Here is a 57671-nt window from a genome sequence, read left to right on the forward strand (position 1 = left end):
CCCTACCTACGGCTTCCGTCCCGTGCCCACGCTGCCCTACCTACGGCTTCCGTCCCGTGCCCACGCTGCCCTACCTACGGCTTCCGTCCCGTGCCCACGCTGCCCTACCTACGGCTTCCGTCCCGTGCCGGCGCCGAAGTGCCCACGGCTTCCCTTTGATGCCCGTGCTGACATGCCTACGACTTCCCTCCCGTGCAGACGCCGACCTGCCCGCAGCTTCCCTTCGACGCCCGCGCCGACGCACCCGAGGCTTCCGCCCAGTACCGGCGTCACCGTCCCTGCGGCTTCCCTCCCGCGCCTGCTCTCACATGCCCACGGCTTCCTCCCGTGCAGACGCCGACCTGCCCGCAGCTTCCCTTCGACGCCCGCGCCGACGCACCCGAGGCTTGCGCCCGGTACCGGCGCCACCGTCCCTGCGGCTTCCCTCCCGCGCCCGCGCTGCCGTACCCGCGGCTCGCCCCGGCCGACGTGCGTCTCGCGGCGAGCACTTGGGGAAACCCCCGCCGCACGACTCACCGCGCGGCGCGCAACGCGGCGAGGCCGTCCTGGCTGGACGGGTATGCGGGCGTCCAGCCCAGTTCCCGTTCGGCCTTGGCGCTGGACACGCGTTGGTTGCTGGTCATCATCGTGTGCGCGTACCCCATCGGCCGAACCATCCACAGCGGTACGGCCATTGGCTTCGGCAGCCCGAACTCCCGAGCCACGCACAGCACATGGGCGCGGAAGCCGAGCGGTGTGCGGTCGGTGATGTTGTACGCCTGCCCCGGGCGGCCGTGTTCGACGGCGGCGGCCACCGCGCGGGCCGCGTCGGTGAGTTCGATCCAGGGCAGGACCCGGCCGTGATCGTCGGGGGCGGGCAGTTGCCGCTTGCGCAGCAGGGGGAGGACGGCGTCGGTGCCGCCGGGGCCGTAGAAGAGGCCGAAGCGGAGTGCGATGCCTTCCAATCCGGGTGCCTCGAAGGTGAGTTGCTCCTTGGTGCGCATGCCCTCGATGTGCTTCTCCAGCTCCGCTGTGGTGCCGCGCGGGCCGAAGGGGTCGTCCTCGGTGAGGAGTTGGGGGCCGAAGTCTCCGTAGCCGTAGCCGAAGACCATCGACTCGGAGAGGAAACGGCGGGCCCCGGTGGCGCGGGCGGCCTCGATGAGGTGGGCGGTGCCTTCGATGCGCACGGCGTTGGTGGCACGCATGTCGCGGTGGCGGAGGGGTGGCTTGCGCAGGGCGGTCGCGGCGTGGACGACCGTGTCGAAGCGGTGTCCGTCGACCGCGCGGAGCAGTGCGTCACGGTCCATGAGGTCGGCGCGGATGCCGTTGCCGGGTCCTCGGCCGAGGCCGGTGACCTTGTGGCCGGCGTCGGTGAGGGCCTTGGTGATGTGCCCGCCGAGGACGCCGCTCGCACCGGCCAGGAGGATGCTCTGGCTGTGCCGATTGTTCTGGTTCGTCGTCATGACGATGCGACGGTTCGGGCGGTCACCGATGTGACATCACCGTGCTGACCTGCTGTTCTACGGCTCGTACACGTACGGCGTGGTCGTGGTCAGCGCGGCGAGGCCCAGGCGTTCGAGGATGGGGCGGCTCTGGTCGGAGGCGTCGACCTGGAGGTAGCGGTAGCCCCGGTCCGCGGCGATGCGGGCGCGGTGGGCGACCAGGGCGCGGTAGATGCCTCGGCCCCGCCACTCCTCGACCGTGCCGCCGCCCCACAGGCCGGCGAACCGGGTACCGGGGACGAGTTCCATGCGGGCCGCGCTCACCGGTTCGTCGCCGGCGAGGGCGAGGACGGCGACGACCGTGTCGGGGTGGGCGGCGAGTTGGGCAAGGAGGTGGGCGCGCAGCCGGGTGCTGTCGGTGCCGAAGGCCTTCTCGTGGACGTCGGCCACGAGGTCGACGGCGGCACGGTCGGTGACCGGCAACAGGCGGATGCCGTCCGGCAGTTGGGCGTCGAGGGTGAGTTCGGTGATCTCACCGACCATCAGCGTCTCCTGCGGTTCGGGCGTGAACCCGGCCGCCGTCAGCCGCTGTCCCAGGTCCGTCGGCAGGTCGTGGCCGTAGAGCTTCCACTCGAAGTCGCGGCCGAGCCCGGTGAAGTACGCGATCTGCTCGGCGATCGCCGCGTCGGCGTCGGTCTCGTCCAGGTCCGACCACAGGACGACGTTCCAGCCGTGCTCGTCGGCGACCTGGCGCACCACTCCCCCGGTCCGCTCGACGCGGGCCCCGGGTCCGTCGGGTCGGGCGCCTTCACGCAGGTCGCGGTCGTGAAGGGCGAGCACGGTGGCAAGGTCCATGGGCAACACTTCAACATTCGCGAGCGCCCCCGGCAACGGGATTAAGCACCCTCCGACGGCACAGCCGGGCCTACGGCCGGCCGCACGGCCGCCAGATACGCGCTCAGCCGGTCGCGGTTGCGGGCCAGGCAGTCGATGCGGGCCTGGATCCGGTCGATATGGCCGCTGAGCAGGGCGGCCGTCTCGGGGGTCAGGCAGTCGGCGGGGACATGGATCTCGTCAGGGCCGGAGAGATACGGCAGGATCGCGCGGATCATCTCGGTCGTGAGGCCCGAGTCCAGCAGGCCGCGGATCTGCTGGACGTCCCGGACGGCGGGCTCGCCGTAGAAGCGGTAGCCGTTCTCGGTGCGGACGGGGTGGAGCAGGTCCTGTTCCTCGTAGTAGCGCAGGAGGCGGGTGGGGACGCCGGTGCGGCGGGAGAGTTCGCCGATCTTCATGGCCGCCTCCGGGAGCACGCTTGCGGGTCGCCCTTGCCTTCACACTGATGTGAGGGTTCGACCATGGTCCCATGACCGTCGCATCCCCGGCCATGGGCACCCGTCTGCCCTGGTCAGGACTCCTCGCCCTGACCACGGCCGCCTTCACCGCCGTCCTCACGGAACTCCTCCCCGCCGGTCTGCTGCCCCGGATGGCACCGGCACTCGGCGTCTCCGAGGCACGGGTCGGCTTCCTGGTCACCGGTTACGCGGTCGCCTCCTTCCTGGCCGCGATCCCGGTCACGGCGGCCCTGCGCGGGCTGCCGCGCCGACCCGTCCTCGTCGGTACGCTGCTGGGCTTCGCCTGCGCCAACGCGGTGGTCGCCCTGTCGTCCTCGTACGCCCTCACTTTCGGCGCCCGCCTGCTGGCCGGGGTCATGGGCGGCACGATGTGGGCGATGCTCGCCGGGTACGCGGCCCGGATGGCCCCCGTCGAGCGGCGCGGCCGGGCCATCGCCGTCGTACTGGCCGGAATCACCCTCGCCCTCTCCCTGGGCGTGCCCGCCGGTACCGCGCTGGCCGGGGCGCTCGGCTGGCGCACGGCGTTCGGGACACTGGCCGGTCTCGCGGTGCTGCTGGTGGGTTGGGTGCGGTGGCGGGTCCCCGAGTTTCCCGGTGAACTGCCGGGCGCACGCGTCCCGTTGAGGGGCGTGGTTCTGCTCCCGGGGATCCCGGCCGTCCTGTCGGTCACCCTGTTCCTGCTGCTGGGCCATCAGGCGATGTACACGTACGTCGCCCCGTTCGCGGCACACGCCGGCTACGGACGTACGGACGTCGTCCTGCTGGTGTTCGGGGTCGCCACGGTCGTCGGGATCTGGGTCACCGGGGTACTCGTCGACCGATGGGCGCGGCCTGCTCTGCTCGGTGCGCTGGCACTGTTCGTCGCGGTCATGTGCGTACTCGCGCTGTACGGCGACTCCCCCGCGGTGCTCCTCGGCGCCGTCGCCGTGTGGGGTGCCGCGTTCGGCGGGGCGCCGACACTGATCCAGACCGCGCTCGTCAACGCCTCCGGGCCCGAACACGCCGATGTGGCAACGTCGTTGCAGACCACGGTGTACAACGCGGGCATCGCCGGAGGGTCGTTCACCGGGGGTGTCGCTCTGTCGGGGTGGGGTGCGGGCGCTCTGCCCTGGACCGCGCTGCCACTGGTCGCCGGTGCGCTCGCCGTGGTCGTCCTGGGCGGCCGGTACGCCTTCCCGGTGATGCCCGCGGATATCGGAAGGCGCGTGAACTCGCCCCGCGCATAGGCTCGGTGCCGTGGATGAGCGGATATCGGAGATCGTGGAGAAGCTGCCCGACCTGGAGAGCGTCACCGGCGTGTGGGACGTGGCCGACCGCCGCCATGCGCAGGGCGACACGGCCTTCCCCGCGGATCTCGGCATCGCCTTGGCCCGGCGCTACGACAGACCGGGCGCCGAACAGGTCTGGCAGTACGGGAGTGTCCACGACCATCTGCTCCGCCTGCTCGCCGTCACACCCGGCCCCGAGAACGTCCACCACGCGCTGCGGCTGATCGCGGCGACACCGACGCAGCGTCAACGGGACCGCTACATCGCCTCATTGCTCGCCTCGGGCCATCCGGCGGAGGAACTCGCGGTGGTGTTCGGCACGGGCGGCGCGCCCGTCTCGGACGAGCTACGCGCCTGCCTCGTCCAGGAGTTGGCGCTCAGGGGCGCCCCCGTCCCCGAACTGCCGGGTGTCGCAGGGTGGACCGCCTCACCGCACTGGAGTCACCACCCGCTGAGCCTACTGCCTCTCACGCTCTCCTCCGTGGAGGAGGATGCCCCGCTGCCGCGTTACGGCGTCAACGGCAGTAGCGCCGAGCTGCCTTACGGGCCTTCGGAGGAGCGCGGGATGAGGGCCGACCTGCGGTTGCCTGTTCCTACGACCGTCGAGACGACGACCGAGCCGGCCGTCACGCTCATCGCCTCGGCGGTCGCGAACTGGGCCGAGGAGTCCAACGGCCGTATCGAAGCACGGACGTTCAGCTTCATGGAGGCTCTCGACGAGGCTGCGCTACCGAGCGTCCTCTCCTCGCTGGGTCTCAAGTGCCTTGACGGCGTGGGGAAGAAGAGCCGTCTCTCCGTCTCCGTCATTCCGGCGACGCGGGCCTGGCGGGTGCTGTTCGCCGCGGCTTCCACCGGCGGGGCCTACAACCGCGGGGGGTACGGCGCCTACGGCCGCCTCGCCGCCCGGCAGTCCCTCGCGGGACTGTCCGGTGCCGGGCCGGACGCCTCAGCGGCCGAGATCGAGACGCGCGCGAAGTCCTGTACCTGGTACGGCTTCGAGGCGCCCACACCCTGGTTCTGGCAGGTGGCCTGGGACATCGGCGTGACAGCTGTCGCCCCGGACCGCCGGAGCCTCGCGGTACTTGCCGCGTCGGACACGGACTGACGGTGACGGCGCCTTGGCCGGGATGGACGAGAACAACGGACCATCCGATCCGGGCCGACAACCGCCCGCACCGGGCCAGTTGCACCCGCTGCGCAGGCCCTCAATGGGAATGTCCTGTTCCGTGCTGGCGGCCTGGGTGTTCGCGGTGTGTCGCATGTGCGGGCCAGGGCATCGTGTCTCATGATCTTGGCCTTCCGCGGCCGGTCGAAGGCGGGGCGGACTAGCCGGCGAGGCCGCTGCGGTAGGCGTGGATGACGAGTTGGACGCGGTCGCGGGCGTCGAGTTTGGTCAGCAGTCGGGCGACGTGGGTCTTCACCGTGCCCGCGCCGATGTACAGCCGTTTGGCGATCTCGGCGTTGGTGAGCCCTTCGGCGACGAGCAGCAGCACTTCGTGTTCACGGGTGGTGACGGCCTCGGGCAGACGCGGCCGTTCCTGACCCCGCGGTGGCGGTGCCGGCCTGTTGACGTATGCCTTGATGAGTCGTTTCGTGACGCGTGGCGCGAGGAGGGCCTCGCCCTGGGCGACGGTGCGGAGGGCGGACTGCAGGTCGAGGGGCGGTGCGTCCTTCAGGAGGAAGCCACTGGCCCCGGCACGCAGTGCGCCGAAGACGTACTCGTCCAGGTCGAAGGTGGTGAGCATGAGGACACGGGCGTGGCCGGCGGCGGTGATACGGCGGGTGGCTTCGATGCCGTCCATCTCGGGCATCCGGACGTCCATCAGCACGACGTCGGGCCGGTGTTCCGCGGCGGCTGCGACGGCGTCCCGGCCCGTTGCGACGCTGCCGATCGCCTTGAGGTCCGGGGCGGTGTCCACGATTCCGGCGAGGCCGACGCGGATCAGCTGCTGGTCGTCGGCGACCAGGACCCGGATGGTCACGGCCGCTGCCGCTCGTCGGCGGTGGGCTGTGGCCCGTCCACGGGGATGCCGGCCCGGACCCGGAAGCCGCCGGTCGTGGTCGGCCCCGTCTGCAGGGTGCCGCCGTAGAGGGCGAGGCGCTCACGCATCCCCGTCAGTCCGCGCCCGGTGCGGCCCTGGACCGGCCGGACGCTGCCGTCGTCGGTCACCGTGAGCGTCAGCTCGCCGGGTCCGTACGCGACGGTGACGTGCGCGGCGCTCGCGCCGGCGTGCTTGACCACGTTGGTCAGCGCCTCCTGGACGATCCGGTACGCTGCCGCCTCCAGCCCGGGGGGCAGTGGTCTGGCATGCCCGGTGACCGCGAGGTCGATCCGCAGGCCGGCTCTCCGGGTACCTTCGGCGAGCCGGTTCAGGTCCACGAGTTTCGGGGCGGGGGCCAGTCCCGCGTCGTCCGGATCGTCCGTGTCGTCGTGCAGCACGCCGAGCATGCGGCGCAGTTCGACGAGGGTCTCCCGGCCGGTGGTCTCGATCGCCTCCAGCGCGCTCCGCGCGTCCTGGGGGCGGTCGTCGATCACCAGGCGGCCGAAGCCTGCCTGGACGGAGATCACGCTCATGGAGTGCGCGATGCCGTCGTGCAGCTCGCGGGCGATGCGCAGTCGTTCCGCCGCCGCCTGGCGATCGGCGCGGTCGCGTTCCTGCCGCAGCAGCGTGTGCAGATACCGGCGCCGCTGCCCGACCGCGAAGCCCACCGCCCAGGCGCCGCCGAAGAGCAGCGCGAAGGGCACCACGGCCCCGGCGTGTTCGAACCTGGGCAGGCCGGTGGACACCGCCAACGCCAGCGCCGCGGCCAGGGCGGTTCCCGCGGTGCGGGCCGGGCGCAGGGACGTGACGCAGAAGAGCGCGAGGGCGAGCGGCACTCCGCCCCAGAAGATCGCCTGCGGATGCCACGGCGCCAGGCCGCACACGGCCAGCGACAGGACGACGAAACCCTCCGGCCAATAGGGTCGGAACGCCTCCGGGACCGCGTACGTCTTCCGTTCCACGACCTGAGCGTATGCGCCTACCGGTCATGCCCACATCGTCCGCAGGCCCTATGCCGTACGGCAGACCCGGGTCCGGAAGAACCTGCCCGCAGGCAGATGAAGCGTCCTGCCCGTCCCGGCATCGTCATGGACGTGATTCGATGCGAGCACCTCACCAAACGCCATGGCCGCAAGGTCGCCGTCGACGACCTCACCTTCGAGGTCCGGCCCGCCCGCGTGACCGGCTTCCTCGGCCCCAACGGCGCGGGCAAGTCGACCACCATCCGCGCCGTCCTCGGCCTGGACACCCCGAACGCCGGCCGCGCCCTGGTGGACGGCGTGCCCTACCGCCGGGCCGAACAGCCGCTGCGCCGCGTCGGCGCGCTCCTCGACGCCGGAGCCGTCCACCCGGGCCGCGCGGCGCGGGCACATCTCGCCGCGCTCGCGGCCACCAACCACATCCGGCGCAGCCGGGTCGAGGAGGTACTCGCGCTCACCGGCCTCACCGACGTCGCCCACCGCAGGATCGGCACCTACTCGCTCGGCATGAAGCAACGCATGGGCATCGCCGCCGCACTGCTCGGAGACCCCCCGGTCCTCATCTTGGACGAACCCACCAACGGCCTGGACCCGGAAGGCATCAGGTGGATCCGCACCCTGATGCGGTCGCTGGCCGCCGAAGGGCGCACCGTCCTGGTCTCCAGCCACCTCATGAGCGAGATGGCCCTCAGCGTCGAGCATCTTCTCGTCATCGGACGAGGACGTCTGCTCGCCGATGTCCCGATCACGGACTTCGTTCCGGTCGGCGCCTCACTGGAGGACGCCTACCTCGACCTCACCGAATCCGCCGTGGAATACCGGACCGAAGGGACGGGACACTGATGCCCACCGCACTGACAGGTGCCATGGCCGGCGAGGTCATCAAGCTGCGTTCCCTCCGCTCGACCTGGATCACCGCTCTCATCGCCGTGGCATTCGGCCTGGCGCTGAGCCTCCTGGACGTCGCCCACACCGCCGGCGCCTGGCCGCACATGACGACGGCCGACCGGGCCCAGTTCGACCCGGTGGGCGACTCACTCTCCGGCTTCGCCTTCGCCGTCCTCGCCTTCGGCGTCCTCGGCGTGCTGGGCGTCAGTAGTGAGTACACCACCGGACTGATCCACTCGACGCTGACCGCGACACCCCGGCGGGCACTCGCCTACACCGCCAAGACCCTCGTCATCGGCGGATTCGCCCTGCTGCTCGGCGAACTGACCGCATTCATCAGCTTCTTCCTCGGACAGGCCGTCCTGGCCAGGCAGCACCTCGACGTCGGCCTGGGCACGCCGGGCGTGCTGCGCGCCGTGTCCTGTGCCGGGTTGTACCTGTTCGTCGTCACCATCGTGGGCTACGGCCTCGGAGCCGTCATCCGGCACACCGCCGGAGCCATCGCCGCGCTCTTCGCCCTGGTCTACCTCGGCTACGGCGCGGCAAAGGCGGTGGAAGGCTGGTCCTACCTGCCGAGCAGACTCATGCTGAGCAACGCCGCCGACGCCCTCGGCCAGCTCCACCCACATCCCCTCCACCCGGAACGCGTCCCCTCCCTCTCCTTCGCCCTCTTCGACCTCGCCCTCTACCTCGCACTCGCGCTCGCCTGCGGGGCCTGGCGCTTCACCCGTGACGCCTCATAGACACGCCGTCCGATCCGCGGCAGGAACGGGCAGCGGAAATGGCGGTCGCGATCAGCTGCGACGCCTCCGCACTCGGAGAGAGCAGCAAACGAAACGCGAACCTACCCGCTGGGCAGCGGGCTTCCTACACCTCTTCGAAGTAGTGCCCCGTCTCAAGGTCCGCCATCAGTCCCACCTCCGCCGGCTCCCACCCCGTCTGCTTCTGCGTCTGCGTGCTCGACGCCGGGCAGTCCAGGGAGGCGACGAGGCCGAGGAAGCCGAAGTGGTCGAGTGCCGCCTCCGGGGTCACGCTTTCGGTGGGGACGTCGAGGCGGCGGGCGACGACCTCCGCGATCTCACGGAGCGGCAGTCCCTCGTCGCCGACCGCGTGGTACTGCGCGCCCGCCGGGGCCGACTCCAGGGCCCACCGGTACAGCCGGGCCGCGTCGAGGCGATGTACGGCCGGCCAGCGGTTGGCGCCGTCGCCGACGTACGCCGAGACGCCCTTCTCGCGGGCGGCGGTGATCAGCATCGGGACGAATCCCCGGTCGCCCGCGCCGTGCACGGACCGGGGCAGCCGGATGACCGACGACCGTACGCCGCGCTCCGCCAGGGCGACCGCCGCGATCTCGGACGGCTGACGGACGGCCGCGAACGACTCCGGGTCGACCCTGTCCTCCTCCGTCGCCACCCGTCCCTGAGGCAGTCCCGGTGTGCCCGAGGTGACCACGAAGGGCTTGTCGGTGCCCGCGAGCGCCTCACCGATCGTCTCGACGGCCCGCAGATCGGTGGCGCAGTTGGCGGCGAAGTCCGAGAAGTCGTGGACGAACGCCAGGTGGCAGACCCCGTCCGCCTCCGCGGCACCGCCGCGCAGGCTGTCGAGGTCGTCGAGGGAACCCCGGTGCACGGCGGCCCCCGCCGCCGTCAGCGCCTCGGCGGACGCGTCCGAGCGGGCCAGACCCGTGACCGTGTGCCCCGCGTCGAGCAGTTCACGAACCACGGCGGAACCGATGAACCCGGACGCGCCGGTGACGAAAACACGCATGCTGCGTTCCTTCGACGAAGTGGGTGTGGACCTGTGCTGTGTTGTGCCGCGCTGTGGTTCCATCGTGGGCGGGGCACCGGTTCCAGGTCCAAAGCCTGTTTGGCATCAGGCAATACGCCACAGGCATCACTGCAGCTCATCGACCTATTGAGCCAAACCGCCGCCCTATCTCGCCGTACACTTCAGGCATGACGCAACCGCCTCCCGCGCCCGATCTCGAACTGCGCCTCGTGCGGTACTTCATCGCCGTCGCCGAGCAGCGTCACTTCGGCCGTGCCGCCGAGGTCCTGCACATCACCCAGCCGTCCCTCAGCCGTCAAGTCCGGCGCTTGGAGCAGCAGTTGGGCGCCCGCCTGCTGGACCGTACTCCGCAGGGCACCCGTCTCACGGAGGCCGGGGAGGTCTTTCTCCCGCGCGCGAAGGCGTTGTTGCGCTCCACCGCCCAGGCCGCCGCCGAGACCCGCGCCGCCGCCGAACCCTGCCGCCTCACCGTCGGCTATGTCGCGAACCTCTTCGTCACCCCCGCGGTCCGCGAGGTGCGACGCCGGCATCCGGACGCCGACGTGCACGTCGTACACCTGGCCTACGACGAGACACGTGCGGCCCTGCTCGAACGGCGGGTGGACGCGGCGGTGGCCCGACTGCCGTTCTCCACCGACCAGTTGGAGGTCACGGTCCTCTACGACGAGCCGCGCGTCCTGCTCGTCCCGTTGGACCACCGCCTGGCCGGCAAGGAGTCCGTCACCCTGGACGACATCGCCGACGAGCCCCTTCCCCAGGTCCCCGGCGCGGACCCGGCGTGGACCGCCTTCTGGCGTATCGATCCCCGGCCCGACGGCCGCCCGGCACCCGGTGGGCCGGTCATCCGGGCCCTGGAGGACAAGTTCGAGTTCGTCGCCGACGGACAGGCCGTGGCCATCACGGCCGGTCTCCGCCCCGGCCAGACGATCCGCCCGGACATCACCGCGATCCCCCTCTACGGCGTCGAGCCGAGTCATGTCGCCCTGGCGACCCGGGCCGGCGAGCACAACCGCCTGCTGTCCGCGTTCCGGAAGGCGGCCCACGCACTCCTCAAGGCACCATCGGCTGAGCCCGACGAACTTCCTTACGGTTCCTAGGAATTACCGCGCTCCACTCTGGTGATGCGCGTCGACGCGGACACCGGGCGGGAGAACAAGACCGAGTAACGGGCCCTGGAGAAGGCCGGGTTCACCCGGGAGGGGTTCCTGCGGAGCGTCGCGTACCGAAACGGACGGTACTGGAACGGACGTTGGCGGGACGGACGGTGGCGAGACACGCGGTAGCTGGACGAGCGGTAGCGGGACGGCGTGCGGTACAGCATCCCGCGCGGGGCGCGGCCCTGACCCGGTCATGACGGACGGAGGACGGCGGAGGCCCCACCGGTCGTGTACCCGGTGGGGCCTTCCGTCCTGGCGCGGGTGCTCGGGTCAGCGTCCCACCCTGGGGCGGAAGCGCCGGTACAGGGCGGCGCCGCCCAGGAGGAGGGCCGCGCTCGTGACGGCGGCCGGGATGGTGTTGTCGGCGCCTGTGTGGGCAAGCGACGCCTCGGCGGCGGGCGGTGTGTGGTGCCCCTCCACCTGCACTCCCGGTCCTGTTCCCGGGTGCGGTGTCGACGGCGTGGGCGGCTCGGGGGTCGGGCTCACGGGGCCGCGAAGGTGGTCGCCCGAGGTGTTCCCGGACTCGTTGCCCACGCTCGGGTTGCCGACGCCGACCACGCTCACGGAATTGCCGCTGAGATTCACGGGGAGATGGATCGGGAGTTGCACTCCATTGCCTGAGAGCACACCCGGCGAATCCTTTCCGCCGCCCTGCGCGACGGCACCGGCGGGCGGCCCGTCGGGGTTCTTCACGGCACCCCCGTGCCCGCCACCCCCCTGCACGCCACCGTTGTGTGTGGCACCCCCGTGTGCACCACCCCTGTGTGCGCCACCCTCCTTCGCGCCGTCTTCATTGGCGCACCTGTTGCCCGCAGCCGGGTTGAGGAGCCCCGCCACATTCACGGTGTTCCCGCACACGTTCACCGGCACGTGCACCGGGAGCTGGATGGTGTTGCCGGAGACCACTCCGGGCGAACCGGTCGCGGAGCCGTCCGCAGCGGAATCGGCGAACGCCGGCACAGCCAGAGCCATCGCACCGGATGCGGCGGCGACGGCGATCACACCGTTTCGGGTAACCCGTTTCATAGGTTCCCTGCCTTCCAGAGTTGTAGCGGGCGCCCGCCCGCACCGGATAAAACGCGGGCGCACCATCCGAGTTATGGCTTATCGGCCTTTCACTCCATCGAGCGGCACGTTTATCGAACTACTCGTAACGACCCCGGTGAAGTCGGAAAAACATTAGTCGGACAACCGCTTATGCCTATTGAAGGGGCGCAGAATACGGCACCGGTCGCCGCTCCGCTCGCCGGGAGGCGGGGTCCGAGAGGCCCGCCTATCGTGATCGAGGGCGCTGGTCACGGCGCGTTCTTGGAGGCATTGATGCTGGCCAGGCTGTCATCGCGGCCCGCGTTCCGGCGCTGCGCGTTCACCGGGGTCCTCACGCTGGCACTGTTCGGCGCGGGGCTGCCCGCGCTCGGCGCACCGGCCACGGCCGGCGACCGGCCGCGGCCCGAGCTGTCCCGGTTCTACCGGCAGAAGGTGAAGTGGGCCGCGTGCAAGGACATGGACGCGCCCAAGGACCTGCAGTGCGGAAAGGTCACCGTCCCGCTCGACTATGCGAAGCCCGGCGGCGGGACACTCGATCTCGCGCTGGCCCGTTATCGGGCGACCGGGAAGTCGAGGGGTTCCGTACTGCTCAACTTCGGCGGCCCCGGCGGCGCCGGAGTCAGTGAACTCGCCTCGGACGGCAAGGAGTTCATGGATCTGACGAACGGCTACGACGTCGTCACCTTCGATCCGCGCGGCATCGGCCAGTCCTCGCCCGTGAGTTGCGGCGCGGGTACCGACCAGGGCTCGGCCGCGGTCGACGAGGACGTCACCGCCAGTACGGATCCGAAGGTCGTCCTCAAGCAGTTGCGGAAGGCGGCCGAGATCTGCGCCAAGTACTCCGGTCCCGTCCTGCCCCACATCGGCACGGTCAACGCCTCCCGGGACCTGGACGTGATGCGCCAGGCGCTCGGCGACAAGAAGCTCAACTACCTCGGCTTCTCCTACGGAACGCGGCTCGGTGCGGTGTACGCGGCCCAATTCCCCAAGAAAGTGGGCCGGTTGGTGCTCGACGGCGTCGACACCCTCACCGAACCGCTGTCCGAGCAGGGCATCGCGGGCGCCGAGGGACAGCAGACGGCGCTGGAGGACTTCCTCAACTGGTGTGTGCAGGACATCGCCTGCCCCTTCGGGACGGACGCGCGGTCGGCGCCGGACCGGGTCGTACAGCTCGTGCGCTCGCTCGACCAGGACCCGGTGCGGACGGACTACGGCGACACGTTCTCCGGCCAGGACCTGGTGGGGTCCATCAGCCAGGCGCTGTACAGCCAACAGTTGTGGCCAACGCTGGAGCGGGCCATCGCCTCGCTGGTGGAGGACGGTGACACGCGGGCCATCATGGCGTTCTCGTCCGGCGGTTCCGGCCTGCCCCGCCTTGGCGGGGGCGGTGGGATCGTCGACGCGCAGGACGTCCCGCTCGACAACCTCCCGGCCGCGCTGACGGCCGTCAACTGCGCCGACGACCCCGACCGCCCCACCGCCGAGCAGATCACCAAGAACCTCGCCGGACTGCGCGCCGAGTACGAGCAGGCGTCACCGGTGTTCGGCCATTACCGGCTGACCGAGGTGCTGATGTGCTACGGCCGTCCCAAGGGCACCGCCTACATCCGCGACGACGTCAAGAACGTGCACGTGTCGAAGATGCTGCTCGTCGGGACCCGGGGCGACCCGGCGACGCCGTACCGCTGGACCGTGGAGACGGCCCAGCGGCTCGGTTCGTCGGCTGTGGTGCTCGACAACAAGGGTGAGGGCCACACCGGTTACGCGTCTTCCAAGTGTGTGCACACCAAGGTGAACGACTTCCTGCTCTACGGCTCGCTGCCGCCCAGTGGGAGTTCGTGCGGTGCGGACGCTTCAGGCGACTGAGATCTCGGGGGTGTAGAGGTCCAGCCAGAGCGCCAGGTCGAGGGCGCGTTCCAGTCCGCGCCGGCCCGCCTGGGTACTGATGGGCGCGTCGCGGTGGGCGGCCCGCCGGAGCTTCTCGCGGTCGACGAGGTCGAAGACCGGGTCGGAGGGCCGGGCGAGGAGGTCCTTGGCCTGGTCCTGGAGGGCGACCGCGTACTTGGGGTCCTGTGTGGACGGGTACGGGCTCTTCACCCGGTCGTACACGGACTTCGGGAGGACGTCCGCGGTGGCCTCCCTGAGCAGGGTCTTCTCGCGGCCGTCGTAGGACTTGAGGGTCCAGGGCGTGTTGTAGACGTACTCGACGAGCCGGTGGTCGCAGAACGGGACGCGGACCTCCAGGCCGACGGCCATGCTCGCGCGGTCCTTGCGGTCGAGCAGGATGCGTACGAAGCGGGTGAGGTGGAGGTGGCAGATGCGCCGCATGCGGAACTCGAAGTCGCTCTCGCCGTCGAGGCGTTGGATACCGGAGACCGCGTCGCGGTAGCCGTCCGCGAGGTACGACTCCGTGTCCAGGGCCTTGGTCAGGTCGGCGCGCAGCACGTCGGAGTCGTCCCCGAAGTCCCGTCCGAAGCGCACCAGCCAGGGGAAGGTGGCCGCGCGCCGGGCCTCCTCGTCGAAGAACTGCTGGTAGCCGCCGAAGACCTCGTCGGCGGACTCGCCGGACAGGGCGACGGTGGACTGGTCGCGGATGGCGCGGAACAACAGGTACAGCGAGGAGTCCATGTCGCCGAAGCCCAGGGGCAGATCGCGCGCCCGGAGCATCTTCGCCCGTACGTCGGGGTCGGCGAGCGCCTGCGCGTCGAGCACGATGTCCTGGTGGTCGGTGTCCGAGGCGCGGGCCACGTCGTGGACGAACGGCGTGTCGGGGGTGCCGCGCAGTTGGTCGGCGACGAAGTTCTCGCTCTGACCGGCGAAGTCGACGGCGAAACTGCGCACCTTCTCGCCGTGCTCGGCGAGTTGGCGGGCGGCGATGGCGGTCATGGCGGAGGAGTCGAGGCCGCCGGAGAGCAGCGTGCAGCGGGGTACGTCGGCGACGAGTTGGCGGCGCACGATGTCGTCGAGGAGGGTTCTGACGGTCGCGACGGTGGTGTCGCGGTCGTCGGTGTGCGGGCGGGTCTCCAACTGCCAGTAGACGCGCCGGTGCAGGCCCGCGCGGTCGACGGTGACGACGGTTCCGGGCTCGACCTCGAACATGCCGTCCCAGACGGCGTGTCCGGGCGACTTGATCATCGTGAACAGCTCACGCAGGCCGTCCAGCGTGACCCTGGCGCGGGCGAGCGGGTTGGCGAGGATCGCCTTCGGTTCGGAACCGAAGAGGACGCCGTCGGGGGTCGGGTGGTAGGAGAAGGGCTTGATGCCCATCCGGTCGCGGATCATGACGAGTTGGTCGCGGCGACCGTCCCAGATCGCGAAGGCGTACATGCCGTTGAGGCGTTCGGCGACCGCGTCGCCCCATTCGAGATAGCCGCGCAGCACGACCTCGGTGTCGGAGGCGGTGGTGAACCGGTGTCCCCGGTCGGTGAGTTGGCGGCGGAGTTCGGTGAAGTTGTAGGTCTCCCCGGAGTAGACGAGCGCGACGGTGCCGTCCGCCGTGTCGGCGGTCATCGGCTGGTGGCCGCCGGGCAGGTCGATGATCGCGAGCCGGCGGTGCCCGAGGGCCGCGGGGCCCTGGACCCAGGTGCCGCGGTCGTCCGGGCCCCGGCAGGCCATCGTCTCGGTCATCGCATCCAATGTCGCGGCCTCGGTGCGCAGTTCACGGTCGAAGGAGACCCAGCCGGTGATGCCACACATGCGTTACCTCCTGCGTCGGCACGCCGGGAAGAGGCCACCCACCTGCGCATTCCGTCTGCACGACCCACACCCGCCGAACCAGTTGTATCGAGCACCTACATGACGAGCGTGTGTCACACCCGTAGGGCCGGTCAACATGTCCGTAACCTGAACGGCCGCGCCACCCCCGGGTTTTCGGCCGTGCTTTGCGCACCCGAGGTCCGGGGATCGGGTCCCCACCGGGCGGCTCTCGTCAGGAACCGGCCATGGGCAAAGAGTTGGACAACATCCCCCGTGCGCCCCGAAGTTCAGAACTCGATCGGGTCCCGCACGATCGGGCAGGTCATGCAGTGCCCGCCGCCCCGGCCGCGCCCCAGTTCGGCGCCGACGATGGTGATGACCTCGACACCGGCCTTGCGCAGCAGGGTGTTGGTCTGGGTGTTGCGGTCGTAGGTGAAGACCACGCCCGGTTCCAGCGCGACCGCGTTGTTGCCGCTGTCCCACTGCTGGCGTTCGGAGGCGTAGACGTCACCGCCCGTCTCCACGACCCGCAGTCCGGGCAGGCCGAGTGCCTTGGCGACGACGTCGGTGAACGGGGTCGAGCCCTCGTCGACGACGTCGATGCCGGGCCCCCTGTCGCCAGGACGCAGGGAGAAGGTGTGGACGGCGTCCATGATGGCCGGGTACAGGGTCACCAAGTCGCGGTCGGCGAAGGTGAAGACGGTGTCGAGGTGCATCGCGGAGCGCAGCTTCGGCATCCCGGCGACGACGACGTGCTCGGCGGCGCCCAAGTCGAAGAGGGCCTTGGCGACTTGGGTGACGGCCTGGCGCGAGGTGCGCTCGCTCATGCCCATGAGGACCACGCCGTTGCCGACGGGCATGATGTCGCCGCCCTCGAACGTGGCCTGCCCCCAGTCGAGTTCGGGGTCGCCCCACCAGACGACGGAGCCCGCGAAGTCGGGATGGAAGGTGTAGATCGCCTTCATCAGGAGGGTCTCGTCGTGCCGGGCGGGCCAGTAGAGCGGGTTGAGGGTGAGGCCGCCGTAGAGCCAGCAGGTCGTGTCGCGGGTGTAGAGGGTGTTGGGCAGCGGGGGCATCAGGTATTCGCGCACGCCCGTCGACTCGCGGACGAGGGCCGTGTAGGGGGTGCGGTAGTCGTCGGGGAGGTCGGTGGTGGCGAGGCCGCCGATCAAGTACTTGGCCAGTTCGGCCGGTTCGAGGGATTCCAGGTAGGCGCGGGTCGTGTCGATGAGTCCGAGGCCGACCTCGTTCGCGACGATCTTCCGGTCCAGGAGCCAGTCCTTGGCGGCGGGGATCGTCATGGTCTGGGCGAGCAGTTCGTGCAACTCGACCACGTCGACGCCGCGTTCGCGGAGTCTGTTCACGAAGTCGGCGTGGTCGCGCTGGGCGTTCTCGACCCACATCACGTCGTCGAAGAGCAGGTCGTCGGAGTTGGTCGGGGTGAGCCTGCGGTGGGCCAGACCCGGCGCGCAGACCAGCACCTTGCGCAGCCGGCCGACCTCGGAGTGGACGCCGTACTCATGTCGGTTCACGCTGTCTTGACTGGTCACGGTGCACCTTTCCGTAGGCCGGGGGCGAGATCGGAGACGAGGTCAGAGGCTGATCCAGCCCAGCGTCAGGGCGACGATCCCGATGACGGCACCGGCGATCGAGACGGCGAGGATCACCACCTCCCGGGCCGAGAAGAGCGAACGTCCCTGCTCCCTGCGGGCCTTGACGAACAGGAAGGTGGCGGGCGCGTAGATGATGAGCGAGACGAGGAGGTACTTGAGTCCGGCCGCGTAGATGAGGAACGCGGTGTAGACCGTGGCGAGCACGGCGACCGCCAACTCGCCCCGCCCGGACTGGGTTTCAGCGAGCGCGATCCGTACGGCGAAGCCCGCCGCGAGCAGGAACGGGATCAGTGTCAGTGAACTGGTCAGGTCCAGCGCGAAGTTGAAGGCGTCGTCGGAGAAGTAGGTGACGACCAGGACGACTTGGCTGAGCAGGGTGGTCATCACCAGCGCGGGCACGGGTACGTCGGCCGCCGTGGACTTCTTCAGGAAGCGCGGCATGTCGTCGTCCTTGGCCGCCACGAACAGCACTTCGGCGGCCATCAACGTCCAGGCGAGATAGGCGCCGAGCACGGAGACGATCAGCCCGACGCTGACGAAGACCTTCCCCCAGGTGCCCACGGCGTGTTCCAGCACGCCCGCCATGGAGGGCTGCCGCAGTTCGGCGATCTCACCCATCGGCATCAGGCCGTAGGACACGATCGTGACCGACGCGAAGACGGCGAAGACGCTGAGGAAGCCGAGGACGGTCGCGCGGCCGACGTCTTCGCGGCGCTGGGCGTGCCGGGAGTAGACGCTGGCGCCCTCGACGCCGAGGAACACGAAGACCGTGGCCAGCATGGTGCCTTTGACCTGTTGGAACAGGGAGCCCGCGTAGTCCGCGCCGGCGAAGTTCTCCGCGAAGACGTGCGGCTTGAGATAGAAGAGCGCGAGGACGACGAAGACGAGGATCGGCACGACCTTGGCGACGGTGACGATCCGGTTGATGGCCGCCGCCTCCTTCACCCCGCGGCTGATCAGCAGGAAGAAGAGCCACAGTCCGGCCGAGGAGAGGACCACGGCGAGGACGGTGTCGCCCTCGCCGAGCGAGGGGGCGATGGTGCCGATCGTCGACATGATCAGCACCCAGTACGTCACGTTGCCGACGCAGGCACTGGCCCAGTAGCCGAACGCGGAGAAGAAACCGAGGTACTCGCCGAACCCGGCCTTCGCGTAGGCGTAGACACCGGCGTCGAGATCGGGTCTGCGGACGGCGAGGGTCTGGAAGACGAAGGCGAGCATCAGCATGCCGGTGCCGGCGACGGCCCAGGCGATCAGGGCACCGGCCACGCCCGTCTCCTGCGCGAACCGGCGCGGGAGGGAGAAGACACCGGCCCCGACCATGGAGCCGACGACCATGGTGGTCAGCGTCGGCAGGGTCAGCTTGGCGGTGGTCGTCCGTGTGTCGGTGGTGGCGGCTTGCGTCACCCGAGGGACGTTAGCAACCAATTGCCCCTATTGCCTGGCGGGCTTCCCCCATATGCCGCATCCGTCATTCGGCCCTATCGTGCTGTTATGGAGCACGCACTGAGTCCCGCCACCCTGACCGAACTGCGGCGCCCGCGCCCCTACCCCGCGGTCTCCGTGCTCACCCCGACGCATCGTCGCGAGCCCGACAACGCCCAGGATCCGGTCCGGCTGCGCAATGTGCTGGCCGAGGCCAAGAAACAGATGGAGGCCGATCCCGCGATCCCCCGGGAGCGGCGCATCGATGTCTGCCGTCAGCTCGACCAGGCCCTCGCCGAGGTCGACCTGGCGCACGCCGAGGAGGGTCTGGTGATCTTCGCCGCGCCGGGTGAGCACCAGGTGTGGTCCCTCGCCAGGTCCGTGCCCGAACGTGTGGTGCTCTCCGACACGTTCCTCACCCGCAATCTCGTCTCCGCGCAGGCCTCCGAGCGGCCGTTCTGGGTGCTGTCGGTCTCCGCGGACCGCGTCACGCTGTGGAACGGCGGTGTCGACCGGGTCGTCGAGGACCACACCGGCGGCTTCCCGCTGACCCGCGACCACCGGGACAACTTCGACGCCGAGCGCCAGGAGCGGATCGGCGACATGCCGAGCACCTTCCGCGACGAGGACACCCGCCACTTCCTGCGCGAGGCCGACACCGCGATGAGCAGGATCCTGCGCGAGCACAAGCGTCCCCTCTACCTCACCGGCGAGCAGGCCGCCCTGTCCGCCCTCGACGAGGTCGGCAGCGCCACCAAGGGCGCGGCGCACATCGCGCACGGCGGCCTCGCACACGGCACGCCCGACGCCGTGTGGCAGGCCGTACAGCCGCTGGTCGCCGCCGAGGCGCGCAAGAGCACCGTCACCGTGACCCGGGAACTCGAATCGGCGCGCGGGCGCAAGGAGTTCGCGGCCGGCGTCGACGAGGTCTGGCAGAACGCCCGCGAGGGCCGGGTGCGGCTGCTGGCCGTCGAGGAGAACTACCGCGTCACGGTCCGCGACGACCACGGCGACCATCTGGTCCCGGCCGACAGTAGCGACCTGGACTCCCGCGAGGACATCGTGGACGAGATCGTCGAACAGTGCCTGGAGACGGGAGCCGACGTCCGCTTCGTCCCCGACGGCACCCTGACCGACGCGGACGGCATCGCGGGCGTGCTGCGCTACTGAGCCCGCCCCTCCGCCCCCGAGGCCGCCCCTCCCCTCCGGCGTACGCTACGGCGTGATCGTCGACGGAGAGGGAGCGCACACGTGGGTGACCTGCTGGGCGTGGCAGTGCTGGGTGCGGGACACATGGGAGCCGACCACATACGCCGCCTCGACCAGGTGGTGAGCGGCGCAAGGGTCGCCGCGGTGGCCGACCCCGACACCGATCGTGCCAAGGAGGCGGTGGCAGGTCGGGACGCGGTCGCGGTGCACGAGGACGCCCTGGCCGCGCTCGACGCCCCCGGAGTCGAAGCGGTGCTCATCGCCTCACCCGGTCCCGCGCACGAGGAGGCGCTGCTCGCGGCCTTCGCACGCGGACTGCCGGTGCTGTGCGAGAAGCCCATGGTGCCCGACTCCACCGGAGCGCTCCGGGTGGTGGAGGCGGAGACACGGCTCGGGCGACGCCTGGCGCAGATCGGGTTCATGCGGCGCTACGACGCGGAGTACCAGCGCCTCAAGTCCCTGCTGGACAGCGGGCAGTTGGGGCGCCCGCTGATGCTGCACTGCACCCACCGCAATGTCTCGTCGCCGCCGTACTTCACCTCGGCGATGCTCATCGACAGCTCGGTCTCGCACGAGATCGACGCGGCCCGCTGGCTGCTCGGACAGGAACTCACCGCGGTGACCGTGCTCAGCCCGCGCTCGTCGGCGAACGCCCCGGAGGGCCTGCTCGACCCGCAGCTCGTCCTCTTCGAGACCGACGGCGGCGCCCTCGTGGACGTCGAGGTCTTCGTCAACTGCGGCTTCGGCTACCAGGTGCGCTGCGAGGCCGTGTGCGAGGCGGGCAGCGCCCGGATCGGCGAGGACCACACGATGCTCGTCACCACACGGGGCAGCGCACACGAGGACGTACCGCTGGACTACCTCGTACGCTTCGCGGACGCCTACGACCGCGAGGTGCGGTCCTGGGCCGACGCCACCCGGCAGGGTCTGGTCACCGGCCCGAGCGTCTGGGACGGCTACGCGTCCTCCGTGGTCGCCGAGGCCGGGGTCCGGGCGCAGGCGAGCGGCGGCCGGGTGACCGTCGACCTCGCCCCGCGCCCGGACCTGTACACCGACGTCAGCCACTGACACCGGAGTGGTACGCCGACGTCAGCCGCTGACGCTCGCCGCGCCCGACTCCAGGTGCCCGGTGAACCGGCGCGACCAGGTCGCGTCGGAGTCGACGGTGACCGTGAAGTCGTACCAACCGCTCTGATACGCCACGGCGTTGAAGAAGTCCTCCGCCGACGCACCCGCGGCGACCGTGTAGGTCCACGGTCCGTCGCTGCGATAGTGGTTGGAGGTGATGGTGAACGTCAGCGACGCGGCAGACGAGTTGGCCATCGTGAAGTAGATCGCCAGCTTGCCGGTGCTCGGCTCGACCGCGTAACGCGTGCTCACCTCAACGGACTTGCCCGCCTTCGTGGCATCGCCCTGGAAGCGGCGCAGGAAGCGGTTGGGGCCGACCATGCTGAGGTCGTACTTGCCGCTGCCGTAACCCGTACCGATGTTGAAGAAGTCGGAGGCGGTGCCGCCCGGGTCGACCGTGTACTGCCAGGGCGTGGTGTCGCGGTAGGCGTTGGGGTGGATGGAGAGATGGGCGGCGCTCTTGGCGGCGCCGCCCTGGTTGGACATCGCGAACCAGGCGAGGATCTTGCCGCTCGACCCGAACTCCAGGTGGTCCAGGTATCCGTTGGGCTGGTACGGCAGCGCGCGGGCGGGCCGGGTGCCGGTCTCCTGCGCGGGCAGGGCGTTGTTCGTCGGCACCGGGTTGGGCAGCGGGCCGCAGGTGGAGAGGCCGATGACGCTGGTCGCGGGGAGCGCGACGGAGCCGTGGACGGGGTTGGCGAAGTCGAAGACGCCGGTCAGGTCGCCGCTGACCTTGCGGCGCCAGGCGCTGATGTTGGGGCAGGCGGCGGGTGTGCCGAGGGACGTGGTCCAGGTCTCCAGGAAGCGCAGGACCGAGGTGTGTTCGAAGACCTCGGAGGAGACCCAACCTCCGCGTGTCCAGGGCGAGATGACGATCATCGGGACACGGAAGCCGAAGCCGTAGGGGACGCCGTTGAGGAACTCGCCGTCGGTGCCGGCGGGCGGGGCGGGCGGCGGGACGTGGTCGAAGTAGCCGTCGTTCTCGTCGTAGTTGAGGAACAGGACGGTCGAGTCGAAGACGTCCGGGTCGGCGGCGAGGGCCTGGTAGACGAGGCCGATGAAGTGGGCGCCGTCGCCCGGCGGGGCGTAGGGGTGCTCGGAGAAGGCCTGGTTGGGGACGACCCAGGAGACCTGCGGGAGGGTGCCCGCGAGGACGTCGGCCTTGATGGCGGCGGCGATGTCGTCGGGGGTCGAGCCGGTGGCGGCGGGGACGGAGGACATGCCTCGGTCGTAAAGGGGGCTGCCCGCCTTGGAGTTGGTGAAGTTCTTGAAGTAGGCGCAGGCGTTGTCGCCGTAGTTGTCCTGCGCGTTCTGGTAGACCTTCCAGGTCACTCCGGCGCTCTGCAGGGCTTCGGCGTAGGTCTGCCAGGTCAGGCCGGACTCGTCACCGCCGTCGTAGCTGGAGGAGTCGACCTTGCCGCTCCACAGGTAGGTGCGGTTGGGGCCGGTCGCGCTGAGGGTGGAGCAGAAGTAGGCGTCGCAGATGGTGTAGTTGTCGGCGAGCGCGTAGTGGAAGGGGATGTCGGCGCGGTCGAGGTAGCCGAGTGAGCGGACATTGCCCACGCCCGAGACCCAGTTGTCGAGGCGGCCCTTGTTCCACGCGGAGTGCTGCGACGACCAGGAGTGCGGCAGGTCGCCGTTGCACTGTGCCAGGGTCTCGCCGTCCTTGCCGCCCGCGGCCGGGGTGGCGCTCAGTTTCCACGGGTACTGACGGCCGCCGCCGTTGGGCTGGTTGAAGACCGGGTAGCCGCCGCTCAGCGTGATGCCGCTGCGGTCGTCGAAGCCGCGGACGCCCTTGAGTCGCCCGAAGTAGTGGTCGAAGCTGCGGTTCTCCTGCATGAGGATCACCACGTGTTTCACGTCCGAGATCGTGCCCGTCGCCGCCTGTTGGGCGGCGATCGCGGGCCGTGCGCCGGCGCCCGTCGCCATGCCCGCCGCAACGGTCGCACCGAGCCCCACGAAACTTCTTCGGCTGATCGGTGTCATTCGCCCCGTCCTCGTCCCAGGCGTGCCCGAGCGGCACACCGGGCGCAAGGGTGCACGGGGTGATCGCCAAGGTCCATACCGGGAGGGTGAGATGGAGGTGAACAGAGGTCAAAGTCGCCCTCCGAAGGCCGAGTTGTCCTCAGCCCAGCCGTTCAGACGTTCCCGAACAGGGCGCTCAGTCCCCGCTCGACGGCCGCGTCCATGTCCTCCTGCCCGGTGGCCACCACGTCGTACGTCCGCAGCAGGAAGCGGCGCAGCTCGGGGGTGGGGAAGTGGAGCAGGGCGAGGCCGAACGGCGAGTGGAACTCCAGCACCGTACGGGCGCGTCCGCACGGCCACAGGTGCACGTCTCCGCCACCGGCCGGCCTGCGCAGCCCCTCCTCCAGCAGCGACCGGGCGAAGGTCCAGGTGACGCCGTCGCCGTCGAGCGACACCTCGGGTGGGAAGTCGAGGTGCACGGCCAGTGGGTCCGAGGCGAGGTAGCGCAGCGTGGCCGACACGGGAAGCTCCGTGTCGTCCGCCGTGATCAGCCGGGCTCGGGTGGGCTGTTCGAGGGTGATGTCCATGATCGGTCTCCACTGCGGGCATGAGGTCGGCCGGATTGCCGTGATGCCTGTACGACTTCGCAGGTGCCGTTCGCATTACGCGGAACCCCGAATGAATCGATGTGACCTGCGTCACTTTTCCGTCGAGGTGTGGTGCTGGTGGTGAATTCGTTTGCGGTGGGACGAGTGGGGCCGGTGAGGTGGGCCCATGGACGGGGTCACGGAGTCGCCGCGACGAGCTGGGTGGCACAGGCCGGCGGTGATCGCGGCCCTGATGCCGGCCGCCTTCACCTTCGACACCGCGGAGAACCTGCCGGTCGGCCTCCTCGAACTCATCGCCGAGAGCCTCCGGGTGTCCGTGCCCGCGCTCGGACTGCTGGTCACCGGTTACGGCGTGACGGTGGCCGTCGTGTCCGTACCACTCGCCCACGTCGTGCGGGGTGGGCCCCGGCGACATGTGCTCACCGCACTGCTGGCCGCGCTGGTCGAGTCCTGGCGGAGCGCCGTCCACCGCGGGACCACGGCCGAGGCGGGCTGGCCGCTCTGGCTGAACGTGCCCTCGAAGGTGGCTCAGGTCGCCGCCGTCCGCGCGGTCGCCGCCGAACGCCGCGAGCACGACCTCGCGACCGGCACCCTCGTCGCCTCCGTCTGCCCAGGCATGGTCGACACCGCAACGTCCCGGCCCTGGTTCAGCGACTTCAGTCAGGCCCAGTCCCCCGCACAGGCGGCGCGGAGCGTGCTCGACCTCATCTTCGCCGACCACGTCGACCCCACCCATTACGGCGAGTTGGTCCGCTTCGGCAAGTCCCTGGACTGGTACGGCGGCACACCGCCGGTCGAGCAGGACCGGCTGGTCACACCGTGACCGCGGCCTCACGCCGTGCAACTCGCCGAACACGCCGGTTGGTTCCGACCGCACCCCGTGAACGGCGGCGCGGCCGGAACCAACTCGGACTGTCAGTCGCACACTTGAAGCGCTGACCCTTTAACTACCGTGTCGGACGGGCAGGTTCACGGAGTGAGCTGCCACTGTTCGATGTAGCCGACGTCGATCGCCGCGTGGTCCTGCACCCGCAACTTCCAGGTACCGGTGACGGGTTGGGCGGAGGCGTCGACGGTGAAGGTCTGGTCGACGTTGTCGGCGGAGCCGCCGGAGCGGTTCAGCAGGGAGTAGACCGTTCCGTTCGGGCCCACGAGGTCGACGGTCAGGTCACCCCGGTAGGTGTGGACGATCTTGACGTACACCTGGGTGGTGGCCGACGCGTTGCCGTCGCGGCCGGTGACCGTGATCGGGGACTCCACGGCGCCGGCGTTGTCGGGGATGTCGACGCGGGTGGTGCTGGCGTAGATGTTGGCCACCCGCCAGGTGAAGGCGGTGGTCGCGCTCGCGCCCGTGTCGTCGGTGACGGTCACCGTGACGTCACTGCTCCCGAGGGTGGTCGGGACGCCGGAGATCAGACCGGTGCTGCTGATGGTCAGTCCGTCCGGGAGTCCCGTGGCCGAATAGGTCAGGCCCGCACCGGAGTTGGTGGTGTACGCGTCCGTCTGCAGGGACACGGACTGTCCGACTCCGCTGATCTGACCGGCGATCGGGGCCACGTTGACACCGAGCGCGATCCGGCTGCCGACGTTGATCGCCGCCCAGGCGTCGGCCACCGCGAGGTAGGTCGGGCTGTAGGCGCCGAAGAGGTCCGCGGCGGCCTGAAGGGTCGCGGTGCGGGCACCGGCGTAGTTGGTGGACGAGGTCATGTACGTGGTGAGTGCCCGGTACCAGATCTTCTGGGCGTTGTCGATGCCGATGCCGGTGACGGGCACGCCGTCGTAGGTCGGGCTGTCGTAGGCGACGCCGTTGACGGTCTTCGCGCCGCTGCCCTCGGACAGCAGGTAGAAGAGGTGGTTCGCCGGGCCCGAGGAGTAGTGGACGTCGACGCTGCCGAGCGTCGAGCTCCAGTAGTCGCGGGACGCGCCGTCCTTGGAGGGCTTGTCCATGTAACGCAGCGGTGTGCCATTGCCGTTGATGTCGATCTTCTCGCCGACCAGGTAGTCGGGGACGTCGGCGGGCAGGTTCTCGTGGAACTCCACCGCGGCGGCGAAGATGTCCGAGGTGGCCTCGTTGAGGCCGCCCGACTCACCGGAGTAGGTGAGGCCGGCGGTCGCGGCGGTCACACCGTGGCTCATCTCGTGCGCGGCCACGTCAAGGGCCGTCAGCGGGTGCGTGTTGCCCGAGCCGTCGCCGTAGGTCATGCAGAAGCACGTGTCGGACCAGAAGGCGTTGACGTAGTTGTTGCCGTAGTGGGCCCGGCTGTAGGCGGCCACCCCGTCGTTGCGTATGCCGTTGCGGCCGAACACGTCCTTGTAGTAGTCCCAGGTGGCCGCGGCGCCGAACGCGACGTCCACGCCCGCGGTCTGCCGGTTGGCCGCGGTCCCGTCGCCCCAGACATCGTTGTCATCCGTGAACAGGGTGCCCGTGCCCGAGGTGCCCTGGTTCAGGTCGTAGGTCTTGTGTCCGGCGCGGTCGCCGTCGACGAGCTGGTACGTCGAGGTCGCCGGGTCCAGCGTGGTGCTGAGCGGGACCGTTCCGTTGAACTGGCCGGTGCCGGTGCCGGTTTCGATGCCCTGGTACTGGAAGACGGCCTTGCCCGAGTCGGCGTCGGTGATCACGTGGAGTTCGCTGGGGGTTCCGTCGTCCTGGAAGCCGCCGACAACCGCTTCCCAGGCGAGGACGGGCCTGGCGCCTGCGGCCCAGACGACGAGCCGCGGGGCGCCGTCGAGCTTCGCCTGTTCGCCACCCGCCTTCGCCGCCGCCGCGAGCGCCTTGGTCCTCACGGTCGCCGACGCCAGGTTCGGCGTCGTGTCCGGCAGGGTCAGGGCGGCCTTCGCGGCCTTCGTCACCGTGAGGCGACCGCTCTTGGCGTGGACGACCAGGTCGCCGCCCAGGACGGGCAGCCCGGAGTACGTCCGCTCGTAGCGGGTGTGGGTGGTGCCGTCGGCGTCCTGCGTGACGTCCTTGACGACGAGTTTCTCCTTGGCCCCGAGGCCGAGGGTCTTCGCCGTGCTCCTGACCGCCGCGCCCGCGCTCCTGAGGAGGGCGGCATGCTTCGCCGGCGACAGGGCGGCCGGGGCCGCCGAGGCCCGGGGGGTGGCCAGGATCTTCGCCGAGGTGTGGCCGCCGGGGGCGGCGGAGGCGGCGCCGGTCTGCATACCGGCGGCCAGCAGGGTGCCCACGGCGGTGAGCACCAGGGCTGCGGTGTATCTGGGGTGGTGCGGATAACGGTCATGCCGGGTCAAGGCGTTCTCCTTATGTGGGGTGATCGGACTCGGTGGAGTCCTGGAGAGCGGGTCGGGCCGGGGTACGGCCGTCCGGCGGCGCGCGGGTGTGAGGAGGAAGGGTGAGGGAGGAGTGAACGCTCGGTGAGCGTGGTGCACAGCAGAGTGGCATCACCCTCACAGAATTGTCATGGCTGCAACAAAGCATCGGCTCAAAATGACCGCTGCGTACTGCGGATCACCCACTTGGGCGACACTTTTCGGCCTCGCGCCGGGCGTCGGCGCCACGCGGGAACATCAGCCCGTCGAACAGATAGTTGAATATCGACTCGGGAGGGTAACTAATCCCTCAACTCGCGTACGGCGTATACGACTTGCTCCACCAGGGCAGCTACGCCACGAGCACGGCACAAGTCGCCCGTGAAGACGCTGGCATATGCCAGAAGCACCACCGGATCGTGTGTTGCCAAATCCCTTACAGGGCGTCGCAGGCTGTGCGACAGTCGTAACCGGTCCCTCCATCCGCCTTGGTCGTACCGTCCCCGCATCGGAGTGCGTCATGCCGTCCCATCTCTCTGCGGACCGCCCAGCCGCCCAGCCGCCCGCGCGCGGCTCGGTCGACGCGCTGATATCGCAGGCACGACGGCTCATGGGCGACGTGGACGCCGTACGACGGGACGCGCAGCAGGACGGGTCGGACCCGCAGGAGCGGTGGCAGCGGGCGCTGTGCGATCTGGCGCTGCATCAACTCAACGATCTCGACGAGCACTTGGCCCAGCTGCGGGACGGCCCGCCGCCCGTGCCGGCGACCGCCGAGGAGCCGCTCGCACCGACTGCCGTACCGGACGCGTCCCGACCCGACTCGCTGCTCAGCCGGGTCGGCAGCGCCGAGTGGAATCTGCTGACGGACGAGGCGAGTTGGTCCGGCGAGCTGTACCAGATCCTCGGCCGTGATCCGGCCGCTCCCCCGCTCACCCTCGACGAACTGCCGTCCCTGGTCCTCGACGAGGACCGGCCGGGGCTGACGGCGATGGTCACGGACTGCCTGGTCGACGCCAAGCCCATCGACGGCGAGTTCCGCGTCGTACGGCCCGACGGCGCCGTACGGACCGTGCACATGATGGGCGAGCCCGTGCTCGACGCCGACGGTGGCACCGCCTCGATGTGGGCCGTGCTGCGGGACGTCAGCGAACTGCGCCGCAGCCAGCGGACGGTGAGCGAGACCCGTGACTCGCTGCAGCGTCACCGGCACCACGCGCAGACCGAGCGCCGGCTCGCGGTCGAGCTGCAGGAGGCCGTGCTGCCGCCGTGGCGCGGCTCCCTGCGGCTCCCGCACCAGGGGCCGGAGACACTGGACCTGGCCGCCCGCTATCTGCCCTCGTCGACGAGCGCGCTGATCGGCGGCGACTGGTACGACGCGCTCCAACTGTCCGACGGCGCCACCCTGTTGAGCGTCGGCGACCTCACCGGACACGGGGTCGCCGTCACCTCGGGCATGGCGATGCTGCTCGGCGCGCTGCGCGGCATGGCGATGGCGGGCACCGAGCCCGGCCAACTGATGTCCTGGCTCAACCAGTTACTCGACGCCACCGTGCAACCGGCCCTGGGCAGCGCGGTGTGCTGCCGCTACCGGCCCGAGACCCGCACCCTGGCGTGGGCGCAGGCAGGACACCCCGCCCCGCTGCTGTTCCGCGACGGGACGGGGCGCGTGCTGAGCGCACCGGACGGCGTCCTACTCGGCGCCACCTCGGGAGCGGCCTACGGACAGGCCGAGGAGACCCTCGAGGCGGGCGACGTACTCCTGCTGCACACGGACGGACTGGTCCCCGGGCGCAGCGGAGAGGCCGCCGTGCACCAACTCCTGGACCTGGCCCCGCGGTTCGGCGAGGCACGCACCGCACAGGACTGCGTACGGATGGTCGTGGAGGAGTTCGGCGACACCGAGCGCGCGGACGACGCGTGCGTGCTCATCGCCAGGACCACCTGACGAGTCGCCAGGACCATCCGGCGAGGAAGCGGCGGCGCAACCCCCTTACGCCTGTGCGGTGTTGCCGCCGCTGGCCCTCGGGCTCCTCGGCTGTGTCCTCGGCAGCGCGAGTTTGATCTCCTCCCGCAGTTCGTGGATCCTCGGATAGCTGGAGTACTGGGCGGTGAGCCGGTACATCTCGCGCAGCCGGTCCCAGGTGCGGTGGGAGGAGTTCGATCCCATCGACACCAGGGCCAACCGCGCGTACCTGTCCGCCTGTTCGGGGTCGTCGGCGATGAAGCAGGCCGAGGCCATCGACAGGAAGTCGAAGATCTTCGAGCGCTGCCGTCCGTCGACCCGCAGTGCCAGGGCCTTCTCCGCGAAGTGCTGGGCGTGCACGGCCGCTCCCGGCTCGTGCTCGGCCAGCGTGCGGTAGGCCAGGGCCTGCATGCCGTAGAGGTCCTCCTCCTTGAACGTCTGCATCCAGCTCGGGGACGGTACGTCGCCGCGGTCGGAGACGAAGAGGTCCTCCGCCTGGCCGAGGGTGCGGCGCATCGCCTGGCCCTTGCCCATCGACGCCTGTGCCCAGGCCTCGATGGTGTAGAGCATCGCCCGGGTGCGCGGCAGCACCTCGTCGCCGGAGCCGGTCTTGGCGAGCTTCATGAGATCGAGTGCGTCGTCGGGCCGGCCCAGGTGCACCATCTGGCGAGCCGCCCGGGAGAGCGCCTCCCCGGCGCGGGGCCGGTCGCCGCCCTCACGGGCCGCGTGGGCGGCGATGACGAAGTACTTCTGGGCCGTGGGCTCCAGGCCGACGTCGTGCGACATCCAGCCCGCGAGTACGGCGAGGTTGGCGGCGACGCCCCACAGGCGCCGCTGGAGATGGTCGGGGTGCCGGTAGGCGAGCATGCCGCCCACCTCGTTGAGCTGTCCCACCACGGCCTTGCGTTGCAGCCCGCCGCCGCGGGCCGCGTCCCAGGCTCGGAACACCTCGACGGACGCCTCCAGTTCCTCGATCTCCTGCGACCCGATGGGGGCGGCCTCGTAGCGGTCGAACCCAGCGGGGTCGGCGTGCAGGGGATCGTCGAACCGGGGAGCGTCGGCGGAAAGAGTCGGATCGGAGTGCAGCCAGTCGTACATGGCGCTGCTGAGTGCGGAGCCTGCGGCGAGCGCGGCGCCCGCGCCCACCAAGCCGCGTCGGTTGAGCATGAGGTCCATTCCCGTGAATTCGGTGAGGACCGCAGCAGTCCGTTCGGGCGCCCACGGCACACCGTCGGGATGTTCCACACTCCCGTCGTCGGGCCGTTTCCCCGTACGCCCGTGCCGGACCAGACCGAGGTCCTCGATGGTCACGACACGGCCGAGACGCTCGGTGAACAGAGCCGCCAGCACCCGTGGCACCGGATCGCGCGGGATCTCTCCCGTGTCGATCCAACGCCGTACCCGCGAGGTGTCGGTCGACAGCTGGGGGTGGCCCATGGCCGCCGCCTGCCGGTTGACCCTCCGCGCGAGTTCGCCCTTGGACCAGCCGGCCAGGCCGAACAGGTCCGAGAGACGGGAGTTGGGTTGTCCGTTCACGTCAAGCCCCCAGGTTCTCGGCTGACTTGAACATAGCCCGGTGCGCTGTGCCGGGCGACTATTCGCCATGGTTCGCCAGGGTGCGCCAGATGGTGTGCCACTGCGCATCTGGTGTCGGGTAGGAACGCGCCACCCCGACCCGGTCGCCCAGGGACACTCCCCAGGGTGCACCGGTGGGACCGGGCCGGGTAGCGCGCTTGCTTGGACAGGCACTGCAGGCACACGAAGGGATCTGTATCTCCCATGTACACAGCATCGTCCTCCGTGTCCGCCCCGCCCCGGTCGCTGCACCCCCGCCCGGGCGCCGGCGGCCCCTATCTCGACCCGGCGCGCCCGGCGGCCGGCCCCGTGCTCGGTGCGGGCAGGCCGCGGCGCGTTCCGGGGATCGGCACCCAACCCGTCAGCGGGAGACTCGACTTGTCCGGCCCTCAGGGCGCCCAGCTGCGTACGGCGATCGCGTCGGTGCACCGGATCTGCCCGGAGTTCGCTCCGGTGCAGGTGCTACGCCGCAACGGGCGCTCCGTGCTCCTGGTCGGAACGACCGGACGCAGCACGGCCGTAGCGAAGTGTTTACTGGACCACTCCCCCGCGTGGGCCGAGCGGATCCGGCACGAGATAGCGGCGTACCGCTCGTTCGTCCGGCACCGCCCGCCGGTGCGGGTGCCGCGGCTGATCGCGGCGGACCCGGACAACTGCACGCTGGTCATCGAGCGGATGCCGGGCCGGGTGGCGGCGCTGCACCGGCACCCGGCGGAGGCGCCGCCGCGGGCGGACATCAGGGCGGCACTCGGCGCGATCTGCCGGCTGAACGCGTGGCGGCCACCGGCGGGCACCTTCGACGCCCCGCTGGACTACGCGGCCCGTATCTCCCGCTATCACGAGCTGGGGCTGCTCACCGACCGGGACATGGGAGACCTGCAGAAGCTGCTGCACGGCATCGCGCACTCGGCGGGCCGTCAGGGCATGGGCCAGTTCTGCCACGGCGACGCCCTGCTGTCCAACATCCTCCTCTCACCGGCCGGTCCAGTGCTGGTGGACTGGGAGCACGCGGGCTGGTACCTGCCGGGCTACGACCTGGCGACGCTGTGGGCGGTCCTCGGGGACGCGCCGGTGGCCCGGCGGCAGATCAGCCAGATCGCGCAGTCGGCGGGACCGGCGTCGCGTGACGCGTTCCTGGTGAACCTGATGCTGGTGCTGACCCGGGAGATCCGTACCTACGAGATGGCCGTGCAGCGTTCGATGCACGACACGACCCCGGCGGCTCCGGGGGCTGCCCACCCGGGTGCTGCGCCGTCCGGCGAGGAACAACGGCTGCTGCTGAGGCGGCTGCACGACGACTGCCAGATGGCCCGCCGGGCCGTGCGTGCGGCGGTCGGCACTCGCTGACGGGGATGACGGTCCGCGGTGCGCCCTGCAGCGGCGCACCGCGGACCTTCATGTGTCTCGGCCATATATGGCGCCCCCCTATATGGCTCGTCCATTGGTGTACTCCACTGACGCCCCGCAGGCCCGAAAGCCGCCGCCACGAAACTCCTCGTATCCCCTGTTGACATGGGAAATCGCCTTTCTCTGGGCATGATTGACGGATCGTCGGCCAGCCGGTACCACTGACGCACGCCCGGCCCCGCACGGTTCATCACGCCCCACCGTCCCAGGAGGCTGCATTGCGAGGATCCTCGACCGACCCCAACCGCTCTCCCGGACACAGACGCGCGCGAAGATCCGCGGGCGCGCTCGCCACCGCCGCCCTGCTGCTGCCTCTCCTCGGCGCGGCCCCCTCGGGGAACGCCACCGACTCCTCCGCCTCCACCCTCCAGCGGGCGTTCGCGTCGGCGTCCGCCGAGTACCACGTGCCGCAGACCGTGCTGCTGGCCGTCTCCTACCTCCAGTCCCGCTGGGACCAGCACGGCGGAGCGCCGAGCGTGACCGGCGGCTACGGCCCGATGCACCTCACGGACGCCCGTACCGCCCTCGCCGCGACGGAGCACCTGAGCGAGGGCACCGAGGACCCCCGCGGCGACAGCGCCCGCACGGCCCTGCATCCCAGCGCGCAGCTCCCGGCGGAGTCCCAACTCCCGGCCCGGCTCAGGACGTTGACGAAGGCGGTCGAGCTGACCGGCCTTCCGGCGGCCGACCTCCGTACCGACGGCGCCGCCAATGTGGACGGCGGCGCCGCGCTGCTCGCCGCCGCGCAGAAGGACCTGGGCGAGCCACTGAGCGCCGACCCCGCCGACTGGTACGGCGCGATCGCCCGCTTCTCCGGCGCCGACGACACGGCCACCGCCGCCGCGTATGCCAACGATGTCTACGACGTGATCCGCACCGGCGAGGAGCGCACCACGGACGCCGGGCAGCAGGTCGCCCTGGCCGCCCAGCCGGACCTCGCCCCCGACACCGCGCAGCTGGAGCGGACCGGACTGCGCACGGTCTCCGCCGACGGCACCGAGTGCCCGAAGAAGGTGTCCTGCGAGTGGATCCCGGCCCCGTACTCGGAGTTCGGGAACAACGACTACGGCAACCACGACCTCGGCGACCGGCCCACGTCGCAGAGCATCAAGTACATCGTCGTCCATGACACGGAAGGCCAGTGGGAGGGTGTCCTGAACCTGGTCCAGGACCCCACCTATGTGTCCTGGAACTACACGATCCGCTCCACCGACGGTCTCATCGCCCAGCATGTGAAGGCCAAGGACGTGGCCTGGCACGCGGGCAACTGGTACATCAACGCCAAGTCGATCGGCATCGAGCACGAGGGCTTCCTCGCCGCGCCGGACGCCTGGTACACGGAGGCGATGTACCGCTCGTCGGCGCGCCTGGTGAAGTACCTGACGAAGAAGTACGGCATCCCGCTGGACCGGCAGCACATCCTCGGCCACGACACCGTGCCGGGCCCGACCACGTCCACGGTCCCCGGGATGCACACCGACCCGGGCCCGTACTGGGACTGGGCGCACTACTTCACCCTGCTGGGCCACCCCTTCCAGCAGACCGCCAAGAAGAGCGGCGGCCTGGTGACGATCCGCCCCGACTACGCCGCCAACCAGCCGGTGTACACGGGCTGCGTCACCAAGGGCGTGCCCTGCGCGGTGCACGGGTCGAGCGAGGTCCGGCTGTACTCCGGGCCCGGCGAGACCTACCCCCTGATCAAGGACATCGGCCTCGGGACGACCCCGACCACCGGGGTCAACGACCTCTCCTCACGGGTCTCCACCGGCCAGCAGTACGCGGTGGCCGACCGCTCCGGCGACTGGACCGCGATCTGGTACCTGGGCCAGGAGGCCTGGTTCAAGAACCCGAAGAAGCACCCGACGGCGGTCGGGGCGGCCGGGTGGGTGATCACGCCGAAGGAGGGTCTGGACAGCGTCCCGGTGTACGGCCGCGCCTATCCGGAGGCCTCCGCCTATCCGACGGGAGTGCCCGTCCAGGCGGTGTCCCCGCTGCCGTACACGCTGCTCAAGGGCCAGAAGTACGTGGTCGGTGACAAGGTGCCCGGCGAGTACTACTACGCGGTCACCTTCACCACCGACTCGCACAAGGTCGTCGTAGGAAAGGATCTCTACTACGAGATCCAGTACGGGCACCGGGTGGAGTTCGTGCGGGCCGCGGACGTCCAGCTGAAACGGTCCGGCCGGTAGGCAGCCGCCTCAGCCCTGCTGGAACAGTTCCGCCGGGAGCGGTTTCAGCAGGGCGTAGAGGTCGTCCGTGATGGGGCGGTCCCAGGCGGCGATGGTGACCAGGACGTTGTCGCTGCGGTCGAACTGGACGCAGGAGATCCGGCTCTCGGAGAGCTTGAGGCGGCGCACGATCAGCAGGTTGTCGCCCTGCATCACCGGCATGTCCTCGACGCCCACGACGGTCACCTCCTCGTCGTTCTCCAGCGCGAGCAGCAGCTGCGCGACCTCGAAGGGGACCTCGTCCTCGGCGACGTCGCGGGCCGGGGAGCCCTCGGGCAGATTGCCGATGACCATCGCGGGGCCGCGACCGCCGAAGAGGTCGTAGCGCAGGAAGACACCCTGGCAGCTGCCGTCGGGGGCGGGCAGCAGGCCGGCGCCGAGGTTGCCGGGCCAGTCACCCGGATCCATGGCCAGCACATCGAATTCGGGGCCGGCGGGGGTGGCGCTGCGGCGGCGGAGGAACGACATGCAGCAATGGTACGGGGTGCCGTCCGGCGGTGGGGCCGTGGCCAGGTTCGGGTGCGTGGTCGGGTGCGGGTTCGTGGGGGCTGGGCGCGCAGTTCCCCGCGCCCCTTGGGTGGGTGCGTCCTACGTCGGCTGAATCAGTACCGTTTCCAATCCTGAGCGTTCCGTACCCACCTTCCTGCACACTGCCGAAAGCAAGCGCACCACCGCCGGTTCGTCCGTGTGGAGTTCTACGGCGATCTCGGCGTCCGTGTGGCCATCCGCGGCCAGGGTCGCCGCGGTGCGTTCCCGGGTCGTGAGCGTGTCTGTTTCGGTGCTGTGGAGGCGGCGGGGGCGTAGGCCTGCGGCGGCGAGTTCGGTGCGGGCCGTGTCGGCGAGGCCGTCGGCGCCGCACTGGACGGCCGCGTCGAGGCCGCGGTAGAGGTGTTCGGCGGCTTCCTTGGGGCGGCCGGTGCGGCGGAGTTCGGTGCCGAGGGCGACCAGCGCACACGCCAACTCGTAGGCGGCCGGGGAGCGTTCGAGGTGGGCGACCGACTCCTCCAGGAGTTTTGCGCGGGCCGAGCCGGAGGAGACCTCGGCGGCGACGCGCAGGGCCTGGCCGATGGCGGACGGGGTGCCGAACTGGCGGGCGCGGGCGACCGCTTCGTGGGCGGTGGCGACGGCGCGCTCGGGGGTGTCGTGGCTCTCGGCGCGGGCGAGGTGGAGCTGCCAGGGGCACCAGGCGGGGTTGCGGATGCCGCGCGGGTCCAGGCGGCGGCCGGCGGAGGCCAGTTCCTCGGTCGCGTCCTTGGTGAGGCCGCGCGCGAGCAGGAGTTCGCCGTAGACGGTCTGGGCGTCCGGGAAGACGACGGCGGCGGGGAAGGGCTCCGCGAAGGCGTGGTCCTCGGCGAGTTGCGCTGCCTCGGCCACCCGGCCGCGAGCCAGCAGGACCTCGATGAGGATGCCGGTGCCGTACCAGTAGACGGGGGTGCCGGGCCCGACCCGTTCGGCGAGGCGCAGGCCCGCGCGGGCGAAGTCCTCGGCCTCGGCCAGCCGGCCGCGCCGGTAGCGGAGGTAGCCGAGGAGGGTGTAGCCGAAGGACAGGTGCGCGCCGCGCCAGCCCTGCTGTTCGAAGTCGGCGATGCCGGTGGCGAAGAGTTCCTCCGCGCGGCCCGGCCGGTCGCAGTACATGAAGGCGAGGGCGACGAGTACCGGTACCTCGAAGCCCCGGTCGGCCTCCGCCCAGCCGAGGCCACCGTCCAGAGCGCGTTCGGCATGGTGCAGGGCCACATGTGCGGGTTCACCACGGAGTACGGCGTCCCAGGTGCGCAGGCCGATGATGTAGCGCTCGGTGAGGTCGCGGCCCTTGAGGCGGTCGGCGAGTTTGGTGAGGCGGCGGGAGCGCGAGGGGTGGTCGGGTTCGTCGGCGCGGAAGGCGTCCCACATGAACTGCTCGGAGAGCATGCGGAGTTTGACCCGGGCGTCGTCGGTGACGCGGATCTCTCGGGCGAGGGTGTCGGAGGCCTCGGCGAGGCGGTCGCTGTGGGCGAGGACCTGGGAGAGGCGGTAGACGATGTTCTGCCGCAGGGCGGCGTCGCTGATCGGCTCTTCGAGGGCGGCGCGCAGATGGTTGACGGTGGTCGCCGGTTCGGTGAGCAGGGAGGCGCTGCCCAGTTCGTACAGGACGGCGGCCCGGTCGTCGAAGGGCGGGGGTTCGCGCAGGGCGCGGGCGAGATAGCTGCGGGCCGTGTCGGGGGCGCCCGCGCGCAGGGTTTCGCCGGCCGCCGCGCGGAGTTGCTGGACGACCCAGTTGTCGCCGTCGGGGTGGGTCTCCATGAGGTGGCGGGCGGCGGCGGAGGGGCCCTGGCCCTCGTTGATGACGCACCAGGCGGCCTGGCCGTGCAGAGCCACGCGGACGCCTGCGGGGATGGCCCGGTAGACGGCGGTGGCGATGAGCGGGTGGACGAATTCGAGCGTGCCCGCGGCGGTCGGCGTGCCGGCGAGGATACGGGCGTCGCGCAGCGCGTCGGCGGCGTCGGCGGCCTCCTCGTGGCCGAGTCCGGCGACGGCGGCGGCGAGCATCGGATGGGTCTCGGTGCCGAGGACCGCGCAGGCCCAGGCGAAGCGGACGGTGGAGGTGCCGAGGCGTTCGAGGCGGGTGAGGAGACCGCTGCCCTTGACGGCGGCGGCGAGGTCGCGCAGCAGGTACGCCCCGGCTTCGGTGGGGTTCAGGCCGCGGTCGTGGACCTTGGCGGTGAGTTCGACGGTCTCGAACGGGTTCCCGGCCGTGACGGCCCAGCACTCGCGGCAGAACGCGTCGTCGGCGTGCGCGCCGAGCGTCTCCCGCACCAGGTCGGCGACGGCGACGGCGCTGAGCGGTTCGAGGTCGAGGGGGCGTCCGCCGGCCCGGCCGGGCAGTCCCCTGAACGACTCGGCGTGGTCGGGGAGTTCGTCGGGCCGGTAGGCGACGACGACCAGCAGCGGGAGTTGCTCGGCGCGGGGCGCGAACGCGGCCAGCCAGCCCAGGGATTCGGGGTCGGCCCAGTGCGCGTCGTCGAGGACGAGGACCATCGGGGCACGCTTCACCGCGAGGTGGGTGAGCACCCAGTCGAGGCCGTCGCGCAGGCCCTGTTGGTCGGGCGGGGAGCCTTCGGTGGGGGCGCGCAGGCCGAGGGCGGGGCCGACGATGTCGTACCAACTCCCCAGTGCGGCACGGAGATCCGCGTCGGCCGATCCGGCGAACTGGGGTTGCAGCAGTTGGCGCGCGACATGGAAGGCGACGCGCTGTTCCTGGTCGCCGCCCCGCGCGGACAGCACGGTGCAGCCCTGTGCGGCGGCGCGGCGGCGCACCTCGCTGAGGAGGGTGGTCTTGCCGATGCCGGCCCGTCCCGCGAAGGCGAGCAGGGCACCGCGCGGGCGGTCCCCCGGCTCGGCTCCGTCCGTGCGCAAGCCCGTGAGCTCGCCCAACGCCTCGTCCACTGCGGCGAGTTCACTCTCCCGTTCGAAGAGTGTGCTTCTGCCGCGTACGCTCCGCTGTCCCATCCCATACCCCCTGCCACGGTGGTGCGCCCGCGCGGGGAGCGAACGCGTACCGTGAGCTACAGGGACCTCAGCGTACGCTTCCCGAGGGTCCCGCGACCCGAGAGTCGGCGAAGGCGTACTGGCCGGTTTTCCGCTGCCGCCGGTGATCGCGGGCGATACGGGTTCCTCCTGAGAGGCAACTGGTCGGCAGTGGGCGGTACTTCGCGTGACCGGTCGTACACCTGAGGGCGAACGACGGTGGCACTACGGCTGTTTGCTCACCGGACGTGGTCGAAGCCGCCGGGGTGAGGCCGACTTTCTCACTCCTCCCACGCCCTCGGCGGCACCACCGCGATCGGGCTCGCCGCGTGCAGCAGGACCGCCTGAGTCACCGAGCCGAGCAACCGCGCCGGGGACAGCAGACGGCGGCGATGGCGGCCCACGACGACCAGGTCGGCGTCCTTGGAGGCGGCGACGAGGTGGCCGGCCGCGTCGCCCGGCGCGACGTACGGCTCGGTGCGGACGTCGGGGTGGTTCTTGCTGTGCGGGGCGAGGAGGGAGTCGGTGAGGATGCGGGTCTCGTTCTCGATGGCGTCCTGGTCGACGACCGGTGGGGCCAGTTCGCCGGGGGACGCCCAGGTCTGCGCTGGCCACGGGTAGGCGGCGACGACCTGGAGGCGGGCCTGGCGAAGGGCGGCCTCGGCGAAGGCGAAGGCCAGGGTGGTCTCGTCGGGACTGTCCACGTGCAGGCCGACGACCACCCGGGGGCCGGGTCCGGCCGGAACGTCGCCGTGCACCTCTCGTCCGGGCCGGGGCACCACGACGACGGGGCAGCGGGCGTCGCGGGCGGCGGCCATGCCGTTGGAGCCGAGCAGCAGGCTGGCGAAGCCGCCCCGGCCGCGGGAACCGAGCACCAACAGCTGTGCTGTGGAACCGAGTTCGGGCAGCACGGCGGCCGGCGCGCCCCGCAGTCCGAGGTACTCCATGACCGGCCGGTCGGCACGTCCTTCGAGATACGTGCGGACCTGGTCGAGCACCGCGTCCTGCTCTTGGTCCGGCGGCCCGGCGACCTGGACACCGGGCGGTGTCCACGCGGCGGCGTACTGCCACACATGGACGACCCGCAGTGGCGCCCCGCGTCCACGGGCCGCGTCGAGGGCCCAGTCCAGGGCGCGCAGGCTGTCGTCCGAACCGTCGACCGCCGCGATGACCGGCAGGGTGCTCATGGGTTCCTCACCTCCGGAACAGCAAGACCTTTCCCCTCTGGGGCCAGCCTGGCTCAGGCGTCGGCTCCAGAAGGGTTCTCAAGGTCGCGTGTCCGGAAAAACCGGCGGAACACCCCGAAGAGACGGAAAAAGAGGGGGAACACCCCTCACGTCAGATCGAACTCCCCCTCCCGCGCCCCCGACACGAACGCGCCCCATTCCGCGGGCGTGAAGATCAAGGAAGGGCTCTGTGGGCGGCCGCTGTTGCGCATCGCGATGAATCCCTCGACAAAGGCGATCTGGACATCCCCCAGGCCACGGCTGCTCGAGTGCCAATCGGCGTCACTGAGGTCCAGCTCCGGCTTGTCCCAGCCCGCAAGCGGGTGTTGCTGGATGGTGCTCTCGGCCACGTCCGTGCTCCTCCCGATTCGTCGTCCGCGGCCAGCCTAGCGATCGGCTTCTGATGCCAACAGGCCACGTGAGGGGGACCTTTCAGGAGGCGGGTGGTTCGCTGCCCACGAGCCACATCGAGAAGAACTGGGATCCGCCGCCGTAGGCGTGCCCGAGAACCCGTCGAGCGCCTTCCACCTGGTGTTCTCCGGCCTGGCCGCGCACCTGGAGGGCGGCCTCCGCGAAGCGGATCATGCCCGAGGCGCCGATCGGATTGGTCGACAGCACACCCCCTGACATGTTCACGGGAAGGTCGCCGTCCAGCTCGGTCACCCCCGATTCGGTGAGTTTCCAGCCCTCTCCCTCCTCGGCGAACCCAAGGTTCTCCAGCCACATGGGCTCGTACCACGAGAACGGCACATACATCTCCACGGCGTCGATGTCCCGGCGCGGATCGGCGATCCCCGCCTGCCGGTACACATCGGCCGCGCAGTCCTTGCCGGCCTGCGGCGACACACAGTCCTTTCCGGCGAACAGTGTGGGTTCGCTCCGCATGGCGCCCCCATGCATCCAGGCCGCCGGACGTGGTGCCCTGGCCGCGCCCGCCCGGTCGGTGAGGACCATCGCGCAGGCACCGTCCGAGGACGGGCAGGTCTCGGAGTAGCGGATCGGGTCCCACAGCATCGGCGAGGCCTGGACCTTCTCCAGCGTGATGTCGTGCTCGTGGAGATGCGCGTACGGGTTCTTCAGCGCGTTGCGCCGGTCCTTGTACGCCACGAGGGAACCGACCGTGTCGGGCGCGCCGGTGCGCCGCATGTAGGCCCGCACATGGGGGGCGAAGAACCCGCCCGCACCCGCGAGGAGGGGCTGCTGGAAGGGGATCGGCAGGGACAGCCCCCACATGGCGTTCGACTCGGACTGCTTCTCGAAGGCCAGCGTGAGGACAGTGCCGTGCACGCGGGCGGCGACGAGGTTCGCGGCGACCAGGGCCGTGGACCCGCCCACCGAACCGGCGGTGTGCACCCGCAGCATGGGCTTCCCCACGGCGCCCAGCGCGTCGGCGAGGTACAGCTCGGGCATCATGACGCCCTCGAAGAAGTCGGGCGCTTTCCCGATGACGACGGCGTCGATGTCGGCCCACGTCAACTCGGCGTCGTCCAGCGCACGTTGGGCCGCCTCGCGGACGAGCCCGGCGATCGACACGTCCCGGCGCGCGGCGACATGCTTGGTCTGGCCGATGCCTACGACGGCCACGGGCTCCTTGCTCATCGCGGATCCCCTTCGAGTACGGCGACCAGGTTCTGTTGCAGACAGGGACCGGAGGTGGCGTGGGCGAGGGCCCGGTCGGACTCGCCCCGGTGGATGCGCGCGGCGGCCTCGCCGATGCGGATCAGCCCGGCGGCCATGACCGGGTTCGCGGCGAGGGCTCCTCCGGACGGGTTGACGCGTACGTCGTCGCCGAGGCGCAGTGCCTTGCGCAGGACGACCTCCTGCGCGGTGAACGGCGCGTGCAACTCGGCCGTGTCGACGGGCCGTTCGAAGGCACCGGCCTTCTCGGCGGCGAGCCGGGTGGACGGCGAGTCGGTCAACTCGCGTACGCCCAGGCCGTGTGCCTCGATGCGGTGGTCGATCCCTCGGATCCAGGCGGGCCGTTCGCACAGTTCACGCGCCCGGTCTCCGGCCGCGAGGATGACGGCGGCGGCGCCGTCACCGATGGGCGGGCAGTCACCCGTGCGCAGCGGCCGTACGACGTAGTCCCCTTGCGGAACTGAACCCCGCACCTGCGCATGGGAGTTGGCGCTCGCGTCGGTACGGCTGCGGGCCGCCACTGCCGCGAGTGCGGGTTCGTCGGTGTCGCCGGCGTCGATGAGGGCTTGCGCCTGGAGGGCGGCGAGGGCGACGGAGTCCGGCCACAGGGGGGCGACGTAGTACGGGTCGAGCTGTCGGGTCAGGACGTCGCGTACGGAGCCGGGGGACGACTTGCCGTACGAGTAGACGAGCGCGGTGTCGGCGTCGCCGGTGAGGAGTTTGGTCCAGGCCTCGTAGAGCGCCCAGGCGCCGTCCATCTCGACGTGCGACTCGGAGATCGGCGGCCAGGCGCCGACGCCGTCGAGGGCGAGGGTGAAGGAGAAGGCGCGGCCGGCGAGGTAGTCGCTGGAGCCGGAGCAGGTGAAGTCGATGTCGGCGGTCTTCAGACCGGTCTGTTCGAGTACGCCGTGCAGGACCGGCATCAGCATCTCCACCTCGGAGAGCTCCTCGGTGGTGCGCCGGTGGTCGGTCTGCGCGAAGGCGACGACGGCGATCTCACGCATCGCGGCGGCTCCATGCATCACAGCAACTCCTTGTAGGCGTCGTAGTCCGCGTCGGGCTCGCCGGTCGGCCGGTAGTGGTCCGGATAGCGACCGCCCTCGGTCCACACGGCCTCGACGCGCAGCCCCATGCGCACCTGGTCGTAGGGGATGCCGCCGATGCGTCCGTGCAGCGCGAGGTCGGCGCCGTCGAGGGCGATGTGCGCGTAGACGTACGGCACTTCGATGTCGAGGTTCTTCGCCTTGATGTTGACGATGCAGAACGTGGTGACTGTGCCGCGCGGACCCACTTCGACATGTTCTGCTGTGGCGACACCACATGTGGGGCACGCACCCCTCGGCGGGACGTACACCTTGCGGCAGGAGGGGCAGCGTTCGCCGACCGTGCGCTGTTCGGACAGCGCGTGGATGTAGTCGGTCTGGGCGCGGCCGGGCGAGTAGACGTAGTCGAGGCGCGCGGGGGCCACGATGCCGGTGACCATGTTCTCGAACTCACCGGTGTGGTCGGCGGGTTGGCGGTTCTCGTCGCCCTCGTACGGCTCGAAGCAGGCGATGTCCGTGATCGCGCCGACGCGTTCCTCGGCCCAGCGGACACGGACCCGCATCCCGGTCTGTACGGCGTCGGGGCCGGGCGCGTCGAGGGCGTGCAGGAGGGCGGTGTCAGCACCGTCGAGCCGGACCAGTACCCAGGCGAAGGGCGTACCGAGGGGCTGACCGCGACGGGGTTCATGGTTCCAGGCCCAGGTGGTCACCGTGCCGGTGGGTGCGACCTCGACGAGATCACGGATCTCCTCGGCGGTGACGGGGTCGTACTCGACGGGAGGAACGAGGGTCCGCCTGTCACCGGTCTTCACCCCGAGGACGACGCGTTCACGCAGCCCGGTGAGAAAGGCGCTCTGGACGGGCCCGAGGGAGCGGGTGAAGGGAAATTCGAGGACGAGAGGGGCTTTGAGTACTTCGGTCACGGCATTCTCCTAACTCAACGGTTGGGGCCGGGCGTCCCCACCCAGGGGCGCGGGGCTGTGTCATATATGCGGCTCCGCCACGTGGGTGCGACCAGCCACAACGAACCCGCGGACACAAACGGACCGACCCCTCGTAGCACCTACGCCCGCTTGTAGACAGCTGGCCGCTTCTCCGCAAAGGCACGAGCCCCTTCCTTCGCATCGGCAGTGTCGAAAATCGGCCAGCCCCTCTTGAGCTCAGCGGCGAGCCCCTCCGCCTCGGTCATCTCGGCGCTCTCATACACCGACGCCTTGACCGCCTCGACTGCCAACGGCCCACAGCTATTGACGAGTTCAGCGATCTCCAGCGCCTTGGCAAGGGCCGCGCCATCGGGAACCACATGTCCGATCAAACCGACGTCCGCCGCCTCCCGCGCGCTGTACGCCCGCCCGGTCAACAGCATCTCCAGCGCATGCGTACGCGGAATCTGCCGCTGCAGACGCACAGTTGACCCACCGATCGGAAAGAGCCCGCGTTTTACCTCGAACAACCCGAACGTCGCCGACTCCCCTGCGACCCGGATGTCGGTGCCCTGGAGGATCTCCGTACCGCCGGCCACGCAGTACCCCTCGACGGCGGCGATCACCGGTTTCCGGGGCCGATGGTGCCGCAGCATCGCCTTCCAGTGCAGGTCGGGGTCGGCGGTAAGCCGCTCGCGGTACTGCTGGCCCTCCATGCCTTTGCCGGCCAGGGCCTTGAGGTCCATGCCCGCGCAGAACGCACCCCCCGCGCCGGTCAGCACGATCGAGCGGACCGTGTCGTCCGCGTCGGCCTCGACCCAGCCGTCGTACAGACCGACCAGCATCGGCAGCGAGAGCGCGTTCTTGGCCTCGGGCCTGTTGAGCGTGAGCACCAGTGTGGCGCCCTCACGCCGTACGGTGAGGTGTTCCGTACCGCTCATTGCCGTCCTCCCGTCGCCGTACCGCCTCCGGAACGAGAACAGGTTGCAGGAGGCACCCTGTCAGTACAAGGGGTTTCTGACACTCAGTCAGATTTCTTCTGCGCGGACCCTTCCCAGTTGCCGCGCCCTTTGCTCTGATGACCGGCGAACCGACGTCAGGAGGAGTGGTGGAGTACAACATTGCCGACCTGTTCGAGTCGGTCGTCGACGTGGTCCCGGACCGCGAGGCGCTCGTGTACATCGACCACCCGGGGACGGGCGCGGAACGCCGCCTGACCTACGCGGAGTTGGACGCGGCCGCGAACCGTGTCGCGCATCATCTGATCGACTCAGGGATACGCCCGGGCGAGCATCTCGGTCTTCATCTCTACAACGGCGTCGAGTACTTGCAGACGGTGCTGGGCTGCCTGAAGGCGCGGATCGTGCCGGTCAACGTCAACTACCGGTACGTCGAAGAGGAGTTGGTGTACCTCTACCGGGACGCCGATCTCGTGGCGCTGGTCTTCGACACGGAGTTCACCGAGCGGGTGGCTGCCGCACTGCCCCGGGCGGAGCAACTGCGCCACCTGGTACGGGTGGGGACACCGCAGGCCGGCGCGCCGGACGTGCCCGCCGTGGCCTTCGCGGACGCCGAGGCCACCGGCTCCGCCGGGCGCGGGTTCCCGGCCCGGTCGGGCGACGACCAGTTCATCATCTACACCGGCGGTACGACCGGGATGCCCAAGGGCGTGATGTGGCGCCAGGAGGACCTGTTCTACTCGGGGCTCGGCGGTGGCGCGCCCACTGGTGAACCCGTCAAGAAACCGCAGGAGTTGGCCGAGCGGGTCGCGGCCGGCGGAGCGGGGATCACGTTCTTCCCGACTCCTCCGCTGATGCACGGCACCTCCACACTCACCGCGTTCATCGGCTTCAACTTCGGTCAACGCGTCGTGATCCACCGCAAGTTCGTGCCGGACGAGGTGCTGCGGACCATCGAGAAGGAGAAGGTCACCAGCATCTCCCTGGTGGGCGACGCGATGCTGCGCCCGCTGATCGACGCCCTCAACGGGCCGATGAAGGGCACGGACTGCTCGTCGGTGTTCAGCGTGTCGTCGTCGGGCGCGATCATGTCGGAGACGGTGCGCCGCCAGTTCCAGGAACTGCTTCCCAACACGATGCTGCTGAACAACTACGGCTCGTCCGAGTCCGGCTTCAACGGCACGGCGACGGCCGACTCCGGGGCCGGGCAGTCCTTCCGCATCCGCGTCAACTCCCGTACCCAGGTGGTCGATCCGGCCACGCACGAGCCGGTCGCCGTCGGTGAGATCGGCCGGGTCGCCCAGTGCGGGCACGTACCACTCGGCTACTACAACGACCCGCGGAAAACCGCCGAGACCTTCTTCCAGAAGGACGACGAACGGTGGGTCCTGCTCGGCGACATGGCGACCGTGGACGAGGAGGGCGTCGTCACGGTCCTCGGCCGTGGCTCGCAGTGCATCAACACCGGTGGCGAGAAGGTGTATCCGGAGGAGGTCGAGCAGGCGCTCAAGTCGCATCCGGATGTCTACGACGCGCTGGTGGCCGGAGTGCCGGACACTAAATGGGGCAACCATGTGGCCGCCGTCGTACAACTGCGGGCGGGTGCGGTACGACCGTCGCTGGACGACATCCAGACGCACTGCCGCACCCACCTCGCCGGCTACAAGATCCCGCGCCAGCTGGTGATCGCGGAGTCCATCCAGCGGTCGCCGAGCGGCAAGGCGGACTACCGGTGGGCGCGGGAGGTGGCGGTCGCGGCGGATCGATGAGCCGGTGCGGACACCATGATGAACTGACGGTAGCGTGCGGCCGTACTGGTGATGGCGGGCCTGGTGAACCGGACCAGGTCGGCCATGCCATCACCGGGTTTCGCACGGAAGGAAGTTCGGGTGCCGCTCTTCACGCGCTCTCGCTCATTGCCGGACCAGAAGGATGCCGAGGAGACCGGCCCGGCGGCGACCGAGCCCGCCTCACTCGAACCCCCTGACTCGGCCGCACCCCAAGAGTCGGCGGAGACCGCCGAGTCGACCGAATCGACCGAATCGACCGAATCGACCGAATCGACCGAGCAGGAGGCTGAACTCCCCCTCCGCGCGGGCTGGTTCGGCTGGCGCCGTCGTTACCCCCGCGCGGCACGTGCCGTGGGGGTGGGCACGAGTGTCCTGGCCGGCGTGCTGCTGTTCGTCGCGCTCCTCGTGCCGGACCGTCTGGACCGGATGACCGTCCAGTCGTTTCTCCGCTTCCCCGTGGAGCTGATCATCCTCGCGGTCGTGCTGCTCGCGCTGCCGTCGAGGGCGCGGCGGATCGCGGCCGTCGTCCTGGGCGCGTTCGTCGGGCTGACCACCGTCCTGAAGTGCCTCGACATGGGCTTCTACCAGACGCTGGCCCGGCCGTTCGACCTGGTCTTCGACTGGGTCCTGTTGAGCGACGCGGCGGACTGGATGAAGGACTCGTTCGGGCGCACGGGCGAGGTGCTCGCGATCATCGGCGTGCTCGTCCTGCTGATCGCCGTGCTCGTGCTGAGCGCGCTCGCGATGGTGCGCCTGTCGAACCTGATGGCCAGGCACCGCCCCATGGCCGTACGCACCACACTCGTGCTCGGAGTCGTGTGGATCACGTGCTTCACGCTGAGCGTGCAGGTCGGCGGTGTCACCCTCGCCACCAAGGGGTACAGCACGTTCCTCGCCAACCGTGTGCAGTACGTGCGCGACGGCCTGGGGGACGCGGACGTCTTCAGGAAGCAGCTCACCGTCGACGCGTTCGCCAAGACCCCGTCCAACCAACTCCTGACCGGACTGCGCGGCAAGGACGTGCTGTTCACGTTCATCGAGAGCTACGGCCGGGTGGCCATCGACAGTCCGACGATGGCGCCGGAGATGGACGCGACGCTCGCAGCGGGCGACGCCAGGCTCAAGGCGGCCGGCTTCGCCTCACGCAGCGCCTGGCTCAGGTCGCCCGTGACGGGCGCCGGCAGCTGGCTCGCCCACTCGACGTTCCTGTCCGGCCTGTGGATCAAGAACCAGCAGCGGTACCGGACCGTGACCACCAGCAGCCGCGCGACCCTCACCAGCTACTTCCAGAAGACCGGCGCCTGGCGCACGGTCGGCATCGTCCCCGGCGTGCGCAAGGCCTGGCCCGAGGGCAAGTACTTCGGCCTCGACAACATCTACGACTCCACGCACCTCGGCTACCAGGGCCCGTACTTCAGCTGGACGCCGGTGCCGGACCAGTTCAGCCTGGAGTCCTTCCAGAAGCTGGAGTACGGCAAGAAGAACCGCGACCCGATCATGGCGGAGATCATCCTGGCCTCCAGCCACAACCCCTGGTCGCCCATCGCCCACACGATCCCCTGGAACCAGCTCGGGGACGGCACGATCTTCAACCAGATCAAGAAGGAGGGCACCAACCCGACGGAGGTCTGGAAGAGCGCGAAGCGCGTGCGCACCGAGTACCGCAAGGCCATCCAGTACTCCGTGGACAGCCTGACCCAGTGGATGCAGCGCTACGGCAACAAGAACACCGTCCTCGTCTTCCTCGGCGACCACCAGCCCGTCCCGACGGTCACCGGGGGCACCAGCGACAAGGACGTGCCGATCACGATCGTCGCCCACGACCCGAAGGTGCTGGACCGGATCTCCAGCTGGGGCTGGACGGACGGGATCAAGCCCGCCGACAGCGCACCGGTGGTGAGCATGGACAAGTTCCGCGACCGCTTCATGACGGCGTTCGCGAAGTGACCTGCTCCGCCACGAGGAACGCGTCGAGGATCCGCTCGACGAGCGCGGCGCCCCGGTCCTGAGGAAGCCCAAGTGAACGGCGGGTCCGATGGCCAGTCGTTCGGCGATCGGCGTTCAGCCGGCGCGGTCGACGCCGTCGCCTCCGTCGACGCCAAGGGAGTGGAGCGGGAGGACGACACACCGGCCGGCTTCTCATTCCGCCGATACCGAGGGCGCCCCGCTCCCGTCGAGGAACGCGGCGACGCGGCGCACGAACCATTCCGGGTCGTCGAGCCACGGGTAGTGACCGGCATCCGGCTGGACCGCAAGCTCCGCGTTCAGGAAGACCTCGGCGGCACGGCGGGCGAGGCCGGGACGGGGGCCGCCGTCGAGTTCGCCCGCGAGCACCAGGACAGGTGCGGGCAGGCGGGCGAGGGCGGCCCGGGTGGCGGGCGGATCGAAGGCGCCCTCGGAGAAGTACAGGTCGGCGGCCTCGTCGTTGAACTGCCCGTCGGCGAGTGCGGCGTGTTCCTCGGCGACGGCATCCCACCGGCCGTAGAAGAAGGGCTCGAAGACCGGGTCGAACTCCCCGGTGCCCGCGAGCCATGCCTCGAACGCCGGGTACGCGCCCTCGAACCACGGCTCGCCCTTCCGTAGCCGTAGCCGTGCGGCCGCGAGTCGGTCCTCGGCCGTGGCCGGCATGCCCAGTGCCCACGGGGTGGCGGTGATGAGCGCCAGTCGTGCCACCCGTTCGGGATACCGGGCCGCGTACAGCATGGCGAGACTGCCGCCCGCCGAGTGCGCGAGCACATCCATGTGCTCCAACCCCATGTGGGCGCGCAACACCTCCACGTCCTCGACCAACCGGTCGCAGCGATACGTCGCCGGGTCCGCCGGCACCGCGGAGTCACCGGTCCCCCGCAGATCGAGCAGGACCAGCCGACGACGCGCGTCCAGCCCACCCAGATCACCGAGATACGCGGAGGCCCGCATGGGCCCACCGGGCAGCACGACAAGCGGCTCGCCCTCACCCCGTAGGTGGTAGGCGAGTCGAGTGCCGTCGGCGGCGGTGAAGGTCGGCATGGGGCTGATCCTCACCGCCGACCGTCCCTGGCCGCAAGGCAGTTCGGCCGAGGCACACCCCGCCGCCGTCGACATTCTCCGAATCGTGGGTACCGACCTATACTCCGAATCCATGGCGGAGACTGCGACCTCACCGGATCCCGACCTGGTCGGCGCGTTGCGGGCGCTGTCGAACCCGATGCGGTTCCAGTTGCTGCAATGGCTGCGTGAGCCCGAGCGCCACTTCTCCCTGGAGGGCGCGCTGGTCGACCCGGTCGAAGTGGGTGTGTGCGTGACCCACATCCAGGCCCGGGCCGGGCTGGCCCAGTCGACGGTGTCGGCCTATATGGCGGAACTCCAGCGGGCCGGTCTGGTGCAGGCCACGCGGGTCGGCAAGTGGACCCACTACCGGCGCGACGAGCAGCGCATCGCCCAGTTGGTCGCCGAACTGGGACGCGCCCTCTAGACGTTCACCCGACTCCCGTCACCGGCTGCACACTTGCATCTCATATCGAGATTCTGCGATATTTCGATGTGAATCGATCGGCGTCGTTCGCGAGTCAGACGAGGGGTTGTTCCATGGGCGGTATCGAGAGCCTGGAGCTGGGCAGGTTCGGGATCTACACGTTCGACTTCGAGTACCAGTCGGCCGCACGGATGCGCGAGTCGGTCCAGGAACTCGAGGAACAGGGGTGGCGGGCGCTGTGGATTCCCGAGCTGCTCGGTCGGGACGCGTTCACGCACGCCGGTTACCTGCTCTCCTGCACGGAGCGGATGAGCATCGTCAACGGCATCGCCCGCATCTCCTCCCGCGAGGCCCGGTGGGCGTACGGCGCCGCTCTCCTCCTCGCCGACGCCTACCCGGACCGGCATGTGCTCGGCCTGGGACTCGGTGGGAAACCGGAGCCGGGCACCAAACCTCTCGCGGCGATGGCCGAGTACCTCGACGCGATGGACGCCCTGGCCACGGAAACGCCCAACCCCCGGCCGAAGGCCCCCATGCACCGCGTCCTGGCCGCGTACGGGCCCAGAATGCTGGAACTGGCCCGCGACCGAACCGGCAGCGCGCAGACCTATCACGTCAATGTCCAACACACCGCTCAGGCACGGAAGATCCTCGGCCCGGACGCCTTCCTGGCCGTGGAACACGCGGTGTTGTTCGAGTCGGACCCCGGCACGGCACGCGCGATCGCACGCGCCCACCTGCACGACTATCTCAACACCCCTTACAACATCGCGAAGTTCCGCCGCCTGGGCTACTCCGAGGAGGAGATCACCGGGGGCGGCAGCGACCGTCTCGTCGACGACTTCGTGTTCTGGGGCGACCTGGACACCATCGTGGGAAAGCTTCACAGCCATGTCGAGGCCGGCGCCGACCACGTCGCCGTACAGGTGATCGGGATCGAGCCGGGCCAGTCCGCGCTGCCGTACTGGCGCAGGCTGGGCGAGGCGCTATTGCCCGCGCAATAGGAGCGCCGAAGAGCACTCCTTGCTCGTCGCCCCCGGCCCAACAGCTCCGCGCGGCCGGGCTGCCCACGGGGCATCCGCCAGGTGCTGCCCTGCACCACGGCCGAGGCCGCCGTACAGCCGTGGCGTACAACCGTGCCCGGGCGGGAGCGCTCAGCCGGCGAACCGGTCCCGCAGCTCCCGCTTCAGGATCTTCCCGCTGGCGTTCCGCGGCAGCTCCTCCACGAACACGACGCGCTTCGGTGCCTTGAAGTGGGCGAGCTTCTCGCGGGCGTGGTCGATGAGTTGGGCCTCGGTGACCTCGCCGCGCGGGACGACCACCGCGGTGACGGCCTCGATCCAGCGGTCGTCGGGGAGGCCGATCACGGCGACCTCGGCGACGCCCTCGTGGGTGTAGAGCGCGTCCTCGACCTGGCGTGAAGCCACCAGTACTCCACCGGAGTTGATGACGTCCTTCACCCGGTCGACGATGGTGAAGAAGCCGTGCGCGTCCCGCACCGCCAGGTCGCCGGAGTGGAACCAGCCGTCGCGGAAGGCGGCGGTCGTCTCCTCGGGCTTGTCCCAGTAGCCCTCGCACAACTGCGGGGAACGGTAGACGATTTCGCCCGAGGTGCCGTCGGGTACGTCCTTGCCGTCCTCGTCGACCACGCGTGCGTCCACGAAGAGGACGGGACGACCGCAGGAGTCCAGTCGGCCCTTGTGCTCGTCGGGGCCCAGGACCGTGGCCAGCGGGCCGATCTCGCTCTGGCCGAAGCAGTTGTAGAAGGCCAGTCCGGGCAGCCGTTCACGGAGCCGCTCCAGGACGGGCACCGGCATGATCGACGCGCCGTAGTACGCCTTGCGCAGCCCGCTCAGGTCGCGGGTCGCGAAGTCGGGCCGGTTCGCCAGGCCGATCCACACGGTGGGCGGGGCGAACAGGCTGTCCACGCGCCCGGTCTCGATCAGGTCGAAGAGCCGGTCCCCCTCCGGTGCGTCGAGGATGGTGTTGGTGGCGCCCACCGCCAGGTACGGCAGCAGGAACACATGCATCTGCGCCGAGTGGTACAGCGGCAGCGAGTGCACGGGCCGGTCCCCCGCGCTCAGGTCCAGGGCGGTGATCGCGCTCAAGTACTCGTGCACCAGGGCCCGGTGGGTCATCATCGCGCCCTTGGGCAGCGCGGTCGTGCCCGAGGTGTAGAGCAGCTGCACCAGGTCCTCGGCACGGGGCTCGGGACCGTCGTACGGTGACGCCGACGCCAGCCGCTCCAGCAGTGAGCCGTCCGCGTCCCGCAGCGGCAACGTCCTGGTGCCGTCCGCGAGTTGACCGGTGAGGTCGGGATCGGCGAGCACGAGCGCGCTGCCGGACTGGCCGACGATGTACGCGAGGTCGTCGCCGGTGAGGTGGTGGTTGACCGGCACGTGCACGAGGCCCGCGCGGGCGCAGGCGAGGAAGCCGATCAGGTAGGTGTCCGAGTTGTGGCCGTAGGAACCGACCCGGTCGCCCGGTGCCAGGCCCTGGTCGAGGAGGACGGTCGCCGCGCGGGAGACGGCGTCGTCGAGTTCCTCGTAGGTCCAGGAGCGCTCGCCGTAGTCCACCGCGACGCGTGCGGGAGTGCGCCGGGCACTGCGTCGCAGTACCCCGTCAACCGTACTGCCGTGTCCGGGCTTCATGACGCATGATCCTCGGGCCGACGCCCGGCCAGGTCAAGCCGAGAGGGCGAGATTGTCTCGGCCCACATGGGGTGGGGCCACATTCTTCCCGCTCCAAGTGCGGATGGAAATCACGTGGGCCGTACACACATGGGCCTGTACTCACATGGGCCGCGTGCGCCCCTCCCAGTACGGATCGCGCAGCCGCCGCTTGTACAGCTTGCCGTTCGGGTCGCGGGGCATCTCGGTGATGAAGTCGATGCTCTTGGGCCGCTTGTAGCCGGCGAGTTGCTCGGCGCAATGGTCGAGGAGGGCGGTGGCGAGGGCCGGGCCGGGCTCTTGGCCGGGTGCCGGTTCCACGACAGCCTTGACCTCCTCGCCCCAGTCGTCGTGCGGGATCCCGAAGGCGGCGGCGTCGGCGACGGCGGGGTGGGCGAGGAGCGCGGACTCGATCTCGGCCGGGTAGATGTTGACGCCGCCCGAGATGATCATGTCGATCTTGCGGTCGCGGAGGAAGAGATAGCCGTCCTCGTCGAGGAAGCCGAGGTCGCCGACGGTGAAGAAGTCGCCGATGCGGTTCTTCCTCGTCTTGGCCTCGTCCTTGTGGTAGGCGAAGCCGCCGGTGCTCATCTTCATGTAGACCGTGCCGAGTTCACCGGGCGGGAGCCGGTTGCCTTCGTCGTCGAAGACCGCGAGTTCGCTGATGGGCCAGGCCTTGCCGACCGTACCGGGCTTCTTCAGCCAGTCCTCGGCGGTCGCGAAGGCACCACCGCCCTCGCTGGCCGCGTAGTACTCCTCCACACAGTGGCCCCACCAGTCGATCATCGCCCGCTTCACATGGTCGGGGCACGGGGCGGCGCCGTGGATGGCGTGCCGCATGGACGAGACGTCGTAGCGCGCCCGTGTGTCCTCGGGGAGGGCGAGGAGGCGGTGGAACTGGGTCGGGACCATATGGGTGTGGGTGCATTTCTCACGGTCGATGAGGCGGAGCATCTCCTCCGGGCTCCACTTGTCCATCAGGACCAGGCGGTGGCCGATGTGCAGGCTCGCGCCCGCGAACTGGAGGACGGCCGTGTGGTAGAGCGGTGAGCAGACCAGGTGCACGTTGTCGTCGAACGGCTTGATGCCGAAGATGCCTAGGAAGCCGCCGAGGTACGCGGACTCGGGCGGCTTGCCCGGCAGGGGGCGGCGGATGCCCCGGGGGCGTCCGGTGGTGCCGGAGGTGTAGTTCATGACCCAGCCGAGCGTGCGGTCCGGGGGCGCCGACTCCGGTTGTCCGTCGAGGAGTTCGGCGTACGGCCGGAAGCCCTGCACCGTGCCGACCGCGTACCGGTGAGTGGTGGGGAGGCCCGCCTCGTCGGCGGCCTGGCGGGCGGGCTCGGCGAACCGCTCGTGCGCGATGAGCACCTTGGCGCCGGAGTCGGAGACGATCCAGGCGATCTCGGGGGCGACGAAGTGGTGGTTGACGGGGACGAGGTAGAACCCGGCCTGGGTGGCGGCCAGATGGGCCGTGAAGAACTCGACGCCGTTGGGCAGGACGACCGCGAAGGCGTCGCCGCGTTCGAGTCCGGCGGCGCGCAGACCGTGGACGAGCTGGTTGGCGGCGGCGTGCAGGCGCCCCGCGGTCCACACCTCGCCGTCGGGAGCGACGAGGACCTCCCGGTCGGGATCCTGAGCGGCCTGGGCCCAGAAGCCGGCCGGAGGTGTGCTCACACCCTGCGTGGCGCCCCCACCTCCAGTGCTCCCGCCCCCTGTGGCCCCGCCCTGTGTAGCCCCGCCTTGTGTGGCCTGGCCCTGTGTGGCCCAACCCTGTGTGGCTGCCTCGGGCGCGGTCTGCCCCCGCGTGCTCTCCCCCTGCGTGCTCACTGGCCGCTCCTTCCGGCGATGCGGTTGATGCGGTCGACGGCGTGCTCGAAGCCGCGGGTGAGGTCGTCGAAGACGGCCTGGACACTGCGTTCGCTGTTCATGCGGCCGACGATCTGGCCGACGGGGGTGCCGAGCAGTGGTTCGACCTCGTACTTCTGGATGCGCGAGACGGCCTCGGCGACCAGCAGGCCCTGCAGCGGCATCGGGAGGGTGCCCGGTCCGCTCGCGTCGTCCCAGGCGTCGGTCCACTCGGTGCGCAGCTGGCGGGCCGGTTTCCCGGTCAGGGCGCGGGAGCGGACGGTGTCGCCGGACCCGGCGGCGAGCAGTTTGCGGGTCAGGCCGGGCGAGTGCATGTCCGCTTCAGTGGTGGTCAGCCACATGGAGCCCAGCCACACACCTTGGGCGCCGAGGCTGAGCGCGGCGGCCACCTGCTGTCCGCTGCCGATGCCGCCCGCGGCGAGTACCGGCAGCGGGTCGACGGCGTCGACGACCTCGGGTGTGAGGACCATGGAGGCGATCTCGCCGGTGTGTCCGCCCGCCTCGTAGCCCTGGGCCACGACGATGTCGATGCCGCCCTCCGCGTGTTTGCGGGCGTGCCGGGCGCTGCCCGCGAGAGCGGCGACCAGTACGTCCTGGTCGTGGGCGCGGGCGACGACGTCGGCCGGTGGGGAGCCCAGCGCGTTGGCGAGCAGCTTGATCGGATAGTCGAAGGCGACGTCGAGCTGGGTGCGGGCGACCTGTTCCATCCACCCGGTGATGCGCCAGCCGGACACCTCGCCCTCGGCGAGTTCGGGCACGCCGTACTTGGCCAGCGTCTCGGTGACGAACCGCCGGTGCCCTTCCGGGATCATCGCCTCGACCTCGGCCTCGGTGACGCCCTCGACCTTCTTCGCCGGCATGACGACGTCCAGGCCGTACGGCATCCCCTCGACGTGCGCCTCCAGCCAGTCGAGGTCGCGCTTGAGGTCGTCGGGGGCTGTGTAGCGGACCGCGCCGAGCACACCGAAACCGCCGGCCCGGCTGATGGCCGCGGCGACGGCGGGGAACGGCGTGAAGCCGAAGATGGCGTGCTCGACTCCCAGTTTCTTGCTCAACTCCGTCTGCATGGGCGCAGAATGCCGCAGTCCTCCGGACGACGGAAGGCCTTTTCTGATGCTCCGTCAGATTTTCCTCGGAACGGGACCCCGCCGGGCGGCGAGCACGGGCTGGTGGAAGCCGCTGCTCTCCGGCTCGTGCCAACTGACGTCCGCGAAGCCCGCGTCGGCCACGGCGTCGGTCAACTGGCCCCGGGTCAGGGCCCAGTACGCGGTGCGCCGGACCCGTACCTCCCAGCCGGCACCGTCCGGCACGAGCTGGAAGTGCTCCAGGTCGTAGCGCTCGCCGTCCTCGTGCCAGTGCCACAACTGGAAGGTCACCACGCGGCCTTGGGCGGTCGGCGACACCTGCGGAGGCGCGCAAACGGGACGGGCGGCGCGGATCCCGTTGTCGCCCGCCCGGCCGTAGTCCCGGACGCTCAGCAGCAGGAGACCGTCGTCGCGGAGAACCCTGCGCATCCCGATCAGGGCCGTGCGCACGTCGTCGGCCGTGAGCAGATGGGGCAGCGAGTTGTCGGCGCAGACCACGACGTCGAAGACGGACGCGCGGAACGGCAGTGCCCGCATGTCCGCCGCGGCCACCGGAAGGCCGACGCCCCGGGCCGCTGCCTCCGCGCCGGCGCGGGTGACAGCGGCCGGGCTCAGGTCACTCCCGACCACCCGGTGGCCGACCCCCGCCAGCCCGATCGCCTGGGTGCCGATCCCGCAGGAACAGTCCAGGACCCGGTGCGGACCGGTGCCCAGCCGTACGCGGACGACTCCGTCCAGCGCGGTCGCCTGGCGGGCCATGCTCGCGTCCCAGTCCGGGAAGATCAGGTGGTAGTCGGCGGCGAGGCCGTCGTAGAAGTCCCGGGCCGAGGACACGATCACCTTCCTGTCAGCGGCTTTCCAGCCGAACATGGAGCTCTCGTTCCTGGTCTCCGGAGGTCACCGCGAGGTCGTGCACGATGAACAGGGAGTCCAGGGTCGTACGGAACTGTTCGACCGCCCAGTACCCGCCCTGCACATCCGCCTCGACGGACGCCCCGAGCCGGGCCGGACCGCCGGAGGCGCCCTCGTGGGCGTCGGCGACGTCGAAGGTGCCGAGCCAGACCGTGGGCCGGGTGTCGTGGTGGTCCCGGGGGACGTCGTCCGCGCGCCGGTCGGATCCGTAGCACGCGCACAGCGTGTCGAACACGATCCGGGCGTCCTCCTTGCTGCACCCGCTGATCTCCACCGAGACGGATTCCGGGTGCCCTGGCACTGTGTGCACGCTGTCCATGGCGGTCGCTCCTCTCGTCCACTCCCAGAAAAGCACCACTTTCCCGGCAGGGCACCAGGGCGGTCAGCCGACGTCGCCCTCCAGTACCGCCATCGCCGCGTTGTGCCCCGGCACCCCGCTCACGCCCCCGCCCCGCACCGCGCCCGCCCCGCACAGAAACACGTTCGCGTGCCGGGTCTCGACGCCCCAGCGGCCGGTGCCGTCCTGGGCGTAGGGCCAGCTCAGCTCGCGGTGGAAGATGTTGCCGCCGGGCAGCCCGAGGTCGCGCTCCAGGTCCAGCGGGGTCTTCGCCTCGATGCACGGGCGTCCGTCCGCGTCGGTGGCCAGGCAGTCCGCGAGCGGTTCGGCGAGGTGGGCGTCGAGCTGGGCGAGTGTCGCCTTCAACAGTTCGTCGCGTACGGCGTCGTTGTCCCGTTCGAAGAGGCGCGCCGGGGTGTGCAGGCCGAAGAGGGTGAGGGTCTGGTAGCCGTCCTCGACCAGGTCCCGGCCGAGGATGCTCGGGTCGGTGAGGGAGTGGCAGTAGATCTCGGAGGGCGGCGCGGCGGGCAGTGCACCGGCCGCGGCCTGGGCGTACGCACCGGCCAGTTGGTCGTAGCCCTCGGCGATGTGGAAGGTGCCGGCGAACGCCTCGCGCGGGTCGACCGAGGTGTCGCGGAGCCGGGGCAGCCGCTTGAGCAGCATGTTCACCTTGAGCTGGGCGCTCTCGGCGGGTACGGGCGGCTCGTCGCCGGTGAGGGCGGCCAGTTGCTGCGGGGAGGCGCCGACGAGGACGTGCCGGGCGGCTACGACCCCCTCGCCGTCGGCGGTGCGGTAGGTGACCTCGGCGGCGCGGCCGTCCGTGTCGATGCGGAGGGCCTCGTGCCCGGTGGCGAGTACGGCACCGGCGCCGCGCGCGGCGGTGGCCAGGGCGTCTGTCAGCGCGCCCATGCCGCCGACCGGGACGTCCCAGGCGCCGGTGCCGCCGCCGATGACGTGGTACAGGAAGCAGCGGTTCTGCGCGAGCGTGGGGTCGTGGGCGTCGGCGAAGGTGCCGATGAGGGCGTCGGTGAGGACGACGCCCCGGACCAGGTCGTCGGTGAAGTTCTCCTCGATCGCGACACCGATCGGCTCCTCGAAGAGCATCCGCCAGGCGTCCTCGTCGTCGACGCGCCGGCGCAGTTCGTCGCGGGTGGGCAGCGGCTCGGTGAGCGTGGGGAAGACCCTCTGCGCGAGGCGACCGGTCGTGCCGTAGAGCCGCTGCCAGGCCGCGTACTCGCGGTCGCCGCCGGTCAGGCGGGCGAAGGCGTCGCGGGTGCGGCGCTCGCCGCCGCCGACGAGGAGGCCGGTGGGGCGTCCGCCGCGTTCGACGGGGGTGTACGACGAGATGGTGCGCCCGCGGACGCGGAAGTCGAGGCCGAGGTCCCGCACGATCTTCTTGGGCAGCAGGCTGACCAGGTACGAGTACCGGGACAGCCGTGCGTCGACCCCGGCGAACGGGCGGGTCGACACGGCGGCGCCGCCGGTGCCGTCGAGGCGCTCCAGGACGAGCACCGAGCGCCCGGCCCGGGCCAGGTAGGCGGCGGCGACCAGGCCGTTGTGGCCACCGCCGACGATGACGGCGTCGTACGTCCGGTGTCCGGGTCCCTCGTGTGCAGGCATGGTTCTTGGTAACACGAGGTGATCTAGGTCGGCCAGGGGTGGGCACGGGGTCCTCCGGGGCGGGGGGCGATTGCCGATGCCGATGGCAGGCGCGGCCGACCCCATCCGCAGAAAGACGCGGGCGCACTGCCGTCAGCACCCACGGGCGCCAAGGGCAGCCCCGGCCACCAGCGGCTCCCAGGCGCCCGCCTCCAAGGCCGCGGTCGCAGAAGCGGCTACGGCCGACGGCAGGCACGGGCGCGCTGTCGTCGGCGCCCGCGGATCCATGGGGATGGTGCCGGTGCCCTGTGCCTCCGCGGCGTCGACGTTGGGGGGGAGGCGGCCCCGGCCGTCAGTGGCTCCCCGGTGCCCGCCCCTGCCGTAGCACTGCCACCCGGCGGTACAGCTCGACCGCCTCGGCGCCCCGGCCGAGCTGTTCCAGGCAGTGGGCCTCGTCGTTGCGGCTGGCGAGGGTGTCGGGGTGGTCGGGGCCGAGGACGCGCTCGCGGGCGGCGGCCACCCGGCGGTACTCGGTGAGGGCGTCGGCCCAGCGGCCCAGCCAGCCCAGGCCCACGGCGACCTCGCGGCGGCTGACCAGGGTGTCGGGGTGGTCGGCGCCGAGGACGCGCTCGCGGATGG

General features: G+C 70.5%; 45 protein-coding genes and 1 pseudogene (1 of these 46 running past the window's edge). 16 read left to right on the forward strand and 30 right to left on the reverse strand.

The window, feature by feature from the left end:
- Window positions 1-512 precede the first annotated feature (512 nt).
- The 3 genes from ACIQBL_RS43025 to ACIQBL_RS43035 are packed head-to-tail and all read right to left on the reverse strand — an operon-like array spanning window position 513 to window position 2713.
- Window positions 513-1442, reverse strand: a complete 930-nt coding sequence (locus ACIQBL_RS43025) for an NAD-dependent epimerase/dehydratase family protein (protein ID WP_401953012.1) — start codon at window positions 1440-1442, stop codon at window positions 513-515.
- A gap of 57 nt (window positions 1443-1499) precedes the next feature.
- A complete protein-coding gene (locus ACIQBL_RS43030) occupies window positions 1500-2276 on the reverse strand; it encodes a GNAT family N-acetyltransferase (protein ID WP_401953015.1) in 777 nt (258 codons plus the stop codon).
- A 41-nt stretch (window positions 2277-2317) separates the two neighbouring features.
- Window positions 2318-2713, reverse strand: coding sequence for a MerR family transcriptional regulator (locus tag ACIQBL_RS43035; protein ID WP_401953018.1), 396 nt, complete (start codon window positions 2711-2713; stop codon window positions 2318-2320).
- A gap of 71 nt (window positions 2714-2784) precedes the next feature.
- Here ACIQBL_RS43035 and ACIQBL_RS43040 point away from each other — a divergent pair, with 71 nt between their 5' ends.
- On the forward strand, window positions 2785-3999 hold the full coding sequence (locus ACIQBL_RS43040; RefSeq protein ID WP_401953020.1) for an MFS transporter: 1215 nt from the start codon (window positions 2785-2787) through the stop codon (window positions 3997-3999).
- Between the two features lie 10 nt (window positions 4000-4009).
- On the forward strand, window positions 4010-5146 hold the full coding sequence (locus ACIQBL_RS43045; RefSeq protein WP_401953023.1) for a DUF6183 family protein: 1137 nt from the start codon (window positions 4010-4012) through the stop codon (window positions 5144-5146).
- Between the two features lie 220 nt (window positions 5147-5366).
- Here the strand turns inward: ACIQBL_RS43045 and ACIQBL_RS43050 are convergent, their stop codons facing one another.
- Complete coding sequence (locus ACIQBL_RS43050) at window positions 5367-6023, reverse strand: response regulator (protein WP_401953025.1); 657 nt, start codon at window positions 6021-6023, stop codon at window positions 5367-5369.
- Window positions 6020-7045, reverse strand: a complete 1026-nt coding sequence (locus tag ACIQBL_RS43055) for a sensor histidine kinase (protein ID WP_401953028.1) — start codon at window positions 7043-7045, stop codon at window positions 6020-6022. The genes ACIQBL_RS43050 and ACIQBL_RS43055 overlap by 4 nt, the downstream gene beginning before the upstream one ends.
- A gap of 132 nt (window positions 7046-7177) precedes the next feature.
- Here ACIQBL_RS43055 and ACIQBL_RS43060 point away from each other — a divergent pair, with 132 nt between their 5' ends.
- Entirely contained in the window at window positions 7178-7906 is a 729-nt protein-coding gene (locus tag ACIQBL_RS43060) for an ABC transporter ATP-binding protein (protein ID WP_401953031.1), read from the forward strand.
- On the forward strand, window positions 7906-8694 hold the full coding sequence (locus tag ACIQBL_RS43065) for an ABC transporter permease (RefSeq protein ID WP_401953033.1): 789 nt from the start codon (window positions 7906-7908) through the stop codon (window positions 8692-8694). The genes ACIQBL_RS43060 and ACIQBL_RS43065 overlap by 1 nt, the downstream gene beginning before the upstream one ends.
- Before the next feature lie 124 nt (window positions 8695-8818).
- On the opposite strand, the gene ACIQBL_RS43070 is transcribed toward ACIQBL_RS43065, so the two are convergent.
- Complete coding sequence (locus ACIQBL_RS43070) at window positions 8819-9718, reverse strand: SDR family oxidoreductase (protein WP_401953036.1); 900 nt, start codon at window positions 9716-9718, stop codon at window positions 8819-8821.
- A gap of 188 nt (window positions 9719-9906) precedes the next feature.
- Here ACIQBL_RS43070 and ACIQBL_RS43075 point away from each other — a divergent pair, with 188 nt between their 5' ends.
- Window positions 9907-10836, forward strand: coding sequence for a LysR substrate-binding domain-containing protein (locus ACIQBL_RS43075; RefSeq protein ID WP_401953038.1), 930 nt, complete (start codon window positions 9907-9909; stop codon window positions 10834-10836).
- Window positions 10837-11166: 330 nt separating this feature from the next.
- Here the strand turns inward: ACIQBL_RS43075 and ACIQBL_RS43080 are convergent, their stop codons facing one another.
- Window positions 11167-11922, reverse strand: coding sequence for a chaplin (locus ACIQBL_RS43080; RefSeq protein ID WP_401953040.1), 756 nt, complete (start codon window positions 11920-11922; stop codon window positions 11167-11169).
- Between the two features lie 294 nt (window positions 11923-12216).
- On the opposite strand from ACIQBL_RS43080, the gene ACIQBL_RS43085 reads away from it, so the two are divergent.
- On the forward strand, window positions 12217-13809 hold the full coding sequence (locus ACIQBL_RS43085; protein WP_401953043.1) for an alpha/beta hydrolase: 1593 nt from the start codon (window positions 12217-12219) through the stop codon (window positions 13807-13809).
- Here the strand turns inward: ACIQBL_RS43085 and asnB are convergent.
- The 3 genes from asnB to ACIQBL_RS43100 all read right to left on the reverse strand — a co-directional run bounded on the left by asnB (window position 13798) and on the right by ACIQBL_RS43100 (window position 18659).
- The gene (asnB, locus tag ACIQBL_RS43090) at window positions 13798-15639 is read right to left on the reverse strand and encodes an asparagine synthase (glutamine-hydrolyzing) (RefSeq protein ID WP_401953046.1); all 1842 of its coding nucleotides are present in this window, start codon (window positions 15637-15639) and stop codon (window positions 13798-13800) included. The genes ACIQBL_RS43085 and asnB overlap by 12 nt on opposite strands.
- 287 nt (window positions 15640-15926) lie before the next feature.
- Window positions 15927-17189 carry an arginine deiminase gene (locus ACIQBL_RS43095; protein ID WP_401953049.1) on the reverse strand — a complete coding sequence of 421 codons (1263 nt, stop codon included), beginning with the start codon at window positions 17187-17189 and terminating at the stop codon, window positions 15927-15929.
- Between the two features lie 42 nt (window positions 17190-17231).
- Window positions 17232-18659 carry a basic amino acid/polyamine antiporter gene (locus ACIQBL_RS43100; RefSeq protein WP_401953051.1) on the reverse strand — a complete coding sequence of 476 codons (1428 nt, stop codon included), beginning with the start codon at window positions 18657-18659 and terminating at the stop codon, window positions 17232-17234.
- A gap of 87 nt (window positions 18660-18746) precedes the next feature.
- Between ACIQBL_RS43100 and ACIQBL_RS43105 the strand changes: the two genes are divergently transcribed.
- Complete coding sequence (locus ACIQBL_RS43105) at window positions 18747-19847, forward strand: chemotaxis protein (RefSeq protein WP_401953054.1); 1101 nt, start codon at window positions 18747-18749, stop codon at window positions 19845-19847.
- Window positions 19848-19928: 81 nt separating this feature from the next.
- Complete coding sequence (locus tag ACIQBL_RS43110) at window positions 19929-20954, forward strand: Gfo/Idh/MocA family protein (protein WP_401953057.1); 1026 nt, start codon at window positions 19929-19931, stop codon at window positions 20952-20954.
- Window positions 20955-20975: 21 nt separating this feature from the next.
- On the opposite strand, the gene ACIQBL_RS43115 is transcribed toward ACIQBL_RS43110, so the two are convergent.
- The gene (locus tag ACIQBL_RS43115; protein ID WP_401953060.1) at window positions 20976-23000 is read right to left on the reverse strand and encodes a phosphocholine-specific phospholipase C; all 2025 of its coding nucleotides are present in this window, start codon (window positions 22998-23000) and stop codon (window positions 20976-20978) included.
- Window positions 23001-23152: 152 nt separating this feature from the next.
- The gene (locus ACIQBL_RS43120; protein WP_401953063.1) at window positions 23153-23566 is read right to left on the reverse strand and encodes an SsgA family sporulation/cell division regulator; all 414 of its coding nucleotides are present in this window, start codon (window positions 23564-23566) and stop codon (window positions 23153-23155) included.
- A 463-nt stretch (window positions 23567-24029) separates the two neighbouring features.
- Between ACIQBL_RS43120 and ACIQBL_RS43125 the strand changes: the two are divergent.
- A pseudogene (locus ACIQBL_RS43125) lies at window positions 24030-24410 on the forward strand (carbonyl reductase); the annotation flags it as partial.
- A 146-nt stretch (window positions 24411-24556) separates the two neighbouring features.
- Here the strand turns inward: ACIQBL_RS43125 and ACIQBL_RS43130 are convergent.
- On the reverse strand, window positions 24557-26833 hold the full coding sequence (locus ACIQBL_RS43130; RefSeq protein ID WP_401953066.1) for a M4 family metallopeptidase: 2277 nt from the start codon (window positions 26831-26833) through the stop codon (window positions 24557-24559).
- A gap of 538 nt (window positions 26834-27371) precedes the next feature.
- Here ACIQBL_RS43130 and ACIQBL_RS43135 point away from each other — a divergent pair.
- The gene (locus ACIQBL_RS43135) at window positions 27372-28799 is read left to right on the forward strand and encodes a PP2C family protein-serine/threonine phosphatase (RefSeq protein ID WP_401953069.1); all 1428 of its coding nucleotides are present in this window, start codon (window positions 27372-27374) and stop codon (window positions 28797-28799) included.
- Between the two features lie 45 nt (window positions 28800-28844).
- Here the strand turns inward: ACIQBL_RS43135 and ACIQBL_RS43140 are convergent, their stop codons facing one another.
- Window positions 28845-30353 carry a hypothetical protein gene (locus tag ACIQBL_RS43140; protein WP_401953072.1) on the reverse strand — a complete coding sequence of 503 codons (1509 nt, stop codon included), beginning with the start codon at window positions 30351-30353 and terminating at the stop codon, window positions 28845-28847.
- A 243-nt stretch (window positions 30354-30596) separates the two neighbouring features.
- Here ACIQBL_RS43140 and ACIQBL_RS43145 point away from each other — a divergent pair, with 243 nt between their 5' ends.
- Together ACIQBL_RS43145 and ACIQBL_RS43150 are read left to right on the forward strand one after the other, a co-directional pair.
- Window positions 30597-31739, forward strand: a complete 1143-nt coding sequence (locus ACIQBL_RS43145) for an aminoglycoside phosphotransferase family protein (protein WP_401953075.1) — start codon at window positions 30597-30599, stop codon at window positions 31737-31739.
- Between the two features lie 278 nt (window positions 31740-32017).
- Window positions 32018-33988 carry an N-acetylmuramoyl-L-alanine amidase gene (locus ACIQBL_RS43150; protein WP_401953077.1) on the forward strand — a complete coding sequence of 657 codons (1971 nt, stop codon included), beginning with the start codon at window positions 32018-32020 and terminating at the stop codon, window positions 33986-33988.
- Between the two features lie 9 nt (window positions 33989-33997).
- Here ACIQBL_RS43150 and ACIQBL_RS43155 read toward each other — a convergent pair whose 3' ends face one another.
- The 8 genes from ACIQBL_RS43155 to ACIQBL_RS43190 form a co-directional block, all read right to left on the reverse strand.
- Window positions 33998-34495: a hypothetical protein gene (locus ACIQBL_RS43155; RefSeq protein WP_401953080.1), complete on the reverse strand. Its 498-nt coding sequence runs from the start codon at window positions 34493-34495 to the stop codon at window positions 33998-34000.
- Window positions 34496-34615: 120 nt separating this feature from the next.
- A complete protein-coding gene (locus ACIQBL_RS43160; protein ID WP_401953083.1) occupies window positions 34616-37513 on the reverse strand; it encodes an ATP-binding protein in 2898 nt (965 codons plus the stop codon).
- Window positions 37514-37812: 299 nt separating this feature from the next.
- Complete coding sequence (locus ACIQBL_RS43165) at window positions 37813-38718, reverse strand: universal stress protein (protein WP_401953085.1); 906 nt, start codon at window positions 38716-38718, stop codon at window positions 37813-37815.
- 146 nt (window positions 38719-38864) lie between these two features.
- Window positions 38865-39107 carry a DUF397 domain-containing protein gene (locus ACIQBL_RS43170; RefSeq protein WP_043666045.1) on the reverse strand — a complete coding sequence of 81 codons (243 nt, stop codon included), beginning with the start codon at window positions 39105-39107 and terminating at the stop codon, window positions 38865-38867.
- 82 nt (window positions 39108-39189) lie between these two features.
- Window positions 39190-40356: a thiolase domain-containing protein gene (locus tag ACIQBL_RS43175; protein WP_019057880.1), complete on the reverse strand. Its 1167-nt coding sequence runs from the start codon at window positions 40354-40356 to the stop codon at window positions 39190-39192.
- Window positions 40353-41417 carry a thiolase domain-containing protein gene (locus ACIQBL_RS43180; RefSeq protein WP_401953090.1) on the reverse strand — a complete coding sequence of 355 codons (1065 nt, stop codon included), beginning with the start codon at window positions 41415-41417 and terminating at the stop codon, window positions 40353-40355. Before ACIQBL_RS43180 ends, ACIQBL_RS43175 begins: the two co-directional genes overlap by 4 nt.
- Window positions 41417-42361, reverse strand: a complete 945-nt coding sequence (locus ACIQBL_RS43185) for a Zn-ribbon domain-containing OB-fold protein (RefSeq protein ID WP_401953093.1) — start codon at window positions 42359-42361, stop codon at window positions 41417-41419. Before ACIQBL_RS43185 ends, ACIQBL_RS43180 begins: the two co-directional genes overlap by 1 nt.
- A gap of 140 nt (window positions 42362-42501) precedes the next feature.
- Window positions 42502-43302 (reverse strand): crotonase/enoyl-CoA hydratase family protein, encoded by an 801-nt coding sequence (locus ACIQBL_RS43190; protein WP_401953095.1) that lies wholly within the window; start codon window positions 43300-43302, stop codon window positions 42502-42504.
- Between the two features lie 167 nt (window positions 43303-43469).
- On the opposite strand from ACIQBL_RS43190, the gene ACIQBL_RS43195 reads away from it, so the two are divergent.
- Complete coding sequence (locus ACIQBL_RS43195) at window positions 43470-45089, forward strand: acyl-CoA synthetase (protein WP_401953098.1); 1620 nt, start codon at window positions 43470-43472, stop codon at window positions 45087-45089.
- A gap of 84 nt (window positions 45090-45173) precedes the next feature.
- The gene (locus ACIQBL_RS43200; RefSeq protein WP_401953101.1) at window positions 45174-47057 is read left to right on the forward strand and encodes a sulfatase; all 1884 of its coding nucleotides are present in this window, start codon (window positions 45174-45176) and stop codon (window positions 47055-47057) included.
- Window positions 47058-47249: 192 nt separating this feature from the next.
- Here the strand turns inward: ACIQBL_RS43200 and ACIQBL_RS43205 are convergent, their stop codons facing one another.
- On the reverse strand, window positions 47250-48119 hold the full coding sequence (locus ACIQBL_RS43205) for an alpha/beta fold hydrolase (RefSeq protein ID WP_401953104.1): 870 nt from the start codon (window positions 48117-48119) through the stop codon (window positions 47250-47252).
- A 112-nt stretch (window positions 48120-48231) separates the two neighbouring features.
- Between ACIQBL_RS43205 and ACIQBL_RS43210 the strand changes: the two genes are divergently transcribed.
- Both ACIQBL_RS43210 and ACIQBL_RS43215 read left to right on the forward strand, forming a co-directional pair.
- Window positions 48232-48564, forward strand: coding sequence for an ArsR/SmtB family transcription factor (locus ACIQBL_RS43210; RefSeq protein WP_401953107.1), 333 nt, complete (start codon window positions 48232-48234; stop codon window positions 48562-48564).
- Window positions 48565-48677: 113 nt separating this feature from the next.
- Window positions 48678-49568, forward strand: a complete 891-nt coding sequence (locus tag ACIQBL_RS43215; protein WP_401953111.1) for a TIGR03620 family F420-dependent LLM class oxidoreductase — start codon at window positions 48678-48680, stop codon at window positions 49566-49568.
- Between the two features lie 150 nt (window positions 49569-49718).
- On the opposite strand, the gene ACIQBL_RS43220 is transcribed toward ACIQBL_RS43215, so the two are convergent.
- From ACIQBL_RS43220 to ACIQBL_RS43250, 7 genes are all read right to left on the reverse strand, one after another.
- Entirely contained in the window at window positions 49719-51215 is a 1497-nt protein-coding gene (locus ACIQBL_RS43220; RefSeq protein ID WP_401953114.1) for an acyl-CoA synthetase, read from the reverse strand.
- Between the two features lie 141 nt (window positions 51216-51356).
- Window positions 51357-52907 carry an acyl-CoA synthetase gene (locus ACIQBL_RS43225; RefSeq protein ID WP_401953117.1) on the reverse strand — a complete coding sequence of 517 codons (1551 nt, stop codon included), beginning with the start codon at window positions 52905-52907 and terminating at the stop codon, window positions 51357-51359.
- A 149-nt stretch (window positions 52908-53056) separates the two neighbouring features.
- On the reverse strand, window positions 53057-54166 hold the full coding sequence (locus tag ACIQBL_RS43230; protein ID WP_401953120.1) for an NAD(P)H-dependent flavin oxidoreductase: 1110 nt from the start codon (window positions 54164-54166) through the stop codon (window positions 53057-53059).
- A gap of 54 nt (window positions 54167-54220) precedes the next feature.
- Window positions 54221-55054 carry a class I SAM-dependent methyltransferase gene (locus tag ACIQBL_RS43235; RefSeq protein WP_401953122.1) on the reverse strand — a complete coding sequence of 278 codons (834 nt, stop codon included), beginning with the start codon at window positions 55052-55054 and terminating at the stop codon, window positions 54221-54223.
- Window positions 55032-55415, reverse strand: coding sequence for a hypothetical protein (locus ACIQBL_RS43240; RefSeq protein WP_401953125.1), 384 nt, complete (start codon window positions 55413-55415; stop codon window positions 55032-55034). The genes ACIQBL_RS43235 and ACIQBL_RS43240 overlap by 23 nt, the downstream gene beginning before the upstream one ends.
- Before the next feature lie 63 nt (window positions 55416-55478).
- Window positions 55479-57053, reverse strand: a complete 1575-nt coding sequence (locus tag ACIQBL_RS43245; protein ID WP_401953126.1) for a phytoene desaturase family protein — start codon at window positions 57051-57053, stop codon at window positions 55479-55481.
- 331 nt (window positions 57054-57384) lie between these two features.
- Window positions 57385-57671, reverse strand: partial view of a tetratricopeptide repeat protein gene (locus tag ACIQBL_RS43250; protein ID WP_401953129.1) — the 3' end only. Its footprint extends 1951 nt past the window's final position; only the last 287 of its 2238 coding nucleotides appear in the window; its start codon lies beyond the right edge, outside the window; its stop codon occupies window positions 57385-57387.

It is taken from the genome of Streptomyces sp. NPDC088350 (genome assembly GCF_044753545.1).
Lineage (GTDB): Bacteria > Actinomycetota > Actinomycetes > Streptomycetales > Streptomycetaceae > Streptomyces.

Bases quoted from the DNA above. Each gene is read 5' to 3' on its own strand.
- ACIQBL_RS43025 (WP_401953012.1), bottom strand. From the start codon at position 1,442: ATGACGACGAACCAGAACAATCGGCACAGCCAGAGCATCCTCCTGGCC.
- ACIQBL_RS43030 (WP_401953015.1), bottom strand. From the start codon at position 2,276: ATGGACCTTGCCACCGTGCTCGCCCTTCACGACCGCGACCTGCGTGAA.
- ACIQBL_RS43035 (WP_401953018.1), bottom strand. From the start codon at position 2,713: ATGAAGATCGGCGAACTCTCCCGCCGCACCGGCGTCCCCACCCGCCTC.
- ACIQBL_RS43040 (WP_401953020.1), top strand. From the start codon at position 2,785: ATGACCGTCGCATCCCCGGCCATGGGCACCCGTCTGCCCTGGTCAGGA.
- ACIQBL_RS43065 (WP_401953033.1), top strand. From the start codon at position 7,906: ATGCCCACCGCACTGACAGGTGCCATGGCCGGCGAGGTCATCAAGCTG.
- ACIQBL_RS43070 (WP_401953036.1), bottom strand. From the start codon at position 9,718: ATGCGTGTTTTCGTCACCGGCGCGTCCGGGTTCATCGGTTCCGCCGTG.
- ACIQBL_RS43075 (WP_401953038.1), top strand. From the start codon at position 9,907: ATGACGCAACCGCCTCCCGCGCCCGATCTCGAACTGCGCCTCGTGCGG.
- ACIQBL_RS43080 (WP_401953040.1), bottom strand. From the start codon at position 11,922: ATGAAACGGGTTACCCGAAACGGTGTGATCGCCGTCGCCGCCGCATCC.
- ACIQBL_RS43085 (WP_401953043.1), top strand. From the start codon at position 12,217: ATGCTGGCCAGGCTGTCATCGCGGCCCGCGTTCCGGCGCTGCGCGTTC.
- asnB (WP_401953046.1), bottom strand. From the start codon at position 15,639: ATGTGTGGCATCACCGGCTGGGTCTCCTTCGACCGTGAACTGCGCACC.
- ACIQBL_RS43105 (WP_401953054.1), top strand. From the start codon at position 18,747: ATGGAGCACGCACTGAGTCCCGCCACCCTGACCGAACTGCGGCGCCCG.
- ACIQBL_RS43115 (WP_401953060.1), bottom strand. From the start codon at position 23,000: ATGACACCGATCAGCCGAAGAAGTTTCGTGGGGCTCGGTGCGACCGTT.
- ACIQBL_RS43120 (WP_401953063.1), bottom strand. From the start codon at position 23,566: ATGGACATCACCCTCGAACAGCCCACCCGAGCCCGGCTGATCACGGCG.
- ACIQBL_RS43135 (WP_401953069.1), top strand. From the start codon at position 27,372: ATGCCGTCCCATCTCTCTGCGGACCGCCCAGCCGCCCAGCCGCCCGCG.
- ACIQBL_RS43145 (WP_401953075.1), top strand. From the start codon at position 30,597: ATGTACACAGCATCGTCCTCCGTGTCCGCCCCGCCCCGGTCGCTGCAC.
- ACIQBL_RS43155 (WP_401953080.1), bottom strand. From the start codon at position 34,495: ATGTCGTTCCTCCGCCGCCGCAGCGCCACCCCCGCCGGCCCCGAATTC.
- ACIQBL_RS43160 (WP_401953083.1), bottom strand. From the start codon at position 37,513: ATGGGACAGCGGAGCGTACGCGGCAGAAGCACACTCTTCGAACGGGAG.
- ACIQBL_RS43165 (WP_401953085.1), bottom strand. From the start codon at position 38,718: ATGAGCACCCTGCCGGTCATCGCGGCGGTCGACGGTTCGGACGACAGC.
- ACIQBL_RS43175 (WP_019057880.1), bottom strand. From the start codon at position 40,356: ATGAGCAAGGAGCCCGTGGCCGTCGTAGGCATCGGCCAGACCAAGCAT.
- ACIQBL_RS43180 (WP_401953090.1), bottom strand. From the start codon at position 41,417: ATGCATGGAGCCGCCGCGATGCGTGAGATCGCCGTCGTCGCCTTCGCG.
- ACIQBL_RS43190 (WP_401953095.1), bottom strand. From the start codon at position 43,302: ATGAGCGGTACGGAACACCTCACCGTACGGCGTGAGGGCGCCACACTG.
- ACIQBL_RS43200 (WP_401953101.1), top strand. From the start codon at position 45,174: ATGCCATCACCGGGTTTCGCACGGAAGGAAGTTCGGGTGCCGCTCTTC.
- ACIQBL_RS43205 (WP_401953104.1), bottom strand. From the start codon at position 48,119: ATGCCGACCTTCACCGCCGCCGACGGCACTCGACTCGCCTACCACCTA.
- ACIQBL_RS43210 (WP_401953107.1), top strand. From the start codon at position 48,232: ATGGCGGAGACTGCGACCTCACCGGATCCCGACCTGGTCGGCGCGTTG.
- ACIQBL_RS43215 (WP_401953111.1), top strand. From the start codon at position 48,678: ATGGGCGGTATCGAGAGCCTGGAGCTGGGCAGGTTCGGGATCTACACG.
- ACIQBL_RS43220 (WP_401953114.1), bottom strand. From the start codon at position 51,215: ATGAAGCCCGGACACGGCAGTACGGTTGACGGGGTACTGCGACGCAGT.
- ACIQBL_RS43230 (WP_401953120.1), bottom strand. From the start codon at position 54,166: ATGCAGACGGAGTTGAGCAAGAAACTGGGAGTCGAGCACGCCATCTTC.
- ACIQBL_RS43235 (WP_401953122.1), bottom strand. From the start codon at position 55,054: ATGTTCGGCTGGAAAGCCGCTGACAGGAAGGTGATCGTGTCCTCGGCC.
- ACIQBL_RS43240 (WP_401953125.1), bottom strand. From the start codon at position 55,415: ATGGACAGCGTGCACACAGTGCCAGGGCACCCGGAATCCGTCTCGGTG.
- ACIQBL_RS43245 (WP_401953126.1), bottom strand. From the start codon at position 57,053: ATGCCTGCACACGAGGGACCCGGACACCGGACGTACGACGCCGTCATC.